The organism is Frigoribacterium sp. MCBA15_019 (assembly GCF_001864945.1).
GTDB lineage: Bacteria > Actinomycetota > Actinomycetes > Actinomycetales > Microbacteriaceae > Frigoribacterium.
The window spans coordinates 205,394-263,064 of the sequence record NZ_MJGS01000017.1 but is presented as its reverse complement, the minus strand read 5'-3'; the positions used below and the strand labels follow the sequence as shown (position 1 = coordinate 263,064).

Sequence of the window (57,671 nt, the reverse complement as noted above, 5' to 3'; positions counted from 1 at the left end):
TCGACGACCTCGTCGTCTACCGCCTCGACGAACACGACTACCTCGTGGTGGCCAACGCGGGAAACCGCGAGGCGGCGTTCGCGGCCCTCGCGACCCGCGCCTCCGGATTCGACGTCACGGTCGACGACGAGAGCGACGACACCGCGCTGATCGCGGTCCAGGGGCCCGAGAGCGAGGGCGTGCTCGACGAACTCGTCACGGCCGACCGCCTCCAGCCCGACGCTCCGCTGTCGACGCTGCGGTACTACCGCGTGCTGCAGGCCACCTTCGACGACGCCCCCGTGCTGATCGCGCGCACCGGGTACACCGGCGAGGACGGCTTCGAGCTCTACGTCGACCCCGAGACCGCCCCGTCGCTGTGGGCCGCGATCGCCGAGGCCGGCGGACCCCGGGGGCTCGTCCCCGCGGGGCTGGCCAGCCGCGACACGCTCCGTCTCGAGGCGGGCATGCCGCTCTACGGCCACGAGCTCGGCCTCGACGTGCGTCCCGACCAGGCAGGGCTCGGTCGGGTCGTCGACACCGCGAAGGACTTCGTCGGGCGCTCCAACGTCGAGCCCGGCGCCGGCGCCCGCGTCCTCGTCGGACTGACGCTCACCGGGCGTCGGGCCGCGCGGGCGGGGTACCCCGTCGTCACGGACGACGGCACCGTCGTCGGCGAGGTCACGAGCGGCGCGCTGTCGCCCACGCTCGGCCACCCGGTGGCCATGGCCTACGTCGACCCCGACGTCGTCGACCGCGGTCCCGCGCTGGCCGTCGACGTCCGCGGCACCGCCGTCGCCGCCACCGTCGTCCCGCTGCCCTTCTACAAGCGCTCCTAGGCACCCCCTCCCTCGAAAGGACCGGCCATGACCGATCTCACCGCACTGAAGTACACCGCCGAGCACGAGTGGCTCCTGATCGACGGCGACACCGCCACCGTGGGCATCACCGACTACGCCGCCGACAAGCTGGGCGACGTCGTCTACGTCGACCTGCCCGCCGAGGGCACCGAGGTCGAGACCGGCACGGTCGTCGGCGAGATCGAGTCGACCAAGTCGGTCGGCGAGCTGTTCGCCCCCGCGCTCGGCACGGTGCTCGAGGCCAACCAGGCCGTCGTCGACAGCCCCGACCTCGTCAACAGCGACCCGTTCGGCGAGGGCTGGCTCATCAAGATCACCCTGTCGTCGACCGACGGCCAGGGCCTGCTCTCGCGCGACGAGTACGTCGCGCTGACCGCCGAATGAGCGCCGAGCAGACGGGCGGCTCCGTCTTCGGCGGCTGGTCCGACCAGGTCGCCACCGGTTTCGTCGACCGCCACGTCGGCACCACGCCGGGCGACCAGGCGACCATGCTCGCCGCCGTGGGGCACGACAGCGTCGAGTCGCTCGTCGCGGCCGCCGTGCCCGACGCGATCCACGCCGCGGCCGTCGAGGGCAGCGTGCTGCCCGAGCCGATCGGCGAAGAAGAGGCGCTCGCCGAGCTGCGGGCCCTCGCGGGGCGCAACCGCGTCTCGCGCAGCCTCCTCGGTCTCGGGTACTACGACACCGTCACCCCGGCCGTCATCCAGCGCAACGTGCTCGAGAACCCCAGCTGGTACACCGCGTACACGCCGTACCAGCCCGAGATCTCGCAAGGTCGACTCGAGGCCCTCATCAACTTCCAGACGATGGTGGCCGAGCTGACCGGGCTCACGACCGCGAACGCGTCGATGCTCGACGAGGGCACGGCCGTCGTCGAGGGCATGTTGCTGGCCCGTCGCGCGTCGAAGGTGAAGACCGACGTCTTCGTCGTCGACAGCGACACCTTCCCGCAGACCAAGGCCCTGCTCGCCGGCCGCGCCGAGGCCGTCGGCATCGAGCTCGTCGAGCTCGACCTCTCGGTGCTCGACCCCGCCGAGCTGCCCGAGTCGTTCGGCGTCTTCGTGCAGTACCCCTCGGCGTCGGGCTCCGTCTGGAGCCCCCGCGCCGTCGTCGAGGCGGCCCACGCCCACGGCGGCCTGGCCGTCGTCGCCGCCGACCTGCTCGCGCTCACGCTGATCGAGGCACCCGGCGAGTTCGGGGCCGACGTCGCCGTCGGCACGAGCCAGCGCTTCGGCGTGCCGATGGGCTTCGGCGGTCCGCACGCGGGCTACATGGCCGTCCGCACCGGGCTCGAGCGTCAGCTGCCCGGTCGCCTGGTGGGGGTCTCGCAGGACGCCGTCGGCCAGCCCGCCTACCGCCTCAGCCTGCAGACCCGCGAGCAGCACATCCGTCGCGAGAAGGCCACGTCGAACATCTGCACCGCTCAGGTGCTGCTCGCGGTCATGGCGTCGATGTACGCGGTGTACCACGGCCCCTGGGGTCTGCGGCACATCGCGACGCGCGTGCACGGCCACGCCTCCGACCTGGCGGCCGCGATCGGGGCGAGCGAGCTCGAGCTCGAGAGCGACTCGTTCTTCGACACCCTCCAGGTCTTCGTCCCGGGCCGGGCGGCCGAGATCGTCGCCGCGGCACACGACCGGGGCTACCTGCTGCACGCCGTCGACGGCGACTGCGTCCGCCTCTCGTTCGACGAGACCACCACCCGTGACGACGTCCGCGTCGTCGCCGAGGTGCTCGGCGTCGACCTGCTCGCCGATGCCGTCCCCTCGGGCCTGCAGGAGGCGCTGCTGCGGACGAGCGACTACCTCACGCACCCGGTCTTCCGCACCCACCGCAGCGAGACCAGCATGATGCGCTACCTCAAGCACCTCGCCGACAAGGACTACGCGCTCGACCGCGGCATGATCCCGCTCGGCAGCTGCACGATGAAGCTCAACGCGGCGACCGAGATGGCCGCGGTCACCTGGCCCGAGTTCGCCGGCGTGCACCCGTTCGCCCCGGCCGACGACGTGGCGGGGTACCTCGACCTCATCGGTCAGCTCGAAGGGTGGCTGGCCGAGGTCACGGGCTACGACACCGTCTCGCTGCAGCCCAACGCCGGCAGCCAGGGCGAGCTGGCCGGTCTGCTCGCGATCCGCGGTTACCACCTGTCGAACGGCGACGTCGAGCGCACGGTCTGCCTGATCCCGCAGAGCGCACACGGCACCAACGCGGCCAGCGCGGTCCTCGCGGGCATGCGCGTCGTCGTGGTCGCCTGCGACGAGGGCGGCAACGTCGACCTGGACGACCTGCGGGCCAAGGTCGAGCAGCACGCGGCCCAGCTCGCGGCGTTGATGATCACCTACCCGTCGACGCACGGTGTGTACGAGCACGACATCGTCGCCCTCACCGACGCCGTGCACGCGGCCGGCGGTCAGGTCTACGTGGACGGGGCGAACCTCAACGCCCTGCTCGGGGTCGCGCGCTTCGGCGACTTCGGCGGCGACGTCTCGCACCTCAACCTGCACAAGACCTTCTGCATCCCGCACGGCGGCGGCGGTCCGGGCGTGGGGCCGGTGGCGGCCAAGGCCCACCTCGCACCCTTCCTGCCCGGCCACCCGATGGCCCAGCAGGCCGACCGACGCACGGGGGCGGCCCTCGCGGCCGACGGCGACCGCCTCGCCCACGCCGGCGTGCCGGTCTCGAGCGCTCCGTACGGGTCCCCGAGCATCCTGCCGATCAGCTGGGCCTACGTGCGCATGATGGGCACCGAGGGCCTCACCCGGGCCACCGGGGCGGCCGTCCTGGCGGCCAACTACGTCGCCGCCCGCCTGCGTGAGCACTTCCCCGTGCTGTACGCGGGCGAGAACGGCCTCGTGGCGCACGAGTGCATCCTCGACCTGCGACCGTTGCGCGACGCGACCGGGGTCACCGTCGACGACGTGGCCAAGCGCCTCATCGACTACGGCTTCCACGCCCCGACCATGTCGTTCCCCGTGGCGGGCACCCTCATGGTCGAGCCGACCGAGAGCGAGGACCTCGCCGAGATCGACCGCTTCGTCGATGCGATGATCGCGATCAAGCGCGAGGCCGACGAGGTGGCCTCCGGTCGGTACACCGCCGAGTCGAGCCCGTTGCGCGGTGCGCCGCACACGGCCGAGTCGGTCGTCGTCGGCGAGTGGACAGCCGAGTACGGGCGCGAAGAGGCCGTGTACCCGGTCCGCTCGCTCGTGCGCGGCAAGTACTGGCCGCCGGTGCGCCGCATCGACCAGGCCTACGGTGACCGCAACCTGTTCTGCAACTGCCCGCCGGCCGAGGCGTTCGCCTAGGCCACCGCCCGCTCCACGGACGGGAAACCGTCACCGCCCGATCCCGTCGGGCGGTGGCGGTTTCCTCTTGGTCCCTCGGACGTCGGCCGCCGAGTGTCGCGGAGGGCGTTCACGTAGCGGCGACCGTCCCGATCGACGCCCGGGGGACAGCTCACGCTGTATGGCCGGCTCGGATCGCTGCGACCCGTGCGTACATCAGACTCGCCCCCCGGACGGGTGTCAAGACCCAGTTCCGGCCGTGACGGTCCGGAGCGCCCGCCCGGGGCGTCAGGAGGGAAGTCCGAAGAGGGTCGGGAAGGTGGTGGCGGCCCAGGGATAGCCCACGAAGACGGCCGCGTCCATCAGGACGTGCGCGACGACGAGCGGCAGCACCCGGCCGAAGCGCACGTACAGCCAGCCGAACGCGACGCCCATGACGACGTTGCCGACGAATGCGCCGAACCCTTGGTAGAGGTGGTAGCTGCCCCGGAGCAGGGCCGCCGTCACGATGATCGGCCACGTCCGCCAGCCGAGGTCGCGGAGGCGCGCGAACAGGTACGCGACGACGATCACCTCCTCGGTCACCCCGGCCCGCAGGGCCGAGAGCAGCAGCACGGGGACGGTCCACCAGTGCTCGCCGAGGTTCGTCGGCACCACCGTGACGGTGAGGTCGAGGGCCTTGCCCACGAGGTAGAGGCCGATGCCGGGGATGCCAATCGCGAGGGCCAGGCCGACGCCACCGAGGGTGTCCCGGCCCGCGCGCGAGAAGTCGACGCCGAGTCGGCCCAGGTGGGGCCGCTCCTCGCGCCACAGCAGGAAGGCCACGAGCAGCACCGGCACGAGGTCGACCGCCACGCCGAGCACCTGGTACGCGAGGTCGAAGAACTCGCGGCTGCTCAGCGGCGAGTTCAGCGTGGCCGTCTGCTGCGAGAGCGCGGTCTGCTGGGTGAGCCGGTTCACGATCGAGAGCACCGAGTACACCGCCGACGCGCCGAGCGAGAGGCCGAGGACGATCGCGATCTCGACCCGGAGGCGCGCGCGCGTCATCGGGGCCGGGTACGGTGCGGGGGCCACGGGCGGCGTCGCGGGGGAGGCGGGGTCGTGGGGGCGGTTCACGGGGTGATCGTACGGGACCGGCGTGAGGGGGCCGACCCGCGGCTCCCGGGGTGGCGGAGAACAATACCTGCCAGGTGGCGGATTTCTCGCAGCCGATTCATGCGAACTTCAGGCCCAACGCGCAACGAACTGCGCGCCGACGCAACGATCCCGCGAGTTGGTTTCCGTCGTGTAACCGTTGTCGTCGGGGTTTGGTGATGCCCGAAGGGGATGCCTAGGCTCACACCATCCAACGCGGCACGGCCCCTGGGCACAGTGCTGCGTCCTTTCCCGCATCAGGAGGAACATTGAAGAAGACGCGCATGGGCCTGTCGGCCGTCGCCGTCGTGGGGACGGCAGCACTCGTCCTCACCGGTTGCGCCAGCGGCAGCGGGGACGACAGCTCGTCGTCCGGTGACGCTTCCGCGATCATCAAGACGAACGGCACCGAGCCCGAGAACCCGCTCGTCCCGTCGAACACCACCGAGACCGGTGGTGGCCGCATCGTCACCTCGATCTTCGCCGGTCTGGTCAGCTACAACGCCGACGGCACCACCAAGAACGAGGTCGCCGAGAGCATCGAGAGCGACGACGCCACCGTGTGGACCGTCACGCTCAAGGACGGCTGGAAGTTCACCGACGGCACCGACGTCACGAGCGAATCGTTCACGAAGGCCTGGAACTGGGCGGCGAGCTTCGACAACGTCGCGAACTCGTCCGGCAGCTCGTTCTTCGAGAACTTCAAGGGCTACAGCGACACCGCGCAGAGCGACCTCGACCTCACCGTCGAGAGCCCGACCGAGTTCACGGTCACGCTCAACACCCCCGAGGCCGACTTCCCCCTGCGCCTCGGCTACTCGGCCTACTCGCCGCTGCCGGAGTCGTTCTACGCCGACCCCGCCGCGTTCGGTGAGAACCCGGTCGGCAACGGCCCTTACATGCTCGACGGTGAGGGCGCCTGGACGCACAACCAGGGCATCAAGCTCAAGACGAACCCCGACTACGACGGCAACCGCAAGCCGAAGAACGGCGGGCTCGACATCAACTTCTACACCTCGCTCGACTCGGCCTACGCCGACGTGCAGGGTGGCAACCTCGACGTGCTCGACCAGATCGGCCCGGCGGCGTTCCAGACGTACCAGAGCGACTTCCCCGACACGAACGTCAACCAGCCCGCCGCGGTGTTCCAGGGCATGACGATCCCGCAGTACCTCGCGCACTTCGGTGACGACGAAGAGGGCAACCTGCGTCGTCAGGCCATCTCGATGTCCATCAACCGCGACGACGTCACGAAGGTCATCTTCCAGGGCACGCGGACGCCGGCCAAGGACTTCACCTCGCCCGTCATCCCCGGTTACACCGACAAGCTCGAGGGCGAGAGCGTCCTCTCGTTCGACGCCGACAAGGCCAAGGACCTCTGGGACCAGGCCGACGCGATCTCGCCCTACGGCGACACCACGTTCACCATCGGCTACAACTCCGACGGTGGACACCAGGAGTGGGTGGACGCGGTCACCGCGAACATCTCGAAGACGCTGGGCATCAAGGCCGAAGGCAAGCCCTACCCGACCTTCGCCGAGTTCCGCACCGACGCCTCGGGTGGCGCCATGACCGGTGCCTTCCGTTCGGGCTGGCAGGCCGACTACCCGTCGCTGTACAACTTCCTGTACCCGACGATGGCCACCGACGGCAGCTCGAACGACGGCAAGTACTCGAACCCCGAGTTCGACTCGCTGCTCGCCGAGGGCAGCGCCGCGAGCGACGTCGACGACGCCAACGCCTCGTACCAGAAGGCGCAGGAGGTCCTGCTCAAGGACCTGCCGATCATCCCGCTGTGGTACGCGAACGTCAACGGCGTCTGGGCCGACACGGTGAGCAACGTCGAGTACGGCTGGGACTCCGTGCCGATCTACGAGAACATCACCAAGTAACCAAGTAGGGTCGTCGCTCACGCGCTCGACCGACGCTCGACGGGGTCCGGGCAGTGTTCGCACTGTCCGGGCCCCTTCGGCGGGCCCACCCACCCCTCCCTTCACACGATTGCGATAACGATGCACGCGCAGACGTCTGAGGAAGCCTGATGCTCTGGTACACCGGACGCCGGCTCCTCCAACTGATCCCCGTCTTCTTCGGGGCGACGTTCCTCATCTACTTCATGGTCTTTGCGCTGCCCGGTGACCCCGTGGCAGCGCTGTTCGGTGACAAGACCCCGTCGCCGGCCGTCATCGAGGCCATCCGCGCCGAGTACAACCTCGACCAGCCGTTCATCGTGCAGTACCTGCTGTACATCGGCGGCCTGTTCACCGGCGACCTCGGCACGACCTTCTCCGGTCGTCCCGTCGTCGACGAGCTGATCCGCGCGTTCCCCATCACCTTCCGACTCGCGATGCTCGCCCTGCTCTTCGAGGCCGTCGCCGGCATCGTCGTCGGTCTGATCGCGGGCCTCCGCAAGGGCAAGCTCTTCGACACGAGCGCCCTCGTCGTCAGCCTGCTGCTCATCTCGGTGCCGACGTTCGTCATCGGCTTCCTGCTGCAGTACGTCTTCGGCATCCAGCTCGGCCTGTTCCGCACGACGGTCAGCTCGCAGGCGCCGTGGGACGAACTCGTGCTGCCGGCCATCGTGCTCGCCTCGGTGTCGTTCGCGTACATCGTCCGGCTGACCCGCGCCTCCGTGTCCGAGAACTCGAGCGCCGACTTCGTGCGCACCGCGTCGGCCAAGGGGCTCACCCGTGGCCGCGTCGTCACCGTGCACATCCTGCGCAACTCGCTCGTCCCCGTGGTCACCTACCTCGGCGTCGACATCGGTTCGCTGATGGTCGGTGCCATCGTGACCGAGGGAATCTTCAACATCCAGGGCGTCGGCGGCACCGTCTACCGGGCGATCACGCTCGGCGAGGGCCCCACCGTCGTCTCGTTCGTCGCCGTGATGGTGATCATCTTCATGATCGCCAACCTCCTCGTCGACCTGCTGTACGCCCTTCTCGACCCGAGGATCCGCTATGCCAAGTAACGACTCGTCGGCGTTGTCCGCCGACCACTTCGTCGCCGATCTCGACGAGACGCCCGTCAAGGCCGTCGACGCGATCGACGAGTCCGAGAAACCCCGCAGCAGCTGGAACGACGCGTGGGACGCCATGAAGCGTCGCCCGACGTTCTGGATCGCGGCGTTCCTCATCGTCGTCGTCATCGTGGTGGCGCTCTTCCCCGGTCTGTTCACGAGCGTCTCGCCGACGGCTGCCGACCTGCCCCGGAGCAACGAGGGCCCGTCGGCCGGCCACCTGCTCGGTTTCACGTTCCAAGGCACCGACGTGTTCGCCCGCATCGTCTGGGGCACCCGTGCGTCGCTCACCGTCGGTCTGATCGCGACGATCATCGTCACGGTGGTCGGCATCGTGATCGGTTCGCTGGCCGGCTTCTACGGTGGATGGCTCGACGCGGTCGTCTCGCGCATCGGCGACATCTTCTTCGCGATCCCCACCGTCCTCGGTGCCATCGTGCTGATGTCGATCCTGCCGACGCGGACGCCCCTCACCGTGGCCCTCGTGCTGTCGGTCTTCGCCTGGCCCCAGATCGCCCGCGTCATGCGCGGTTCGGTTCTCAGTGCCCGGGCCGCCGACTACGTCACGGCCTCGGCCGCGCTCGGGGTGTCCCGCTTCCGCATCCTGGTCCGGCACGTCGTGCCGAACGCCATCACCCCGGTCATCGTCGTGGCGACCGTCTCGCTCGGCACGTTCATCGTGGCCGAGGCGACGCTGTCGTTCCTCGGCATCGGGCTGCCGCCGAGCACCATGTCCTGGGGCAACGACATCAACGCGGCGCGCAACTCGCTCCGTGTCGCGCCGATGCCCCTCTTCTGGCCCGCTGCGGCGCTGTCCGTGACGGTGCTGTCGTTCCTCCTCATGGGCGACGTCGTGCGCGACGCCCTCGACCCGAAGGCGAGGGCACGTCGATGACCGACACCTCCACCCGCCCCGAGACGGCAGGCACCGCTTCGTCGTCGACGCCCCTGCTCGAGATCAAGGGCCTGAAGATCGGCTTCAAGACGCAGGCCGGGTACGTCGACGCCGTGCGCGGGGTCGACCTCACGATCCGTCAGGGCGAGAGTCTCGCGATCGTGGGCGAGTCCGGCTCGGGCAAGTCGACGACTGCCACGTCGATCATCGACCTCCTGCCCGGCACCGGCGAGGTCACGGGCGGCCAGATCCTCTTCGAGGGCAAGGACCTCACGAAGGTCAGCGCAGCCGAGATGCAGGCCATCCGCGGTCGTGACATCGGCTACGTCCCGCAAGACCCCATGTCGAACCTCAACCCCGTGTGGAGCATCGGCTTCCAGGTCGAGGAGGCGATCCGGGCGAACGGTGTCGCGACGGGCAAGACCGCGGTCCGCCAGCGCGCGGTCGACGTCCTGAAAGAGGCCGGACTCAACGACGCGGGCGACCGCCTCAAGCAGTTCCCGCACCAGTTCTCGGGCGGCATGCGTCAGCGTGTGCTGATCGGCATCGGCCTGTCGTCGCGGCCCAAGCTCCTGATCGCCGACGAGCCCACCTCGGCTCTCGACGTCACGGTCCAGCGCCGCATCCTCGACCACCTCGAGACCCTGACCCGCGACTACGGCACCTCGGTGCTCTTCATCACGCACGACCTCGGCCTCGCCGCCGAGCGCGCCGAGAAGCTCGTCGTGATGTACAAGGGTCGCGTCGTCGAGTCGGGACCGTCGAAAGAGATCCTCGCCAACCCGCAGCACCCGTACACGCAGCGGCTGGTCGCGGCCGCGCCGTCGCTCGCCAGCCAGCGCATCCAGTCGAGCATCGCGCCCACGCACTCCCACGGGCTCGAGATCTCCGACGAGGGTGCCGACGATGCCGAGCTCATCGCCCGCGCCCGTCAGCGCGAGGAGGCCGGGAAGAAGGACTCCGAGTACATCTCGGTGACGAACCTGTCGAAGGTCTACAAGATCCGCCAGGGTGGCTTGAAGACGACCGACCTGCGGGCCGTCGACGACGTGTCGTTCTCGATCCCGCGGGGCACGACGATGGCGCTCGTGGGTGAGTCCGGCTCGGGCAAATCGACCGTCGCCAAGCTCGTGCTCCAGCTCGAGTCGATCACCTCGGGCACCGTGTCGGTCGGCGGCCAGAGCGTCGGAGCACTGAAGGGCCGAGACCTCTTCGACTTCCGTCGTCGGGTCCAGCCGGTCTTCCAGGACCCCTACGGTTCGCTCGACCCGATGTACAGCGTGGGCAACACGATCGCCGAGCCGCTCGTCACGCACGGCATCGGCGACCGCTCCAGTCGTCAGGCCCGCGTCCGCGAGTTGCTCGATCAGGTGTCCTTGCCCGCGTCGACGGTCAACCGGTACCCGAACGAGCTCTCCGGTGGTCAGCGTCAGCGCATCGCCGTGGCCCGAGCCCTCGCGCTCAAGCCCGACGTCATCGTCCTCGACGAGGCGGTCTCGGCCCTGGACGTCCTCGTCCAGGGGCAGATCCTCGACCTGTTGACCGACCTGCAGACCGAACTCGGGCTGACCTACCTCTTCATCACGCACGACCTCGCCGTCGTCCGCCTCATCGCGGACAACGTGAGCGTCATGCAGAAGGGTCGCGTCGTCGAGGCGGGCACGACCGACGACATCTTCGCGAACCCGGCCCAGCAGTACACGCGCGAGCTGCTCGAAGCGATCCCCGGCGCGAACTTCGAGTTCGGCCGCTGAGCCGTTCCGCGACCACGAAGGGCCCCGCCGTCCGGCGGGGCCCTTCGCGGTCGCGGATGTCGGTCGGCGTCAGGCGCTGTAGGTGAAGTTCCAGGTCTTGGAGCCCGAGTAGTACGTGCAGGCCGACGTGATGGTGAGTCCGGTCTGGCGGTACGTCTTTGCCCCGGCGTTGCAGGCGTTCAACGACGAGTAACCGGGCGAGGTGCTGGCGACCGCCGCTTGGGCGGCCGCGGGAGCAGCGATGGCGCCGGCGACCAGGCCGACCCCCAACAATACGGATGCGATGCGCTTCTTCATGGTGTCCTCCGTTCGGCGGGCGGTTCGCCCAGAACTCGACGCTCCCACCGGGGCGAAGAGGTGACAAGAGGTCATGTGGGGGACCTGAAGCGTCCCCCTCGCCTCCGGGGAAACCTCGGCGGAGGGGCCTCTTTACCATGTGCCGTAGACTGTCTTCGCCGGGCTCTGACCCGACCACTTCCCCCTCTCTCTTCTCGTAAGGAACACATCCATGGCGACTGCCATCCGCAGCGACCTGCGCAACGTGGCGATCGTGGCCCACGTCGACCACGGCAAGACGACCCTCGTCGACGCCATGCTCAAGCAGACCAACTCCTTCGACGCGCACTTCGACACCGAAGACCGCATGATGGACTCGAACGAGCTCGAGCGCGAAAAGGGCATCACGATCCTCGCGAAGAACACCGCGGTGCTCTACAACGGCGAGCACGCGACCGACGGCCCGATCACCATCAACGTGATCGACACCCCCGGCCACGCCGACTTCGGTGGCGAGGTCGAGCGCGGCCTGTCCATGGTCGACGGCGTCGTGCTGCTCGTCGACGCGTCCGAAGGCCCCCTGCCCCAGACGCGCTTCGTGCTGCGCAAGGCCCTCGCGGCCAAGCTGCCCGTCATCCTGCTGGTCAACAAGACCGACCGCCCCGACGCGCGCATCGACGAGGTCGTCGCCGAGTCGCAGGACCTGCTCCTCGGCCTCGCGAGCGACCTGAGCGAAGAAGTCGACGACCTCGACCTCGACGCCATCCTCAACGTCCCCGTGGTCTACGCCTCGGGCCGCAACGGCGCCGCGTCGACCAACAAGCCCGCCGACGGCTCGCTGCCCGACAACGCCGACCTCGAGCCGCTGTTCGACGCCATCCTCACGCACGTGCCCGCGCCGACCTACGACGACGAGCACCCCCTCCAGGCGCACGTCACCAACCTCGACGCCTCGCCGTTCCTCGGTCGCCTCGCCCTGCTGCGCGTCTTCCACGGCACGCTGAAGAAGGGCCAGACCGTGGCCTGGGTCAAGGCCGACGGTTCGGTCGTCAACGCCCGAATCACCGAGCTGCTGATCACCAAGGCTCTCGACCGCTACCCGGCCGAGAGCGCGGGCCCCGGTGACATCGTCGCCGTCGCCGGCTTCGACACCATCACCATCGGCGAGACGCTGTCCGACCCCGACGACGTGCGCCCGCTGCCGACCATCACGGTCGACGACCCCGCCATCTCGATGACCATCGGCACGAACACCTCGCCGCTCATCGGCAAGGTCAAGGGCCACAAGCTCACCGCCCGCATGGTCAAGGACCGCCTCGACCGCGAGCTGATCGGTAACGTCAGCCTCAAGGTCGTCGACATCGGACGCCCCGACGCGTGGGAGGTCCAGGGTCGTGGCGAGCTCGCCCTGGCCATCCTCGTCGAGCAGATGCGCCGCGAAGGCTTCGAGCTCACCGTCGGCAAGCCCCAGGTCGTCACCCGTCGCGACGAGAACGGCAAGCTCCAGGAGCCCTTCGAGCACATGACGATCGACGTGCCCGACGAGTACCTCGGAGCCATCACGCAGCTGATGGCCGCCCGCAAGGGCCGCATGGAGAACATGGCGAACCACGGCTCGGGCTGGGTGCGCATGGAGTTCATCGTCCCCTCGCGCGGCCTGATCGGCTTCCGCACGCAGTTCCTCACCGACACGCGCGGCACCGGCATCGCCAACGGCATCAGCCACGGCTACGGCCCCTGGGCCGGCGAGATCTCGACCCGCACCAACGGCTCGATCATCGCCGACCGCTCGGGCGTCGTCACGCCCTTTGCGATCATCAACCTGCAAGAGCGCATGTCGTTCTTCGTGCAGCCGACCGAAGAGGTCTACGAGGGCATGGTCGTGGGCGAGAACTCGCGCGCCGACGACATGGACGTCAACATCACCAAAGAGAAGAAGCTGACCAACATGCGTCAGTCGACGGCCGACAACTTCGAGTCGATGACGCCCTCCAAGGTGCTGTCGCTCGAAGAGTCCCTCGAGTTCGCCGGTGACGACGAGTGCGTCGAGGTCACCCCCGACGCCATTCGCATCCGCAAGGTCGAGCTCGACGCGTCGGCCCGCCAACGCAGCACCGCTCGCCTCAAGAAGCAGAACGCGTAAGCACCACCGCACCACAGCACCACCCGCCGAGGAGGCGGTCCGCGTCACCGCGGACCGCCTCCTTCGTGCATGGTCGGCACGTTCTGCGCCCGCCCCCAGCGATCACGGTTAACCTCGCGGTGTGCTGATCCAGAAGACGACCCTCGCCCGCTCCGCCGCCACGCTCGCGCTGGCGGCCGGCCTCGCGTCCGGTCTCACCGCCTGCGGTGAGGGCTCGCCCGTCGACAACATCGTGGGCGGCGCGGTCGACAGCGGCATCGAAGACCTCAAGGGCACCGCGCAGAAGGCCGTCGAGGACGCCGCCGGCGAGGCGCTGAACGGTGCCGGCATCACGACCGACGGCACCCTGCCCGCGAGCTTCCCGGCCGAGGTGCCGCTCGTCCCGGGGACGACCCGTGGTGGGGGAGCAGGCCCCGACGGCACCGGATGGGTCGCCCAGATCACCGTCTCGGGCGCCGACCAGTTCGCCGTCGCCCAGCAGCAGCTCGAGGCCGCCGGCTACACGGCCTCGGGGGTCGACACCGACGCCGAGAGCGGCTTCGGCACCTTCACCGGCGCCGCGTACCGCGTCGTGCTCACCGTCTCGACCGACAGCGAGGGCCAGGCGATCGCCACGTACGTCGTCACGGCCGTCTGACGACCTGCGGTGAGTCCCGCGGCCTCGGCGGGTCCCGAGTCGTCGGGAGCCGCGTCAGCCGAAGAGCGTCTCGCCGACCCAGCCGTCCCGCGACGCCCCCGGCGGCACGGCGTAGATCGCTGACCCGACGTGCTTGACGTACTCGTTCATCCGGTCGTTCCGCGAAAGCGCCTGCTGGATCGGCACGTACTGCCGCCGCGGGTCACGGTTGAACGCGATGAAGAACAGCCCGGCGTTCAGGCGGCCGAGTTCGTCGTTGCCGTCGACGAAGTTGTAGCCCCGACGCAGCAGCGTGGCCCCGTCGTTGTTCTGCGGGTGCGCCAGGGCGACGTGCGAATCGGGGGCGATGGCCGGACCGCCACCGGTCGAGGCGGCGGCGGCGAAGTCGGGTGCCGTGAACTCGGTCCCGCCCGAGAGCGGGGCCCCCTCGCCCTTGTCGCGGCCCACGACCGTCTGCTGCTCGGCCAGAGAGGCGTGGTCCCAGGTCTCGATCGTCATGCGGATCTTCCGCGCGACGAGGTACGAGCCGCCGTCCATCCACCCCGCGCCGTCGGACGCGGTCGCCCAGACGCCGTCGTCCACCGCGTCGACGTCCTCGGCCTTCACGTTGGCCGTGCCGTCCTTGAAGCCGAAGAGGTTGCGGGGCGTCGTCTGGCCGCGGGTCGTCGACGAGGTGCGGCCGAAGCCCAGCTGGGACCACCGCAAGGAGGCGCGGCCGAAGGCGATCCGCGAGAGGTTGCGGATCGCGTGCACCGCGACCTGGGGGTCGTCGCTGCACGCCTGGATGCAGAGGTCGCCGCCGCTCGCGGCCGTCACGAGCTGGTCGCCCGAGAAGTGCGGCAGGTCGACCAGGGCCGGAGGCCGCTTCGACGCGAGTCCGAAGCGGTCGGTGCCGTCGGCGGTGGTGAACAGGGTCGGCCCGAAGCCGATCGTGACCGTGAGTCCGGCGGCGGGCAGACCCGTGGCCTCGCCCGTGTCGTCCGGCGGTGCCAGGAGGCTGCCGCCCGTGGCACCCGTCGGGCTGACGTCGAGGCCTGCCGTGAGTCTCGACGCCGCGTGGCTCCAGTCCTTCAGCAGCTCGACGAGGTCGGCGCGGGAGACGCCGTCCGCGACGTCGAACGAGGCGAAGTGCAGGCGGTCCTGCGCGGCGGTGACGATGCCCGACTGGTGTCGACCGAAGAACGGGTACGACGCCGAGGCGCCGGACGACCCGTCGGCGTGCGCCTGGACGGCTCGGTCGGTGCCGATGCCGACCCCGAGGCCCAGGACGCCGGCTCCGACGCCCGTGCCGACGAGCCCCAGCAGACCGCGGCGCGAGAGGCCGCCTCCGTCCGTCACCGTCAGGCGACCAGTGCCGAGGTCAGCTCGCTGAGCGGCTCGCTGAGCGCGTTGACGGCGTCCGACAGCTTCTTCTTGTCGGCGTCGGTCAGGTCGGTGTACGAGGGGTAGCCCGCGTCGAGGCTGCCGTAGCCCGCGAGCAGCGTCTCGACCTTCGTCAGCTGCGCGTCGATCGAGGTCGCCAGCTCGGGGTCCTTCTGGTCGACGATGTCATGCACTCCGTCGAACGCCACCCGGGCGCCCTCGAGGTTGCCCTGGAAGTCGTAGAGGTCGGTGTGCGACCAGATCTCCTCCTCGCCGGTGATCTTGCCGGTGGCCACCTCGTCCATCAGGCCGACCGCGCCGTTGGCGATCGTGTCGATCCCGACCGTGAAGTCGCTCGCCGTGACCTCGTCGTAGAGGTCCTTCGTGTCGCTCGTCAGCAGGTCGGCGTAGTGCCTGCGTTCGTCGGCCGTCAGGGGGACGTACGCCGCGCCTCCGTCGTCTGCCGCCGAAGGCTGCCAGAGGTCCTTCTCGATGCGGTGCCAGCCGGTCCACTCGGTACCGGGCTCGACGTCGGCCTCACGGAAGTCGATCTTGGGGTCGAGGTCGCCGAAGGACTCGGCCACGGGCTCGATGCGCTCGTAGTGCGCCCGCGCGGAGGGGTAGAGCGAGCGCGCCTTCTCGTCGTCGCCGGCGGTGTACGCGGCGAGGAACTCGTCGGTGGCCGTGACGAGCTGCCCGGTCTGGTCCTTGACGTAGCCGACGTAGGCCGTCGCCGCGGCGTCGATCTGCTGCTTCTCGCTGCCCGTGGCCTCGACGGCCGCGCCCGAGTCGGTCACCGTGAAGGAGGCGCGCACACCTTCTCCGACGAGCCCCGGGACGCAGGCGGTGAAGTAGTCGCCGGCCGGCACCGAGACCGTCATCGAGCCCGTGGTGCCGGGGCCGATGTTCTCCTTCTCGCTGATGATGCGGAGGCCGTCCTCGGCGAGCAGCTCGAACTCGCTGTTGTCGCTGCCGGTGTTCGTCATGGTGAACGTGACGGGGCCGCTCGGTACCGACGTGGTCGAGAGGGAGCACGTGTCGTCGGAGCCGTCGACGGTCACGGCGGTGGCCGCGGAGGAGCCGGCGGGGGAGTTCGCGACGCACCCGGTCAGGGCCAGTGCGAGCGCGGCGACGGCCGAGGCGACGGCGAGGGGGCGGAGGGGGCTGGCGGTCATCGGGACGCTCCTGCGGTGCGGGGGGACGGGGTGGTCGGGGAGGCGGACGTGCCGCGGGTCGTGGACGAGCCGGACGTGCTCGGGGTGCCGGGGCGACGCCGGCGGGTCGCGCGTACGAAGAAGGGGACGACGACGGCGAGGTAGGCGAGCCAGACGACCACCTGCAGCCAGCTCGGCGTCGGCGTGAAGTTGACGAGCCCCTGCAGGAGGGTGCCGTACCAGCTGGTCGGCGGCACGGCCGCGCTCACGTCGAAAGCCAGGGAGGCGCGGCCCGGCAGCACGGACGCCTCCTGCAGGTCGCCCACCCCGTAGGCGAGGACGCCCGCCGCGACGACGACGAGGAAGTAGCCGGTCACCCGGAAGAACCGGGCGACGTCGAGGCGGACCACGCCGCGGTAGATGGCCACCTGGATCGCGACCGCCGTGAGGATGCCGAGCAGCGCGCCCACCAGGGGCGTCGCGCCGCCGCCGGTCGACTGCACCGTGGCCCAGACGAAGAGGGCGGTCTCGATGCCCTCGCGTCCGACCGAGAGGAAGGCCAGGGCGACGATCGCCCCGGCACCGCCGACGAGCGCCCGCTCGAGGCCCGACTCGAGTTCGCCGCGCAGGCCGCGCGCGGTCCGGGCCATCCAGAACACCATCCAGGTGACGAAGCCCACGGCCACGATCGAGAGTCCGCCGCCGATGATCTCCTGGGCCTGGAAGGTGAGTCCGTAGGTGCCGAAGGTCAGCACGGCGCCGAGTCCGAGGGAGAGGACGACCGCGGCGCCGACACCCAGCCAGAGGCGGGGGAGGACGTCGCGCCGGCCGATCTTGACCACGTAGGCGATGAGGATGCCGACCACGAGAGCGGCCTCGAGGCCCTCTCGGAGTCCGATGAGGTAGTTGGCGAGCACGGGACGGCTTTCTCGGAGGGGAGTGGAGCTCGTCGTCGAGCAGGGGCGGGATCGGGCTCACGGTGGGCCACGCCGGGCCGGGCCGGGCCGGAAGGGGACCGAACGGACTGGTATGGTTAGGCTAACCTCACTTAGGGCACCCTGAGCCAGACCGACAGTAGTGCGGGGCGGCATATCCTGTCCAGTGATGAACTCCTCCGCCTCGCCGACGCCCGCGTCGCCCGCGTCGCCCTCGACCGCCGGCGACCCGCGGCTCGAGCGCGTGCTCTTCGTCCACGCCCATCCCGACGACGAGACCATCACCACGGGTGGCACCATCGCCGCCCTGGTCGAGGCCGGTGCCGCCGTCACCGTGGTGACCTGCACCCGAGGTGAACTGGGCGAGGTCATCCCCGACGACCTCGCCGTCCTCCGAGACGACCAGGCCGCCCTTGCCGTCCACCGCGAGGGCGAGATCGCCGCCGCCATGCACGACCTCGGCGTCGACGACCACCGGTTCCTCGGTTCGCCCGGAGCCCGCACGCCCGGCCTCCCCGAACGGGCCTACCGCGACAGCGGCATGGTCTGGCGGTCCGACGGTGTGGCCGGGCCGACGCCCGACCTGCACCCCGCGGCCTTCTGTGCCGCCGAGTTCGGCGAGGTCGTGAGCGACCTGTCGGCCGTCGTGCAGTCCGTGCGCCCGACCGCGATCATCAGCTACGACGAGGACGGCGGCTACCACCACCCCGACCACGTCCGGGCCAACCGGGTCGCCGTGCGCGCCGCGCGCCTCGTCGGCGTGCCGTTCTTCGCGATCGTGGCCGGCGCCGAGTCGGCCGAGGGCGCCGAAGCCGAGGCCCTCGCCACCGACGTCACCGTGCTCACGATGGACGCCCGGCACGTCGCACCCCGCAAGCTTGCGGCGCTGCGCGACCACCGCAGCCAGGTCGAGGTGGTCGACCTCCCGGGCGGCCGAGCCGGCATCCGCTTCCCCCACGGGGCCGTCGAGCCCGTGACGGTCCGCGAGTCGTTCCGCTTCGTGCCCGAGCCGACAGCCGACGGGGGCGCCTCCGAGATGGCGCAGATGACGACGGGCGGCCGCGTCGCCGCGCTCGTGTTGGCGCTCGCCGCCGGGGCCGTGTTCGGCACCATCGGCACCGTGATGCACCAGTCGACGATCACCGTCGCCGGCTCGCCGGTCTGGTCCGGGCTCGTGCTCGCGCTGCTGATGAGCCTCACGCTCCTCGCCGGTCTCCGGTCGGTCTTCGGCTCCAGGGCCATGGCCGGCGCCGCCGCCGTCGGGCTGCTCGGGGCGCTCGTGGTCCTGTGGCAGGCGAGTCCGGGCGGGTCGATCCTCGTGCCCGACAACACGCCCGCCCTGGTCTGGCTCGGCGGGGTGTTCCTGATCTGCCTCGTGGTGCTCGGGTGGCCGCGGTTGCGGGGCCCGGTCGCCGGGGGCGCGACGCCGCCCGGCGGCTCGACCCGTGCCTCCTCGGTCGAGGCACAGCCGGCAGACGATAGGCTGGACGCCCTGCCCGACGCGAAGGGAACCCCCCAGACGTGACGTACGTGATCGCACTTCCCTGTGTCGATGTCAAAGACCGTGCCTGCATCGACGAGTGCCCCGTCGACTGCATCTACGAGGGCGAACGCTCGCTCTACATCCACCCCGACGAATGCGTCGACTGCGGTGCGTGCGAGCCGGTGTGCCCCGTCGAGGCCATCTACTACGAAGACGACCTGCCCGACAAGTGGGCCGAGTACTACAAGGCCAACGTCGAGTTCTTCGACGAGATCGGTTCGCCCGGCGGCGCGGCCAAGGTCGGCGTCATCGCCAAGGACCACCCCGTGATCTCGGCGTTGCCCCCCCAGGGCGCCGGCGCCTAGGTCGGCCTCCGTGGCGCTCGACCTTCCCGAGTTCCCCTGGGACGCCCTGGTGCCGTACGCGGCGACCGCCCGACGTCACCCCGGTGGCATCGTCGACCTCAGCGTCGGCTCGCCCGTCGACCCGACGCCCGACGTCGTCCGCGAGGCCCTGGCCGTCGCGACCGACGCCCACTCGTACCCGCAGGTGGCCGGCACCCCGGCCCTGCGGTCGGCCATCGCCGAGTGGTATGAGCGGCGCCGTGGAGTGACCGGGCTCGGCGACGCGAACGTGCTGCCGACCATCGGCTCGAAAGAACTCATCGCCGGGATGGCCCTCTGGCTCGGGATCGGCCCGGGCGACACGGTGGTCTATCCGACGAACGCCTACCCGACCTACGCGCTCGGTGCCGCGCTCGTCGGTGCGACGGCCCTCGCCTCCGACGACCCGGCCGAGTGGCCCGCGTCGACGAAGCTGGTCTGGTTGAACAGCCCGGGCAACCCCGACGGAGCCGTGCTCGGCGTCGAGGGCCTGCGTGCGGCCGTGGCCCGTGCGCGCGAACTCGGCGCCGTGATCGCCGGCGACGAGTGCTACGCCGAGCTGGGGTGGACGGGTGAATGGGCCGATCGCCCCACGCCCTGCATCCTCGACCCCCGCGTCGTGGGTGACGACCTCCGCGGCGTCGTCTCGGTCTATTCGCTCAGCAAGCAGTCCAACCTCGCCGGGTACCGTGCGGGCTTCGTCGCGGGCTGCGACCACGTCGTCGGTCAGTTGCTCGCCGTGCGCAAACACGCGGGCCTCATGCCGCCGGCCCCCGTGCAGCAGGCGATGGTGGTCGCGTTGGCCGACGAAGCCCACGTGGTCGAGCAGAAGGCACGGTACGCGGCCCGCCGGGCGCGCCTCCTGCCCGCCCTCGAGGCGGCCGGGTTCCGCATCGACCGCAGCGAGGCCGGGCTCTACCTCTGGGCCACGCGAGGCGAGGACGCCTGGGCCACGGTGTCCTGGCTCGCCGAGCGCGGAGTGCTCGTCGCCCCCGGCTCGTTCTACGGGCCGGCCGGCGACCGTCACGTCCGCGTGGCGCTCACGACGACCGACGAGCGCATCGACGCCGCCGTGGGGCGACTCGGCAGCTGACCGCTAGGCTGACCGGGTGACTGACACTGCCAACGACGCCCAGAAGGCCACGCTGCAGTTCCCGGGGGGAACAGCCGAGTTCCCGATCGTCGCGAGCACCGAAGGTGCCTCGTCGATCGACATCTCGACGTTCACCAAGCAGACCGGTTACACGACCCTCGACACGGGGTTCGTGAACACCTCCAACGCCCGAAGCACGATCACCTACATCGACGGTGATCAGGGCATCCTGCGCTACCGGGGCTACCCGATCGAACAAGTCGCCGAGAACTCGACCTACCTCGAGACGGCCTGGCTGCTGATCTACGGCGAACTGCCCACCCCCGACCAGCTCGCCGACTTCGACGCGCGCATCCGGCGGCACACGCTGCTGCACGAAGACCTGCGTCGCTTCTTCGACGCCCTGCCGCACAACGCCCACCCGATGTCGGTGCTGTCGAGCGCGGTCGGCGCCCTGTCGACGTTCTACGAAGACAGCATGAGCGTGCACGACCCCGAGCAGGTCGAGCTGCAGACCGTGCGACTGCTGGCGAAGCTGCCGGTCATCGCGGCTTACGCGCACAAGAAGAGCCTGGGCCAGGCCTTCCTCTACCCCGACAACTCGCTCAGCTTCGTCGACAACTTCCTCAAGCTGAACTTCGGCACGATGGCCGAGCCGTACGAGGTCAACCCGGTTCTCTCGAAGGCGCTCGAGCGTCTGCTCATCCTGCACGAAGACCACGAGCAGAACGCGTCGACGTCGACCGTGCGCCTCGTCGGCTCGACCCAGGCCAACATGTTCTCGTCGATCTCGGCCGGCATCAGCGCGCTCTACGGGCCGCTGCACGGCGGGGCCAACGAGGCCGTCCTCAAGATGCTCGCCGAGATCCGAGACAGCGGCCAGGGCGTCGAGCGTTTCGTCGAGCGGGTCAAGAACAAAGAGGCCGGCGTCAAGCTGATGGGCTTCGGCCACCGCGTCTACAAGAACTACGACCCCCGCGCCAAGCTGGTCAAAGAGAGCGCCACCGAGGTGCTCGAGTCCCTCGGCGTGAAGGACGACCTGCTCGACATCGCGATGGAGCTCGAGGGCATCGCCCTGGCCGACGACTACTTCGTCGAGCGCAAGCTCTACCCGAACGTCGACTTCTACACGGGCGTCATCTACAAGGCGATGGGCTTCCCGCCGCGCATGTTCACCGTGCTCTTCGCGATCGGGCGCCTGCCCGGCTGGATCGCCCACTGGCGCGAGATGAACACCGATCCGACGACCAAGATCGGCCGCCCCCAGCAGTTGTACCTGGGCGCGACCGAGCGCGACTGGCCGCAGCGCTAGTCCGTCGGCATCACGCCACCACGCAAGAAGGTGGGCACGGCGCCAGGTTCAGATCTGGCGTCGTGCCCACCTTCCGGCGTCGAGGCGGCGTGGTAGTGCTGCCCTGTTCGGCTACGCGTGCAGCTGCGAGTTCAGCGTGATGCCGTGGCCCTTGCGGGGGAGCACCTCGACGGCACCGGTGAGCGAGTTGCGGCGGAAGAGCAGCCCGGGCTGGCCCGAGAGCTCGACGGCCTTGACGGTCTGCGGTGAGCCGTCGTGGGTCGGGGTGCCGCCCACGACGACGACCTTGGTGCCGGCCGTCACGTAGAGTCCGGCCTCGACGACGGTGTCGTCGCCGATCGCGATGCCGATGCCGGCGTTGGCGCCGAGCAGGGCGCGGGCACCGATCGTCACGCGCTGGGTGCCGCCGCCCGACAGTGTCCCCATGATCGAGGCACCGCCGCCGATGTCGGACCCGTCACCCACGACGACGCCCTGCGAGATGCGGCCCTCGACCATCGACGACCCGAGGGTGCCCGCGTTGAAGTTCACGAAGCCCTCGTGCATGACCGTGGTGCCCGGGGCCAGGTGCGCACCGAGCCGCACCCGCGAGGCATCGGCGATGCGGACGCGGTCGGGGGAGACGTAGTCGAGCATGCGCGGGAACTTGTCGATGCCGGTCGCGACGATGCCCGCACGCTGCAGCGTCGGACGCAGGCGCGCGAAGTCGTCGGGGTGGACCGGCCCCGCGTTCGTCCACGTGACGATCGGCAGGTGCCCGAAGACGCCGTCGAGGTTGATCGTGTTGGGCTTCACCAGCAGGTGGCTCAGCAGGTGCAGGCGCAGGTACGCGTCGGGGGTGGACGCAGGAGGCGCGCTCAGGTCGATCTCGATCGTCACCGGGACGAGGTCCACCACCCGGCGCTCGTCGGGGCCGGCGGCGTCGGCCAGCTCGGCCGGGACGATCTCGGGGTCGCGGTCGGCCGGCAGGGTGCCGAGCCGGGGGGAGGGGAACCAGGTGTCGAGCGTGGTGCCGTCGTGCGAGACGGTCGCGAGGCCGTACCCGTAGGCGTGGGTCGGGGCGGTGGCGGTGGCGTCGGAAGTCATGGACCCGAGCGTATCGGCAGCCGCCGACCAGCCGGTTCGGAGGCGACCCGTGCCGTCGGCCCGTAAACTCGCCCGCATGGCACCGATCGACCTCTCCGTCTCGCCCGTCGACGTCACGAGGCAGCTCTGCGACATCCGGTCCGAGTCAGGCGACGAACGTCTCGTCGCCGACGAGATCTGGGCCACGCTCGATGGCTGCGACCACCTCGAGTTGTTCCGCGACGGTGACGCGATCGTCGCTCGGACGCAGCTGGGCCGTGACTCGCGGGTCGTGATCGCCGGTCACATCGACACCGTGCCCATCAACGACAACGTGCCCACACGCTACGAGACCGAGGGCGACGTCGAGTACCTGTGGGGCCGGGGGACCGTCGACATGAAGGCCGGCTGCGCCGTGCACCTCCGACTCGCGGTCGAGCTGACCGAACCGAACGTCGACGTGACGTGGGTCTGGTACGACCACGAAGAGGTCTCCGACGCGCTGAACGGCCTGGGCCGCCTCGCGCGCCTCCGGCCCGACCTGCTGGCCGGCGACTTCGCCGTCCTGGGCGAACCGAGCAACAGCGGGGTCGAGGGCGGCTGCAACGGCAACCTGCGCGCCGAGATCCGCACCTTCGGCGCCCGCTCGCACAGTGCTCGGTCGTGGGTGGGCGACAACGCCATCCACAAGGCCGCGCCGATCCTCGACGTGCTGGCGGCCTACGAGGCTCGCGAGGTCGAGGTCGACGGGCTCGTCTACCGCGAGGGCCTCAACGCCGTCGGCATCACGGGCGGCGTGGCCGGCAACGTGATCCCCGACGAGTGCATGGTGCACGTCAACTACCGTTTCGCGCCGAGCCGCAGCGCCGACGAAGCCGTCGCGCACGTGCGCGAGCTCTTCGAGGGCTTCGACGTCACGATCGTCGACCTCGCGCCCGGCGCGCGGCCCGGCCTGAACGCCCCGCTGGCGCAGCAGTTCCTGCGCGCCGTCGGCGGCGAGGCCAAGCCCAAGTACGGATGGACGGACGTCGCGCGCTTCTCCGCCCTGGGCGTGCCCGCAGTCAACTACGGCCCCGGCGACCCGATGCTGGCCCACCACGACGACGAGCGCGTGCCCGTGCAGCAGATCCTCGACAACGAGCGCGGACTGCGGGCGTGGCTGACGGCGTGACCGTCGGCGAGGCGAGCCGCGCCTCCTCGTCCCCGCTCTCGCGTCACGCCCCTCGACGACCGATCTCGCCGTCGAGGCGTCTTCTGCTGCGCTACCGCCTCACGCCGTGGTGGGCCCGGGTGCTCGTGGTGTTCGTGCTGTCGCGCGTGGTCAGCACGATCGCGCTCCTCACCTTCGCCGGTGCCCAGCAGGCCAACGCGTGGACCCTCGCGAGCCCCGACTACGGCAGCTTCGCCACCATCTGGGACGGTCACTGGTACTACATCATCGCCGTGGTGGGGTACCCGAGCGACCTGCCGATCACGGGCGACGGTCACGTGGGCGAGAACGCCTGGGCGTTCATGCCCGCCTACCCGTTCGTCGTCCGTGGGCTGATGACCCTGACGGGTCTGCCCTTCGCGACGCTCGCCGTCGTCGTGTCGGTCGCCTGCGCCGCGGGGACGGCCCTGCTGTTCTACCGCCTCATGCGGCACTCGCTGCCCGAGTCGACCTCGTTGTTCGCGGTCGTCCTGTTCTGCGTGGCGCCCCTGTCGCCGTTGCTGCAGGTGGCCTACGCCGAGTCGATGTTCTTGCTGCTGCTCTGCGCGAGCCTGCTCCTGCTGGTGCGGCGACAGTACCTGGCGATGCTGCCGGTCGTGCTGATCATGTCGTTCACGAGGCCCGGGGCCCTTCCGCTCGCCCTCGCGATCGGACTGCACGGGGTGCTGCGCTGGTGGCGTCGGTACGACGATCCCTTCCCGGTGCGCGAGCGGGTCCGCGTGGTGGCGGTGGCCGCGGCCACGGCCGTGTTCGGCGTCGCGTGGCTGATCGTCGCCGGTGCAGTGACCGGCGTGCCGGGTGCCTACACCGAGACCGAGCTCGCGTGGCGGGCGCCGTACATCGGCTACGGGCCGCTCGTGCCGTTCACCCCCTGGGTCGACGGGGCGAACTGGTGGTTTCCGGGTGGTTCCGGCATCGCCCTGCTCGTCCTGTCCGTGCTCGCCTTCACGGCCCTGATGCTGTCGCCGTGGGCGCGCCGGACGAGCGTCGACCTGAGGCTGTGGGGCGTCGCCTACGCGCTCTACCTGCTGGCCGTGTTCTTCCCGCAGTCCAGTACCTTCCGGCTCCTGATGCCGCTCTTCCCCCTGCTGGGCGTGCTCGCGGTGCCGCGCTCGAAGGTCTACCGCGCGCTGCTCGTCGCCGTGTTCGTGGCGGCCCAGTGGGCATGGCTCTACTACTGCTGGTGGGTGAACGGGTACGACTGGACGCCGCCGTGATCGGTGGTCGAACGGCGTCGTTTAGGTCGGGGGCTCGAAATCACGGATAATGGGACCAGCAACTTGCGAAAGGGGACTATCTGATGGCAGCCATGAAGCCGAGGACCGGCGACGGGCCTATGGAAGCCGTTAAGGAGGGCCGTCTCATCATCGTGCGTGTTCCGCTCGAGGGTGGGGGACGCCTCGTGGTGTCGGTCAACGACGACGAAGCCAAAGAGTTGCACGACGCCCTCGCCGGCGTCGTGAGTGCCTAGTCGGCCACCTCCTTAATAGCCCCGGACGCCCCGCCCGTCGCACAAGCGACGCGCGGGGCGTCCGTGCGTGTGCCCACGGCCTGCTGCCCACGGCCTCTTGCCCGCCGCATGGGCTCGGGCGCGACTCAGGGCGTGGGCGTCTCAGCGCTTGACGAGCGAGAGCAGGCCGTCGCCCGCGGTCGAGAGCGAACTGATCACGGCCGGTGAGGTCGACACCTCGGTCAGCAAGGTGCGGAAGCCCGTGGTCGTGGTGTCGCGGACGGCGGGATTGGCCACCCTGCCGTGCCAGAGCGCGTGCGCGACGAGGACGAGTCCGCCGGGACGGGCGAGTCGCAGGCCGTGCTCGACGTACTCGATGACCGAGCCGGGGTCGGCGTCGACGAAGACGATGTCGTACGAGTTCTCGTTCATGCGAGGCAACACGTCGGCTGCGCGGCCTGCGATCAGGCGGAAGCGGCTGGCCGGGACCCCCGCCTGCAGGTAGGCGTCACGGGCGGCCTGCTGGTGCTCGATCTCGCGGTCGATGGTCGTCAGCACGGCACCGGGGGCGCCCGAGAGCAGCCAGAGTCCGCTCACGCCCAGGCCCGTGCCGACCTCGATGATCGACGAGGCGTTCGAGGCGGCGGCGACGACGGCGAGCTGGGCACCCACCGCCGGCGAGACGGCTTCGACGCCGACCTCGAGCGAATGCTGTCGAGCCTCGGCGATCGCGTCGCTCTCGGTGACGAGTTCTTCCGCGAACTTCCAACTTGACTCTATCTGCGACACACCCACTCCTCGAAAGGCCAACTCTAGGGGGTTCCCCGAGTCGTCACCGGTTAGTCTGCATGCGTGTCCATGTTCGGTCTGACGTTCGACAAGCTGCTCATCATCGGTGTGCTCGCGGTCTTCCTGCTCGGTCCCGAACGGCTGCCCGGTTACGCGTCGAAGCTCGCTCAGCTCGTCCGGACGGTGCGCGACATGGCCAACGGCGCCAAGACCCGCATGCGCGACGAGATGGGCCCCGAGTTCGACGACGTCGAGTGGCAGAAGCTCGACCCACGCCAGTACGACCCGCGGCGCATCATCCGCGACGCGTTGCTCGACGGCACGGACGCCGCTCCCAAGCCCTCGGCGCCGAGCATGGCGACGGCCGGTGCCGCCGCGGCCGTGTCCGCGGGGTTGCCCGGGGGCCGCTCCACCGCTCAGGTCGTGCCCCTCGCGACGGGCGAGGTGCCGCCGTACGACTCCGAGGCGACCTGACGCGCCTGCTGCGCCGCACCTCCTGACCTCGCCCGCCTCGTGGCCCCTCCGGCCTCGTGGACGCGGCACGGCCGCCCCCGGCGACGTGTCAGACGCCGCCGTGCAGCGCCGCCACGCGGGAGGCCTCGGCCCGGAGGGCGTCCACGACCCGTCGCACGGAGGGGCGCTCGGCCCGATCGCGCCGCATCACGGCCGACACCCATCGCACGGCCCGGATGCTCTCGAGGGGGACGAGCACCATGTCGTCACGGGCGTCCTTGGCGGTGAAGCGCGGCAGCACGGCGATGCCGAGGCCGGCCCCGACGAGCGACTCGGTCACCTTGGTGTCGCTGAAGCGCTGGGCGACGCGCACGGGGCTGCCGGTCACCCGCTCGATCTCGCGGTAGACCCACTCGAACGGGAAGTCGTGCGGCACGCCGATCCAGTTCTCGCCCTCGAGGTCGCCGGGCGCGAGCGAGGCGCGACCGGCCAGGCGGTGGTCGGCGGGCAGGGCGATGTCGAGGGGCTCCGTCAGCAGGGGGACGGTGACGAGCCCACGGCCGGGCCAGGGCTTGTCGTCGGACGAGTGCGCGACGACGATGTCGTGGTCGGCGGCCAGCTCGGGGAACTCGCGGATCGACGGGTCGTGGTCGCTGGCGACGACCACCAGGCCCGGGGTCTCGGCCACCGTGCGTAGCAGCCCCGGCAGCAGCATCTGTCCGCCCGTGGGGAAGGTGGCCAACGTGACCTCGCCCTGCGGGGTCGCGATGAAGTCGTCCCAGACCGCCTGGGCGCGTTCGAGGGCCACGGCGACGTCGGTGGCCGTCTGGGCGAGCACGCGCCCGGAGCCGGTGAGCACGATGCCGCGTCCCACCCGCTCGGTCAGTGCGACACCGGCCTCGCGCTCGAGCACCTTGAGCTGCTGCGAGACGGCGCTCGGGGTGCGGTGGGTGGCCCGGGCGACGGCGGCCACGCTGCCTCGTTCGGCGAGTTCGCGGAGCAGTTCGAGGCGCTTGACATCCATGTAGCAAAACTACCCTGTTTCGGTAGAAACGTGAGATTGATCTACCGCTTTTCGAGGCGCATCATTGAGGAGTCCCCGGAGCGCGTCGTAGCGCTCCCGAGCTCCGGTTGACCTGGTCCCGGGCTCGGTGGCGAATCCATCCCACCACGCAGAACCGCGCGTCGAACCGCGCCAGAAAAGAGTCCCCCATGCTCACCGGAATCATCGTCCTCGTCATCGCCGCAGTCGTCGGAATCGCCGGCTCGCTCGTCTCGGTCGCCCGCGACGGCTTCCGCGCCATCCCGACCAAGACCTACAACCGCTGGTCGTAGTCCACTTCGCGGTGGTCGGCGCGTCTCCCTCCTGAGCGTGCCGTCGCCGCGTGTGCCGCCCCCGTGCTGGGGTGCGGCACGAGCACGTCGCCGCCCCCGGGCGAGACGCTGTGACGAAAGGGCACCTCGCCACGCGAGGTGCCCTTTCTGCACGTACCGAGTCCTCGACCCGGGTCAGGTCACGCTGAGTCCGAGCTTTCGGCCGGCCAGCCCCCGGGCCCGCACGGCCAGTCGGCCCGCCAGCTCGTCGATGGCCGCGGCCGCAGGATCGTCGGGAGCGGCGAGCACGACCGGAACACCGTCGTCACCGCCCTGCCGCAGGCCCAGGCTGAGCGGCACGCTGGCCAGCAGTGGCACCTCGGTCTCTTGCCCGGCCGACAGCCGGCGCGCCGTCTCGACGCCTCCACCCGACCCGAAGAGCTCGAGGACGCTGCCGTCGGCCTGGGGCAGACCGGCCATGTTCTCGACCACTCCGAGCAGCCGCTGACCCGTCTGGCGCGCCACGAGCCCGCTGCGCTCGGCGACGTCGGCGGCGGCCGGTTGAGGCGTCGTGACGACCAGCACCTCGGCGTGCGGCAGCAACTGCCCCACCGAGATGGCGACGTCGCCCGTGCCGGGAGGCAGGTCGAGCAGCAGCACGTCGAGGTCGCCGAAGTACACGTCGGTGAGGAACTGCTGGATCGTGCGATGCAGCATCGGCCCCCGCCAGGCGACCGCCGTCGAGGCGTCGTCGACGAACATGCCGATCGAGATGACCTTCACGCCGTGGGCCACGGGCGGCAGGATCATGTCGTCGACGCGGGTGGGCTTCACGGATGCGCCGTCGGGGCCGACGAGGCCGAGCAACCCGGGGATGCTGAAGCCGTAGACGTCGGCGTCGACGATGCCGACCGCCAGGCCGCGGGCCGCGAGGGCGACGGCGAGGTTCGCGGTGACGGTGGACTTGCCCACGCCACCTTTGCCGCTCGTGACGGCGTACACCCGGGTCAGCGTGTCGGGCCCGAACTGCATGCCCCGCGCCGCGCGGCCCGCCCGCAGCTTCTCGGTGAGGGCGTGTCGTTCGTCCTTGGTCATGACGGTCACGTCGACGGTCACACCGGTGACGCCGACCACGGAGGCCGTGGCCTCGCGGACGTCGCGTTCGATCGTGTCGGCGGCGGGACAGCCCACGATCGTGAGCTTCACGGCCACCGTCGCCGCGCCTCCTGCGTCGACGACGACGTCGCCGATCATGTCGAGCTCGGTGACGGGCTTGCGGATCTCGGGGTCGAGCACCCGACCGAGCGCGCGGCGCACGTCGTCCGGTGTCGGCACCGGTGGCCGGGTCGCCGGGGACGCCTCAGCCACGGTGCCCGTCGCGCCGGGTCTCGCGTCGTGACGGGGACGAGGAGGCGCGGGTCGTCTCGACCCCGGAAGCCTCGTCGTCGTCGCGACGGTCGAGCTCGTCGAGCAGCGAGCGCAGCTCGGCCCGGATGAAGTCCTTGCTCGCCATGTCGCGGATCGCGATGCGGAGGGCGACGACCTCGCGGGCCAGGTACTCGGTGTCGGCCAGGTTGCGCTCGGCGCGCTGACGGTCCTGTTCGAACTGCACGCGGTCGCGGTCGTCCTGTCGGTTCTGCGCGAGCAGGATGAGGGGAGCGGCGTAGGAGGCCTGCAGCGACAGGATCAGCGTCAGCGCCGTGAAGCCGATGGCGGCGCTGTCGAACCGGATGTCGACGGGGGCGACCGTGTTGTAGATCATCCAGACGACGCAGAACAGGGTGAGGGCGATCAGGAAGTAGGGCGTGCCCATGCCGCGGGCGATGGACTCGGTGGCCCGGCCGAACCGGTCGCTGCTGACCCGCTTGCGCCCGGGCAGCACTCGAGGGCGCAGGCCCTTCGGGGCGTCGAGGCGGACGTCGTTGCGGTTATCGCGGGCCATCGTCGCTCCTCGTGCTCTGGCCGATCGCGGGGCGACGGGCGCGACCACGCGGTCGGCTCGCGGTCAGGGGTTGGTCGGGGTCTTGACTGCGCCAGTCGTCGGGCAGCACGTGGTCGAGCACGTCGTCGATGGTGACGACGCCGACGAGTCGGTGCGACGAGTCGACGACGGGCACCGAGACGAGGTTGTAGGTCGCCATGACCCGCGTGACCTCGAGGGCCGTCGCGTCGACGCGGACCGGTTCGGTGGTCTGGTCGAGGATGGTGCCCAGGCGCTCGTTCGGCGGGTAGCGGAGCATCCGCTGGAAGTGCACCATGCCGAGGAACCGGCCGGTGGGCGGCTCGTAGGGCGGCAGGACCACGCAGACGGCCGCGCCGAGCGCGGGGGCCAGCTCGTGGCGACGGATGAGGGCGAGGCCCTCGGCGACGGTCGCGTCGGCCGAGACGATGACGGGCTCGGTCGTCATCAGGCCGCCGGCGGTGTCGGAGTCGTAGCTGAGCAGCATGCGCACGTCGTCGGCCTCGTCGGGCTCCATCAACGTGAGGAGCTGCTCGGTGCGCTCGTCGGGCAGCTGGGCGATGAGGTCGGCCGCGTCGTCGGGCTGCATCTGGTCGAGGACGCTGGCCGCGCGGTGGTCGTCGAGGCCCGTGAAGATCTCGACCTGCTCGGCCTCGGGCAGCTCTTCGAGCACGTCGGCGAGGCGGTCGTCGGACAGTTCGCCGGCGACCTCGAGCCGCCGCTCGGCCGTCAGGTCGAGCAGGGTGTTGGCGAGGTCGGCGGGAACGAGGTCGGAGTACGCGGCGATGAGGTGCTCGGCACTCTGCGCCTCGCCCGGCCCGGCCTCTTCGACCACGTCGTCCCAGGCCGCGAACGCCGTGGGCGGTTTGACGAACGGCGACGGCGACGTCTTGGGCTTGCGCAGGAAGAGTTGGCCGACCTCCCAGTCGCCTTCGCTCACCTCGTCGATCGCCACGTCCTCGATGGTGGCGTGGCCGCCGCCGTGGCGGAACGACACCCGACGACCGAGCAGGTCGGCGATGACCCGGGTCTCGCCGCCACGCTGTTCGAAGCGGCGGAGGGTGATGACGCCGTTCGTGATGATCTGGCCCGAGCCGATGCTCGTGACACGGCCGATGCCCACGAAGACCCGGCGCTTGCCGGGGACCTCGACGACGAGCCCCACCACGCGGGGCGCCCCGGTGCGGCGATAGACCACCAGCACGTCGCGCACCTTGCCGACCTTGTCGCCCGCGGGGTCGAAGACGGAGCAACCGGCCAGCCGGGCGACGAAGACTCTGGTTGCACTCACGCGTCCAATTTAGTCGCTCGCACCGTCGTCGCCGACGGGGGCTCGGCAGGGGCACCGTGTTTAATGCAGGGATGACGAACCCGGGCCCCGTGGGGCGACGCCCGCCGATGGTGCCCACCCTGCCGCGGGGCGACGTCCTCGGCACCTACGACACGTATCCCGAGGCCCAGCGCGTGGTCGACCGGTTGTCGCAGGCCGAGTTCCCGATCAAGCGGCTGGCCATCATCGGCAACGACCTCAAGACCGTCGAACGCGTCACCGGTCGACTGAGCTACGGGCGCGCCGCGCTGGCGGGGGCCGTGACCGGTCTCTGGCTCGGGGTCTTCTTCGGGCTCGTCATGCTCGTCTTCGCGACCGAGACGGCGACCGCGGCCACCGTCGGGGCGGCCGCCCTGCTCGGCGCGGGCTTCGGCATGCTCTACGGCATCGTCAGCTTCGCGATCACGCGACGTCGCCGCGACTTCACCTCGACCCACCAGGTGCTCGCGTCGAACTACCAGATCGTGGTCGACCCCGAGGTCTCCGGTCGGGCGCACGAGATCCTCGCCCGTCCCGAGACCCCGCGGCGCTGACGTACCCTGGTGTCGACATGGCACCCCGCGACCCCTCCACGACGGCCACCCGGGCCGAGCGCTTCGCGCGGGGTTGGCTGACCGCCGGCGCCTCGACCCTGGTCGCGGCCTTCTCCCACGTGGCGGGCGGCGGCATGCAACCCGGCGTGCTCGGCGTGGTCCTCGCTCTCGCCGTCGCCGTGCCCGTCTCGATCGCCCTGGCCGGCGTGCACCTCTCGACCGTGCGGCTGGCCGTCGCGGTCGCGCTCAGCCAGGTCGCGTTCCACCTTCTCTTCTCACTCGGCGCCGAGGGTGGCGGCGGAGCCTCCGCCACGGGCGGCCACCACTCGGCGCTCGTCATCTCGACGGCCGCCGACGGGTCGGTGTCCGGTGCGGTCGCGGGTGCCATGGTCATGGGTGGCCCCGCCATGTGGCTGGCCCACGCCCTCGCAGCCGTGATCACGATCGTCGCTCTCCGGCGGGGTGAGGGTGCCGCGTGGGCCCTCGTCCGACTGGCCGTCCGCGGTCTGGCCGTCGCGCGCCTCCTGACGGCCGGGCACCGGCCCGAGGTGCCCGTCGTCCGCCGCCCGCAGACACCGACCGACGTCCGTCCGCGCCCACCCGGGCGGCGACACCTCACGGCCCGGCCCCGCCGCGGTCCGCCCTGCCCTGCCTGACCCTCACGCCGTCGACCTCCGTCGTCGGCGACCCCGTCGTGCGCGCCCCCGCGCCGCCGGGCCCCATCGTCATGCACCGCAGACCGATCGCCCTCGCGATCGAGAGGACCAGCTCCATGAACCGCACCACCGTCCCCGCATCCGTCACGACCCGCCGTCCCCGGTCGTCCGCCGTCGTCATCCGGTCGGCCGCCGCTCTCGGCGCCGCCGCCCTGCTCGCGCTGGCCGCGCCCCTCGCGGCGTCGGCCCACGTCCACGTCGAGCCCGGCCAGGCCGAGGCCGGCTCGTACGAGACGCTGACCTTCAAGGTGCCGAACGAGTCCGCGACCGCCGGCACCGTCGGACTCGTCGTCGACCTGCCCACCGACACCCCGTTCACCTCGGTGTCGTACCAGCCCCTGCCGGGGTGGACCACCGAGGTCACCACCAGCACGTTGCCCGAGCCGGTCGAGCTCGACGGCACGACGATCACCGAGGCGCCGACCCAGGTGACCTGGACGGCCGAAGGTGACACGCAGATCGCCCCGGGTCAGTTCCAGGAGTTCGTCATCTCCGCCGGTGCAGTGCCCGACACCGGGTCGATCGCCCTCCCGGCCCACCAGCGTTACTCGGACGGCACGGTCGTCGACTGGGCCGACGCGACGCCGGCCTCGGGAGAAGAGCCCGAGCACCCCGCACCGACCCTCTACGTCAACGACGCCCCGCCGGCCGACGAGCACGCCGGGCACGAGACGGACGACGACACGACGACCGCGGGTCTCAGCACCTCCGGCGACTCGGCGTCGGGTTCCGGCGACGGAGCGGTCGGACCGCTCGCGATCGGCCTCGGCATCGGCGGACTCGCCCTCGGTGCCCTGGCGCTCGTCGTCTCGGTCGTGGCACTGACTCGTCGGCCCCGGGCGACGGCGTCCGGCGCCTCGACGAGCGGCCGGGTGGACGCGTGACGGCCGCGCGCCTGCGGGCACCGCGCCTCCTCGGCGTTCTCGCGATCGCCGGCCTCGGCGCCGCGACCGGCGTGCTCGCCCTCGTGCCGGTGGGCCCCGCCGCGGCGCACGACTACGTCGTGAGCAGCACGCCCGCCGCCGGCTCGACCGTCGACTCGTCCCCGGCGACCGTGTCGATCACGTTCAACGACGTGATCCTCGACCTCTCGGGAACCGGCAGCTCGAACGTGCTCGAGGTGACCGACGCCGCGGGCCTGCACTACGAGGACGGCTGCTCGACCACCTCGGGGCCGACCCTCGCGACCGGCGTCGCGCTCGGGGCGCCCGGTGCCTACACGATGACCTACCAGGCGGTCTCGGCCGACGGTCACACCGTGTCGGACGCCGTCCCGTTCACCTACGCACCCGCCGCGGGCACCGCCGAGGGGGACGGCTCGCCGACCCGTCCGAGTTGCGGCAGCGCAGGAGGCGCGGGGGGCGGCTCCGACGCCCCCACCGGCGACGAGACCGACGCGGCCTCGCCCTCGGCGTCGACCGAGCCCGAGATGACGACCATGGCGACCCCGGGTGACGACACCGTGGCGACGCCGTCGGCCGCGTCCGAGTCGGGCTCGGTTAACGCCGGTCTCGTCATCGGCATCGCCGTCGCGATCGTCGTGCTGGCCGCCGCCGGTGTGGTCGTGGCGATCGTCACGGGTCGGCGACGGGACGGGACGCCGGCCGAGGCCGAGGTCGACGACCCGGCGGCCCCGGACGGCGACGAGTCGTCCGGCGGCCGGTGACCCTGCCTCGCTGATCGGGGTGCGGACGGACGAAGGGCCCCGGGTGCGATGCACCCGGGGCCCTTCGGCTTCGGACCTCAGTCGCGCGAGATCCACGCCTCGACGTCGGCGACCGTGCGGGGGATGCCGACCGACAGGTTCTCTGCGCCGTCGGCGGTCACGAGGACGTCGTCCTCGATGCGGACGCCGATGCCGCGGAACTCCTGGGGGACGGTGAGGTCGTCGGGCTGGAAGTACAGGCCGGGCTCGATCGTGAACACCATGCCGGGCTCGAGCACGCCGTCGAGGTAGAGGTCGCGGCGGGCGGCGGCGCAGTCGTGCACGTCGATGCCGAGGTGGTGGCTCGTACCGTGCACCATGTAGCGGCGGTGGTACTGGTGGTCGGGCTTCAGCGACTCGTCGGCGGAGACCGGCAGGAAGCCCCATTCGGCCGTGCGCTCGGCGATGACCCTCATGGCCGTCGCGTGGATCTCGCGGAACGCGATGCCCGGGCGCACGATCGCGAACGCCGCGTCGGCCGCCTCGAGCACGGCTTCGTAGACCAGGCGCTGCACGTCGGTGAACCGGCCCGAGACGGGCAGCGTGCGGGTGATGTCGGCCGTGTAGAGGCTGTCGAGCTCGATGCCGGCGTCGATCAGGATGAGGTCGCCGTCGCGCACGACGCCGTCGTTGCGCGTCCAGTGCAGGACGCAGGCGTGGTCGCCCGACGCGGCGATCGTGTCGTAGCCGACCGTGTTGCCGTCGGCGCGGGCGCGACGGTTGAAGGTGCCCTCGACGAGGCGTTCGCCGCGGGGGTGCGCGACGATGTCGTCGAAGTCGGCGATCACGTCGGTGAAGCCCTTGCCCGTCACCGTCACCGCCTGGCGCATCTGGGCGACCTCGTACGCGTCCTTGACGAGCCGCAGTTCGCTCAGGTCACGGGCGAGGTCGGCTGAGGTCGCCCGCCCGGGGGTGCCGTCGTCGTCGGGTGTCACGTCGCCCACCGCCGAGGCGGGGGACTGCTCGGCTGCGGCCTCGACGACGGCGTCGAGACGACGGGTCAGGTCGGGGTCGGCTTCACGGACGACGAGGGTCTCGGCGTCGACCGTGCTGACCACGGCCTCGAAGTCGGCCAGGTCGCGCGCGGCCAGTCCCAGGTCGGCGGCGACCTGCGTCAACGAGGGGCGGGGGCCGATCCAGAACTCACCGATCTCGGGGTTGGCGTAGAACTCGTCCGAGTCGCGGCCGGCGCTCGCGCGCAGGTACAGGGTGGCGTCGTGCCCGTCGGCCGTGGGCTCGAGCACGAGCACCGAACCGGGCACGGTGTCGGAACCCCAACCCGTCAGGTGCGAGAACGCCGAGTGCGCTCGGAAGGGGTAGTCGCAGTCGTTCGAGCGGACCTTGGCGGAGCCGGCCGGGACGACCAGGCGGGTGCCCGGGTGCAGCGCGGACAGTCGCGCGCGGCGGTCGGCGGCGAACGGCGCCTGCTCGCGCGGCTCGGGCAGGACGTCGGGGCGGTCGGCCCACTGCGACGAGATGTAGTCCTTGAACGTGTCCGACCCGGGGGTGGTGGAGCGGTTGGTGGTCGCGCGCGGCGCCTTCTGATCTGCCATGCCCACCATTGTCCCGCCAAACGGGCCGGACGCCCAGTCGGCGGGCTCAGGCCCCCGTGCGACTGAGCTGGGCGACGACCGGACGGTGGTCGCTGCCGGCGTCGTCGAGCTCGGTCACGACCCGGAAGCCGGTCGGCAGCCACTGCTCGGTCGCCATGACGTGGTCGATCGGGGCGCCGAGCAGGGGAGGGACGTCGGTCGGCCAGGTGCCGACCCCGGCGTTGGCGGTGGCCTCGGCCGCGTCGCGGCAGGCGCCGAGGGCCCCACCGTCGGAGCCGAGACCGGCCATGTGGTCGAGCGTGGCGTTGAAGTCGCCCGCCATGATCACGTCACCCGAGCGGCAGACGTCGGCGAGGTAGCCGAGGCCGGCACGCCATTGCCCCATGTGATCGGGCGTCGGCGACACGGGATGGGCGGCGACGATGGTGGGCCCCTCGCCCGACACGGGCGTCGCGACGACCGTCGGGAGCACGGGCGTCGTGCGCGCGTCGGTGGTGCCGTCGTCGCCGATCGCGACCTGGTAGTCGCCGAGCGCGGCGCTGATCAGCAGGGTCGTCGAGCGGCCGCTCGCGCTCTGGTCGTAGGCCACCGTGTGGACCCACATGGGCTTGCCGGCGGCGGCCATGGCCTCGGCGACGGCGACGCCGACCTCCTGTCGGGTCTCGGGGAGGGCGATCACGTCGGCGCCGACCTCGGTCGCGAGGGCGACCACGGCGTCGGCCCCGGTCGCCGCGCCGAGCGTGTTCCACGACAGGACGGTGACGTCGGTGGGCGTCTTCTCGACGAAGTCGGTGCGGCCGAGGCCTCGAGCCGTCACGACGCCGGCCGAGAGGACGCCGAACACGAGCAGCAGCACGGCCGCACTCGCCGTCAACGACCGGATCGGTCGCGCGATCAGGCCGAGCACGAGCAGCAGCACCGTCAGGACGATCGCCACGGCCGCGGCGACGAGGCGGAACGACACCACCTGAGCGACCGGGAAGACGCGCTGCAGCCCGACGGCCTGGGGCCAGAGGGCGGCCACCAGCACGGCGGCGACGGCGAGGACGAAGACGAGGGCGACGAGACGACGGATCATGGCCACTGGAGCCTAGGGGAACCCCCGACCGCAGGTCGGGCGCCGCACGGACGCCTCGGAAGCGCGCCGCCTACGATGGGGGGATGCCCACGCGCCTGGTCGACCTGCACACTCACTCGAGCGTGTCGGACGGCACCGAGGCGCCCGCCGCGTTGATCGCGTCGGCCGTGCGGGCGGGGCTCGACACCGTCGCCCTGACCGACCACGACAGCACCGCCGGGTGGTCCGAGGCCTCGGCCGCCGTCGCCGGGACGGGGCTCACCCTCGTCCCCGGCATGGAGCTCAGCACCCGGCTCGGCTTGAACAGCGTTCACATGCTCGGCTACCTCTTCGACCCCGCGCACCCGGGTCTGGTCGCCGAGACGGCACGCCTCCGCGACAGTCGTCTGCACCGCGCCGAGCGCATCGTCGAACGCATCGCCGCCGACTACGACCTCACCTGGGGCGACGTCCTCGCCCAGGCCAGCTCGGGAGCGACGCTGGGCCGGCCGCACATCGCCGACGCCCTCGTCGCCAAGGGCTACGCACCCGACCGCAGCGCCGCCTTCGCGGGCATCCTGCACTGGCGGTCCGGGTACTACGAACCACACGAGGCACCCAGCCCCCTGATCGGCGTCCGGCTGATCCGCGAGGCCGGGGGAGTCCCCGTCATCGCCCACCCCGCGACCCGGGGGCGCGAGCCCAACGTCTCGAGCGAGGGCTTCGAGGCCCTGGTCGACGCCGGCTTGCTCGGCGTCGAGATCGACCACCGCGAGAACACCACGGCGGGCAAGGCGCGACTGCTCGAGCTCGCCCGGCGGCACGACCTCATCGTGACCGGGTCGAGCGACTACCACGGCGACGGCAAGCCCAACCGGCTGGGCGAGAACACCACGGCTCCCGAGCAACTCGACCGGATCGTCGACGCGGCGACCGGGTGGGTGCCCGTCCGGGGCTGAGTCGACCCGCGCCTCCTCGTCCCGGACGGCGACGGGCCGGACGCACGAGACCCCCTCGCCGCGAACGGTCGAGGGGGCCTCGGTGAGGGTCGAGCGTCAGCCCTGGGGCTGCGACGACGAGTCGCCCGCCGGGCGGCGGCGACGGTTGCGGCTGCGCTTGCGCGGGGCCTCACCCGTGGCCTCGCCGGCCGGAGTCGCCGCGTCGGGTGCCTGGGCGGCACCGCGGCCCGTGGCCGAGGGCTCACCCGAGGTACGGACGGGAGCGTCGCCGCGACCGCGACCACGACCCCTGTCTCGGTCGCCCTGGGGGCCGCCGGTGCGCTCGCGCGTGCCGGCCGAACCCGCCTTGACCGCCGACAGGGAGGTCGCGCGAAGGCGTCCCTTGGTGCCGGCGGGGATGTCGAGGTCGGTGAAGAGGTGCGGGCTCGACGAGTAGGTCTCGACCGGTTCGGGCTGACCCATGTCGAGGGCCCGGTTGATCAGCGCCCACTTGTGCAGGTCGTCCCAGTCGACGAACGTCACGGCGATGCCGGTCTTGCCCGCACGGCCGGTTCGGCCGGCGCGGTGCAGGTACGTGTCGTGGTCGTCGGGCACGGTGTGGTTGATGACGTGCGTGACGTCGTTCACGTCGATGCCGCGGGCCGCGACGTCGGTCGCGATCAGGATGTCCTTCTTGCCCGCCTTGAAGGCGGCCATGGCACGCTCGCGCTGCTCTTGGTTGAGGTCGCCGTGGACGGCGGCCGCGTTGAAGCCACGATCGTTCAGCTCTTCGACGAGCTTGGCGGCCGCGCGCTTGGTGCGCGTGAAGACGACGGTCTTGCCGCGACCCTCGGCCTGGAGGATGCGCGCGATCACCTCGTCCTTGTCGAGCGAGTGGGCGCGGTAGACGACGTGCTTGATGTTCGCCTGCGTGAGGCCCTCGTCGGGGTCGGTCGCGCGGATGTGGATCGGCTTCGACATGAAGCGGCGGGCCAGTGCCACTATGGGGCCGGGCATCGTCGCCGAGAACAACATGGTGTGACGGGTGGCCGGAACCTGCTGGAAGATCTTCTCGATGTCGCTGAGGAAGCCCAGGTCGAGCATCTTGTCGGCCTCGTCGAGCACGACCTCTTGCACCTCTTTGAGGTTCAGGAGGCGCTGGCCGGCCAGGTCGAGGAGGCGCCCGGGGGTGCCCACGACGATCTGCGCGCCGGCCTTGAGCTGTTCGACCTGACCCTCGTAGGCCTTGCCGCCGTAGATGCTGACGATCTTGGTGGCACGGTTCGCGGTGGCGACCTCGAGGTCGTCGGCCACCTGGACGCAGAGTTCGCGGGTGGGGACGACGACGAGCACCTTGACGCCGGGGGCCGGGTCGAGGCCGATGCGCTGGATGATGGGGAGGCCGAAGCCGAAGGTCTTGCCGGTGCCCGTCTTGGCCTGGCCGATGATGTCTTGGCCGGCGAGGGCGAGGGGAATGGTCTGGGTCTGGATGGGGAAAGGTTCGAGGATCCCCTTCGACGCCAGAGCGTCGACCATGTCGGGGTCGATCGCGAGGTCAGTGAATGTCAAAGTGTTGCCCTGTCTCATATAGGGGGATGCGAGGAGTTTAGCCCGTCGCGACGGGCGGCCTCTCGGACCCCGTAAGATGTGGGCGTGGTGTCCTGGCCCGGTCGAGGTGCGAAACGCGGCGTCCCGTCCCTGCAGTGGCCGCGGCCCGCAGCGAAGCCGACCCCCGCGGCGCGGGTCGAGCTCGACCAGTTCACCCCCGACCTGCTGGTCTTCCTCGGGCACGCGGCCTACCTCGAGCTCGCACTCTTCGAGACTCTCGGGCGCTCGTCGGCGTTCGCCCCCGACGTCCGCGCGAAAGAGACCACCGGTCGCATCGCCGAGACGACGTTGGCACGACACCGTGGCCTGGTGGCCGAGATCGAACGGTCAGGCCACGACGCCACCGAGTCGATGGAGCCCCACATCGCCGCGATCGACGAATTCCGGGCCCGGACCGAAGGCACGGACTGGTACGAGGCGATCCTCGCCGACTACGTCGCGGCAGGCCTGCTCAACGACGTGTTCGTCCGGTTGGCGGCCGGGCTGCCCGCCGATCACCACAAGCGCATCGTCGCGGTGCTCAAGGCCCACGACGACGCACCGCTCGTCGTGCGAGAGCTCTCGGCGGCCATCGAGGCCGACTCGCGACTCGCGTCGCGGCTGGCCCTCTGGGGGCGCAGGCTGGTGGGCGACACCCTGCTGGTCGCGCGCGCTGCCGTCTCGGCGTCGCACGTGTCGGCGGACGACGAGCGTCTCGAGCCGGTCTTCACCGAACTCATCGCCGCCCACACCCGCCGCATGGACGCCCTCGGGCTCACCGCCTGAGTCGTTCCCGGGGTCGGCTTCGGGCAGACCCGTCGTCGCGGGTTCGCCGGTCGACCTCTCACCGGAGGCGGCCGACCGGAGGCGCGGTGTCAGGAAGCGGAGCGCACCAGGCGGGCGAAGTGCTCACTGTCGCGTGCCCGACGACGGACGGCCGCGACGCGGCAGACCACGAAGGCGACGACGGCCGGGAGGACGAGCCCCACGACCCAGATCCAGCCGCCGTCCGCGGGCCACCCCGCCCAGGTGAGGGCCTCCCACACGATCGCCGCCACGACGGCGCCGGAGGCCGGCGCGAGCAGGACGCCGCGGGTGTCGGCGTCGGGCAGCGCGTAATGGAGGACGAACCCGAGGATGGCGCCGCCCAGGACGACGAAGAGGAGTTCCACGGCTAGCTGACGAACCCGACCTTGCGGCTCTCTTCGCTGCCGACCTCGACGTAGGCGAGCGACGCGGTGGGGACCAGGTAGGTCTTGCCCTTGGAGTCGGCGAGGGTGACGTACGACTTGCCGCCGTCGAGCGCGTCGCCGACGACCTTCTCGACCTCGTCGGCGGTCTGCGCCGTCTCGAAGCTGATCTCACGGGGGCTGTTGGTGATGCCGATGCGAATGTCCACGTGGTCACGATAACCGACCTCGCCGCCCCGGCTCTGCACGTTCACTGTCGGCGCACAGGCGGTTGCGCCTCGGGCCGTCGCCCGCCCACCGGACCGACCTCGATGTCGGTCCGAGCCGGTAGCGTCGGGACATGGCCTCGACCGTCTCCTCGCCCCTCCCGGGCCCGACGCGAGCCGTGGTGCCGACGGCTCTCGACGACTCACAGCGAGCCGTGCTCGACCTCCCCGACGGGCGGTCGGCGGCCGTCCTGGGTGCCCCGGGCTCGGGCAAGACCTGCACGCTCGTCGAGTTCGTGGTGGACCGGGTCGAGGTGCGTGCGTGGGGCCCGGCGGCCGTCATGGCGCTCGCGCCGACGCGGTCGACGGCCACGACGCTGCGCGACGTGATCGCGTCGAGGCTCACCGTCCCCACCCCGGGGCCCCTGGCCCGCACCGTCTCGTCGCTCGCGTTCGACGTGGTCGGCCACGCGGCGCGACTCGTCGGCCTCCCCGCACCGACCCTGCTGACCGGCGGCGATCAGGACAGCATCGTCCGTGCCCTGCTCGAAGGGCACGAGCTCGACGGCACGGGGCCGTCCTGGCCCGACGGGCTCGGCCCGACCGTGCGTCGGCTCCGCGGGTTCCGGACGGAGCTGCGCGAGGTCCTCATGCGGTCGACCGAGCACCGCATCGGGTCCGAGGGGCTCCGGCGTGCCGCCGAACGGGCCGACCGGCCCGAATGGGCGGCGGTGGCCGACTTCCGCGACGAGTACCTGGGCGTGCTCGACGCGGCCCGGGGGCGGCACCTCGACTCGGCCGACCTCGTCGACTACGCCGTCGCCGCCCTCGACCGCGGCGAGACCTCCCCGGCCGTCGACGGGCTGCGAGTCGTCCTCGTCGACGACGCGCAAGAAGCGACCGAGTCGACCGTGGCGCTGCTGCGCGCCCTGACCCGGCGGGGCGTCGCCGTGGTCGCGTTCGGCGACCCCGACCTGTCGACCAGCGCGTTCCGGGGTGGCACGCCCGACGTGCTAGGCCGGCTCGGCCCCCGGCTCGGCCTGTCCGACGTCGAGACGCTCTACCTCTCGACGGCCCACCGCCACCAGCCGCCGCTACGGGACCTCGTTCAGCGCGTCACCTCCCGGATCGGGACGGCCGGCGCCGGCCGCCAGCACGCCGCGGTGGCCGCGTCGGTGGCCGAGCCCTCCGAGCCCTCCGAGGTCGCCGACGGGGCCGACTCCACGGTGCCCCCGATCGTCACCGTCCGGGCCGACAGTCCGACCCACGAAGTGGCGTCGGTGGCCCGACTCCTGCGCGAGCACCACCTGGTCCGTGGGGTGCCCTGGTCGCGCATGATGGTCGTCGTCCGCAGCGGCGGGCAGGTGGCCGGCGTCGCGCGGGGGCTGCAGCTCGCCGAGGTGCCGACCCGCACCTCCGTCGCCGGACGCGCCGTGCGCGACGAGCACGCAGCACGTCACCTGTTGCTCGCCGCGTCCGTGGCCGTCGGGCGCGACGAGCTCACCGTCGAGCTCGCGACCGAGTTGCTGCTGGGGCCTCTCGCCGGCTTCGACCCGCTCTCGCTGCGACGCCTGAGGCTCGCCCTGCGCGCCGACGAGCTCGGGGCGGGCGGCGTCCGCTCGGCCGACGACCTGCTCGTGGAGGCCCTCGAGGGGGCTGGTCGGTTCGTCACGATCGACTCGAGGTTCGCCGCCCGTGCCGGGCGTTTCTCGTCCAGCCTCGACGCGGCCCGTCGTGCCGCCGCGACCGGTGCGAGCATCGAAGAAGTGCTCTGGGGTCTGTGGGAGCGCAGCGGACTCGCGGCCGAATGGTCGGCGCAGAGCGACGGTCGCGGCATCGTCGCCGCCGAGGCCGACCGTCACCTCGACGGCGTCGTCGCGCTGTTCACGGCCGCCAAGCGCTTCGTCGAACGCACCCCCGAGGCGCCGGCCGGGGCCTTCCTCGACTCGTTGCTCGGGGCCGAGGTGCCCGAAGACACGCTCTCGCCACAGGCGACGGCCGAGACGGTGCTGGTCTGTTCGCCGTCGAACGCCGTCGGAGTCGAGGTCGACGTGGTCGTCGCCGCGCGGCTGCAGGACGGTGTGTGGCCGAACCTGCGCATCCGCGGCGGGCTGCTCGCGCCCGACGAACTCGTCGCCCTGGCCGAGCGCGGGCTGCTCCGCGGCGGCCCGTCCGACGACCGTGACGACGAGCCGGCCGCTGCCTCCGACGCCCGGGCCGCGGTGCTGTCCGACGAGTTGCGCATGTTCGCCCTCACGGTGTCACGCGCCACCCGACAGGTCGTGCTCTCCTGCACCTCGAACGACGACGAGGGCCCCTCGCCGTTCTTCCGGCTGCTGCCCGATGGCTGCCCGGAAGCCCCCGCCGGGCACCCCCTGTCGCTGCGAGGGCTCGTGGGGCACCTCCGACACGTGCTCGTCTCGTCGCCTCACGGCCCCCGGGCCGACGACGCGGTCGAGGCGTTGGCACGACTCGCCCACGAGGGCGTGGCCGGGGCGTCGCCGGACGACTGGTACGGGCTGCTCGAGCCGACCACCGTCGAGCCGCTCATCGACCTCGACGCCCCCGAGGCCCACGTGCCCGTGTCGCCGTCGCAACTCGGGTCGTTCGAAGAATGCCCCCTGCACTGGTTCGTCGACCGGTTCGGCGGCTCCCCTCCCAACGCGGCGATGGGTCTCGGCACGGTGCTGCACGACGTCATGGAGCACGCCGAGGGCACGGACGTCGACTCGCTCTGGAGGGCCGTCGAGGGACGCTGGCCCGAGCTCGAGTTCGAGTCGGCCTGGATCGCCGAGTCCGAGAAACGCCGCGCGCGCGACATGACCGAGAGCCTCTCCTCCTACCTGCGGGACTTCGAGGCGTCGGGTGGCAGCCTGCTCGGAGCCGAGTCGACGTTCACCCTCGACATCGGGCCGGCTCGTCTGCGCGGGTCGATCGACCGGGTCGAGCGCACCCGCGAGGGCGCCGCCGTCATCGTCGACCTCAAGACGGGGCGGTCGGCCCCGACGTCGCCCCAGGCCGTGGCCGAGCACCCCCAGCTGGGCAGCTACCAGGTCGCCCTCGCCGACGGCGCGGTCGAGGCCGTGCCCGAGGGCACACCCCCGGGCGGGGCGAAGCTCGTCATCGTGTCGTCAGGCGTCCGGGGCAAGCTCTACCGAGAGCCGGCCCAGGGGGCGTTCGACGACGACCGACTCGCGGCCTTCCGGGCCCGGGTCGTCGCCGCGGCCCAGCACATGGCGGGACGGGTGTTCGTCGCCCGCCTCGACGACCACTGCGAGGGCCGCCACGGTGGATCGTGCCGCATCCACGTGGTGGGCGAGGTGAGCGGCTCGTGACGGGCGTGGGCCGGGCCGCCGACGCGGCCGGCGCCGCGCGTGCGGGTGACGGGAGCGGCGTCGGCGACACGACCCGTGCCTCCTCGTCCCTGCTCGGAGCGGCCGAGATCGCCGAGGCGCTCGGGCTGCCCACCCCGACCGCCGAGCAGCAGGCCGTCATCGAGGCACCACTCGAGCCCGCCCTCGTGGTGGCGGGCGCCGGCAGCGGCAAGACCGAGACCATGGCCAACCGCGTGGTGTGGCTGCTCGCCAACCGTCTCGTCGGCGTCTCGCAGGTGCTCGGTCTGACCTTCACCCGCAAGGCCGCCGGTGAACTCGGTGAGCGCATCGAGCGGCGCATCGCGCAGCTCGCCGCCGTCGGACTGCTCGGCGACGAGGTCGATCCGTTCGACGTGCCCACCGTCTCGACCTACAACGCGTTCGCCAACGCGATCTTCCGTGACAACGCGCTGCGGGTGGGGCGCGAGAGCGAGTCGCAGGTGCTCGGCGACGCGTCGGCCTGGCAGCTGGCGCGCTCACTCGTCGTGGGAAGCCACGACGAGCGCCTCGCCGGGCTCGGCCGCAGCGTCGACGGCATCACCGAGGCCGTCCTCCGCCTGAGCCACGCCCTCAGCGAGAACGTCACCGGGCCCGAGCCCGTGGCGCGCCTGGCCGACCGGTTCCTCGACCTCGCGAGTCTGCCGTCGACCAAGGGCAGCGCCTATAAGTCGGTGGTCGACGCCGTCGGCGCGGTGTCGGCCCTCCCGCCGCTGCTCGACCTCGCCGCGGCCTTCGCCGACGAGAAGGCTCGTCGCGGCCTCGTCGAGTACTCCGACCAGGTGGCCCTGGCCCTCGAGGTCTGCGACACGGCGCCGAGCGTCGTGGCCGAGCTGCGCGACCGCTACCGCGTCGTGCTCCTCGACGAATACCAGGACACCAGCGTCGTGCAGACCACCTTGCTGTCCCGCCTCTTCGAGGGCACCGGGGTCATGGCGGTCGGCGACCCCCACCAGTCCATTTACGGGTTCCGGGGGGCCAGCGCCGCGAACCTCGGACGGTTCCCTGTCGACTTCGGGGCCCGGCCCGACGCCGTGTTCAGCCTCTCGACGAGCTGGCGCAACGCGTCGCGCGTGCTCGACGCCGCCAACACCGTCGTGGCCGAGCTGGCACGGTCCGCCGGTGCGGTCGTCGGCGAGCTGCACCCCCGGCCGGGTGCTCCCGAGGGTCGTGTCGAACTGCTCTTCGACCAGACGCTGCCGGGGGAGGCCGACCAGGTCGCGGCGTGGCTGCAGCGAGAGTTGGCCGTCCCCACCATGGTCGACGGCGAGCCCGCCCGCCGGACGGCGGCGTTGCTCTTCCGGTCGAAGAAGACCATGCCCGTCTTCGTCGAGGCGCTGGCCGCGCGTGGGGTGCAGTACCACGTGCTCGGCGTCGGCGGCCTCCTGCAACGCCCCGAGGTCGTCGACCTCGTGTCCTGCCTCCGGGTGCTGCACGACCCGTCGGCCGGTTCCGAGGCGATCCGTCTGATGGCCGGGGCCCGATGGCGGATCGGCGTGCGAGACATCGCGCGGTTGCGCGACGTCGCCTCGTGGCTCTTCTCGCACGACCACGCCCAGCAGCGCCTCGACGACGACGTCGCCGCCGGGTTCCGGGCGTCGGTCGCCGCCGGCGAGCACGGGTCCATCGTCGACGCCCTGGACTTCGTGGCCACGGCACCCGTGACCCATCGTCAGCTCGCCGAGTTCAGCGACGAGGGACTCGTGCGCCTGAGGCGGTTGGGCTCCCACCTCGCGTTCCTCCGGGGCCGCACCGGGCTCGACCTCGTCGACCTCGTCACGCTGGTCGAGCACGAGATGCTGCTCGACGTCGAGGTGGCGGCGGCCACCGGGGCGCCCTCGGGCGGTGCCTGGTTGCAGGCCTTCGAAGACGAACTGGCCGGGTACGTCGCGACCGACGAGAACGCCGGGCTCGGGGGCTTCTTGTCGTGGCTGTCGGCAGCCGAGCGTCGTGACGACATGGGGCCGCGGTCCGAGCAGGCCGAGCGGGGTACCGTCCAATTGCTGACCATCCACGGGTCCAAGGGGCTCGAGTGGGACGTCGTGGCGGTGCCCCGGCTGGTCGAGGGCGAGTTGCCCGGCACGTCCCGCGAGGGTGTGGGGTGGCTCGGTTTCGGCGAACTGCCGTACGAGTTCCGCGGCGACGCGGCCGAGCTGCCCGTGCTCGGCTGGCGGGGCGCCGCCGACCAGAAAGAGTTCGACCAGTCGCTGAAGGCGTTCAAGGACGAGCTCGTCGTCCGGCACCAGGCCGAGGAGCGGCGGCTGGCCTACGTCGCGCTCACCCGTGCCCGTGACGCCCTGCTCGTGAGCGGTTCCTTCTGGACGAGCGCCGTGCGCCCTCGTCCGGCGAGCCGGTTCGTCGTCGAGCTGGCCGAGAGAGGACTCGTGCCGACCGGCGACCTGCCCGAGCGACCCGACGACGACGAGAACCCCCTGGCCGCCGCATCCCGCGAGCTCAGCTGGCCGCTCGACCCTTTGGGCCAGCGCCGCGCGGTCGTCGAGGACGCCGCGGCACGGGTCGCCGCGGCCGTGGACCGGCGCTCACGAGACGAGCCCGCCGACACGGAGCGGTCACGGCCGCTGTCGAGATGGTCGTCCGACATCGACCTGCTGCTGCTCGAGCGTGACGCCGCGCGAGCGGGCGCCGGGGCGGTTCCCCTGCCACAGCGCATCCCCGCCTCACGGTTCAAGGACTACGTCGACGACCCGGCCGCGGTCGCCGCCGCTCTCCGTCGTCCCCTGCCCGAACGGCCCTATCGAGCCACCCGCCTCGGCACGCTGTTCCACGAGTGGGTGGAAGAGCGCTTCCGGCCGACGGGCCGTGCCGAGACCCTGGACGCCTGGGGAGACGAGAGCGATCTCGACGACGAGCGGGTCGGCTCACCCGGGTCCGGGCCGGTCGACCCGGACGACGCGAGGAGGTTCGAGCAACTGGTCACGACCTTCGAGCGCTCGGCCTGGGCATCCCTCGAGCCGACCGACGTCGAGCTCGAGATCCACCTCCCCCTCGGCAGCCGCACCGTCATCTGCAAGATCGACGCCGTGTTCGAACGCGACGGCCGGTTCGAGGTCGTCGACTGGAAGACGGGCAAGGCGCCCACCGACGACGCCGATCTCGAGCTCAAGCAGCTCCAACTGGCGCTCTACCGCGAGGCCTACGCCCAGTTCACGGGCATCCCGGCCGACAAGATCGACGCGGTCTTCTACTTCGTGGCCGACGACGTGGTGCTGCGGCCCCGGCACGTGGCCGACCGCGGTGAACTCGTCGAGCTCTGGCAGCGGGTCGAGGCGTCGTCTCAGACGTGACGGCGCTCGGTCGCCTCGAGCAGGTCCTCGACGCCGTCGACGTCGAGGGCGGCGGTCGAGCCCGAGCCGATGCCGGCCCGTCGATCACCGGGCAGCGAGTCGACGAGCTTCGTCATCATCTCGACGGCGTCGTCCACGACCGACGTGTTCTTGGTGCCGGTGCCGTGCAGCAGCCACTTCGCCAGGTCGAGTTCGCGATACAGGGTCGCCCGGTGCCGCAGCTGGTGGTCGCTCGTGCCTCGGGCGGTGTTGTAGGCGTCGAACGCCGCGTCGACCGCTGTCGGGCTCGGGGCGCCGAGCAGCCAGGCCAGGTCGCGGGCGGGGTCGCCGACCTGCAGGTCGTGCCAGCCGAGCACACCGCTGACGGTGTCGCCGAGGACGAGCACCGAACCGGCGTCGAGGGAGCCGTTGACCACCGTCGGCTGGAACTGCCAGAGCACCGAGTCCTGGATGGCGGCCTCCCAGCGCTCGAGCAGCGCCGCGGGCAGCAGGCGCGTCGAGGCCGCGCGATCGACCAGCGCCGCCGAGGACCGCATGGCCTCGAACGGGGTGTGACTGGTCAGGCCGGCGTCGGTCACGAAGCTCGTCGGCAGCGAGTGGATCGCCGCCACGGCACGGCCCAGCGCCGTGGGCAGGTCGCTGGTCGCGGTCAGTCGCGAGATCGACAGGTGCTCGCCGGGGACGACGTCGTAGACGATGCCGCGCGTGCGACCGATCGGTGCCTGGCCGCGGTAGGCGGGTACGTCGAAGGAGAGCCGCCCGCGGACGCCGGCGCTCAGGGCGCGCAAGGCGACGAGGTCGGCCGACTGCTCGGCCTCGGCCCGTTGCGACCGGGGGACACGGACGATGCAGTGCTCTCCGGCGCGGCCGTCGACGAGTGCCGAGTCGAAGTCGCCACCCGTCTCGCTGCCGTGGCGTGACGCGCGCGTGACGTCCAGGTCCGCGACGGCGGCCGTGGCCAGCGCGGCTAGAGTGAGATGAGATCTGGCCATGCCCTCAGGGTAGGCCGCCGCACGCGATGCCCTGCCGTGCGCCACGCTGTCAACTCGCGATGATTGGTCGTCCGATGTCCTCGCCGCTCACGTCCCGGCTCCCGTTGTCCCGCCACCAGGTCGACCGTGACTACCTCACCCGCGAGCGCGCCGGGGTCGTCGACGAACTGCTCGCCTCGGCGGGCACCCGTGTGCTGCCGGTCTGGCGGGGACGCACCCTCATGGCGTCGGCGGATTCCCTGGCCCTCCTGCCGGCCTCGTCGGTCCCGCCGGCCGACGACTACGTCTACCTCGGCGTCTCGAAAGACCCTTCGGCCGCCGAACCCGTGGGCACGCCCGTCCTGGCGGCACTCCTCGACGACGAGCGCGCCAAGTCCATGGCGGCCGACGACTCGGCCTGGGGCAGTCCGCGAGTGTCGGGCACGGCGTTGAGCGCGCGCGACGCCGGCCTGGCCGTCGAGGCCGTCGCCGTGGCGAACTGGCACGACTCCCACCGGTTCTCGCCGCGGACCGGTCGGCGACTGGTCACCGACAAGGCGGGCTGGGTGCGTCGAGACCCGGACGACGGCCACGAGATCTTCCCCCGGACCGACCCCGCGATCATCGTCGGCGTGACCGATGCCGACGACCGCCTCCTGCTCGGTTCGAACGCCCTGTGGGAGCAGAACCGTTACTCGTTGCTGGCGGGTTTCGTCGAGCCCGGCGAATCGCTCGAGCACGCCGTGCAGCGCGAGATCTTCGAGGAGTCCGGCATCAACGTCGTGTCGCCCCGCTACCTGGGTTCACAGCCCTGGCCGTTCCCGGCGAGCCTCATGCTCGGTTTCCGGGCCGAGGTCGACACCGACGATCCTGGCACGCTCACCCCCGACGGCGCCGAGATCCTCGACCTGCGCTGGTTCAGCCGTGACGAACTCGTCGCGGGCCTCGGTGAGATCGTCCTTCCCGGGCGCACGTCCATCGCCCGCGCGATCATCGAGGACTGGTTCGGCGGCGAGATCGACCAGTGACCGAGGCCGCCGACCTGATCGCGGGGCTCGACGAGCAGCAGCGCCGGGCGGCGTCGAAGTTGCTCGGTCCCGTGTGCCTGCTCGCGGGTGCCGGGACGGGCAAGACCCGCGCCATCACCCACCGCATCGCGTACGGGGTCGCGACGGGTGTCTACGCGCCCAACCGCGTCATGGCGCTCACCTTCACCTCACGTGCGGCCGCCGAACTGCGTGGTCGGTTGCGTCACCTGGGTGCCGGGGGAGTCTCGGCGCGCACCTTCCACGCCTCGGCCCTGTCCCAGCTGTCCTATTTCTGGCCGCAGACGATGGGCGGTCAGATGCCGCGCCTCCTCGACAGCAAGGCCAAGGCACTCGCCCACGCCGCCGAGTCGTTGCGTCTCAAGATCGACACGGCGGCCTTGCGGGATCTCGCGGCCGAGATCGAGTGGCGGAAGGTCTCGCGGCTCACCCTCGAGGACTACGCGAAGGCCCTGCCGGGCAGGTCGCTGCCGCCGTCGATCAGCATCGAGAAGGCCGTCGACCTGCACCGGGCCTACGAGGCCGTCAAGGACGAACGGCGCCAGCTCGACTTCGAGGACGTCCTGCTCGCGACGGTCGGCATGCTCGAGCTCGAGCCGCGCGTGGCCCAGCAGGTGCACGAGCAGTACCGCTTCTTCGTCGTGGACGAGTACCAGGACGTCTCGCCCCTCCAACAAGACCTGCTCGACCTCTGGCTCGGCGGTCGGAACGACCTCTGCGTCGTCGGCGACGCCAGCCAGACCATCTACTCGTTCGCGGGCGCGTCGTCGGACTACCTGCTCGGGTTCGGCGCGCGATACGACGACGCCACGGTCGTCCGTCTCGAGCAGAACTACCGTTCGTCGCGGCAGATCGTCGACACGGCCAACCAGCTCATGCGGGGTCGGCCGGGGGCGTTGCACCTCCACCCGGCAGTCGAGACGACGGGTCCCGTGCCGCCCGTGACCGAGTACGCCAGCGATTCGGCCGAGGCCCGGGGAATCGCCGAGACGATCGCCGACGAGATCCGCTCGGGCGTCGCCCCGGAAGAGATCGCCGTGCTGTACCGGGTCAACGTCCAAGCCGCGGCGATCGAGCGCGCGCTCGCCGATGTCGGCGTGTCGACCCGCATCCACGGTGCGACGCGGTTCTTCGAGCTCCGCGAGGTGAAAGAGGCCCTGATGATGATGAAGGGCGCGGCGGTCAGCATCGTGGGCGAGCCGCTCTTCAAGACCGTCAGTGACGTCCTGCGGTCGCTCGGCTGGACGCAGGACGCTCCTGACCAGAGAGGCGCGATCCGCGACCGCTGGGAGTCCTTGAACACGATCATGGGCCTGGCCGAGGCGTCGGCGCCCGGGACGACACTCCGCCAGTTCGTCGACGAACTCTTCGCCCGCCAGGCCGGGCAACACGAGCCGACGATGGCCGCGGTCACCCTGGCGACGTTGCACTCGGCGAAGGGGCTCGAATGGCGCAGCGTGTACCTGGTCGGTCTCAGCGAGGGTCTCGTCCCGATCAGCTATGCGAAGGACGACGCGGCGATCGACGAGGAACGCCGCCTCTTGTACGTCGGCGTCACGAGGGCGCGTGAGCGGCTGCGGCTGTCGTGGAGCCGGTCGGGGCAAGGGCGCGGCGGCGAACGGCGCGTGAGCCGGTTCGTGGAAGAGCTGCGCACCCGCACTCCGGGTGGGGCGGCACGTTCGCGCGAGTGACGAGACCCTCGGCGATCGAGATCGACTCGACCTCGGAGTCCTCCGGTGTGCCGGCCGCGCCGCTCAGACGCGACCACAGACGGCGGGCGGCTCTCGTGGCGACCTCGTGGACGGACAGCAGCGGAGGCGCGGTGAGGGGTCGAGCGCTCAGCTGACCGGCGATCGCGGGCCAGGCGCGGTCGGCCTCACCGGCGTGGAGGTCGAGACACCGGGCGCAGGCCGTCGTGCCGGGCACCGTCACGGGGCCGATCCGGGCGTGACGATCGCCCAGTCGCACCACGAGGTGCGTGAGGTCGGACCTCACCCACTCTCGGACCACCCCGGGGTCGACGACGTGCCCGCCGACCAGGACGCCCGTGGCGTTCCTCGGTGGAGGCAGATCGGCGTGGGCCCGGCGGACGTCGGCCCCGCAGGACCCCAGGAGGCGCGCGACGGCATCGGCCACCGGGCCCGGCCCGCCGACGACGACGGTCGGCGGGACGATCGGCTCGGTGTCGCCGCCCAGCGCGGGTCGCAAGCGCTCGACGGAGGCCTCGACCGCGGCTCGGTCGACGCCGAGGTGGGCGACGAGGGTGGGCAGGCCGCCTGCTCCGTGGCCCGCGGCGACGGCGGCGACCACCCGCTCGTCGAGCCTGCTGACCGGACTCAGGACGAGCGTCGGACGGTCGACGCCGACCTGGAGGGTCGACGGGTCACGCCAGACGACGGGGGTACGGGGATCGAGGACGAGGGGCATCGTCCGATCATGTCGTGGAGGCGGGGTGGATCAAGGGTTGTCCACAGGTGACCGCAGGTCGAGGTGACCCGGGGTGTCAGGACCGGGGTGCGTCCGGGTCGGGCCCCGACCCGTCGGGCTCGATCGCCGACCCGTCGTCGCCTTCGCGGGGACGGTCGTCGGTCGTGTCGTCGAGCAGGTCCTGGATCGCCTGGTCCACGTCGTCGAAGGCGGGTTCGTTCGACGTCAGTCGAGCCACGAGGGCCTGAGGGTCGTCGACGTCGGCACTGGTGGGCACGATGTCCGGGTGTGACCAGAGGTCGTCGCGACGTTCGGCCCCGACGGCGTCGGACACGGTCTGCCACAGGACGGCCGCCTCGCGGAGGCGTCGCGGTCGCAGTTCGAGGCCGACCAGGGTGGAGAAGGCCGACTCGGCCGGCCCGCCGGCAGCGCGCCGCCGGCGCACCGTCTCGGCGATCGCCGCGGACTTCGGGAGGCGCGCCGTGGCCTGGGCGGTCACCACGTCGACCCAGCCTTCGATCAGGGCCAGGGTCGTCTCGAGGCGGGCGAGTGCGGCGAGTTGCTCGTCGGTCTTCGGGGGGATGAGGGCACCGCTCTTCATGGCCTCTTGCAGTTCGCCGGGGTTCGAGGGATCGAAGTCGACCGCGAGCTCTTCGAGCCGGGACGTGTCGATGCGGATGCCCTGGGCGAACTCGCGGATGGACGAGATGAGGTGCAGCCGCAGCCATCGTGCGTGGCGAAAGAGGCGGGCGTGGGCGAGCTCGCGGACCGCGAGGTAGAGCTGCACCTGGTCGGCCTCGATGTCGAGGCCCTCGCCGAAGGCGGCGACGTTCTGAGGAAGCAGTGCGGCCTGCTGCTCGTCGAGCAGGGGGATGCCGACGTCGCCGCCGGACACGACCTCGGTCGAGAGCTGGCCGACGACCTGACCGAGCTGCATGGCGAAGAGCGTGCCTCCGACGCTGCGCATGACCTGGCTGGCCCCGGCGAGCATCGAGCGCATCTCTTCGGGAGCCTGCTCGCTGAGCACACCGGTGAGGGAGTCGGCGATCGACGTGGCCACGGGCTCGGCGAGCTGGCTCCACACGGGCATGGTCAGGCGGGCCCACTCGGCCCGGGTCACCAGACGGGGCGTGGCGGTGAGCTCGGCCACGAACGTGACGTCGTCGAGCCACAGCGCGGCGACGTGGAAGGCCTGCTCGAGGGCGGCGGTCTCGGCCGCGGTCGGCGCGACGGGGGTCTGGGCGCCCACGGCGGTCGCCTGCTCGGTGGCGATCGACCAGTCGATGCCGTCACCGCTGCTGTTGACGGCGTTCTGCAGCTGGCTCATGAGTCGTGCCACGAAGGCCGGGTCGTCGGGCAGCCCCGCGGCCCCGGCGAGCTGTGACGGATCGATGTCGGAACCGCCGGACAGGAACTGACGCAGCATGTCACGGAACTCGTCCTCAGGCCCGCGCGGCGAATCATCGGTCATGCTGACTACGCTAGCTGCTGGCCGCACGAAGATCCTGGGATTCGGCCACCGCCCCGGGGCCGGCGCTCCGCTCGTGGCGAACGCGACCCGCGCCTCCCCGGCCGATCCCGAAAGGACCCTCCGTGGCCTTCTTCACGCCCCCGCGCACCTCCCCGTCGACGGCTCGCCGTGCGAGCCGGATCGGCTGGCCCCTCCTGGGTGTCGCCGTCGTGTCGGCGGTCGTCCTGAGCCTGCTGCCGGGGCCGTACCTGATCGAACAGCCCGGCCCGGTGTTCGACACCCTGGGCAGCGCCGAGTACGAGGGCTCGTCCCAGCCGCTCATCACCGTGTCGGGCCACGAGACCTACCCCACCTCGGGCACGCTCGACCTCCTGACCGTCAGCGTCCAGGGCAACCAGGACGTCCGGCCGGGGTGGGTCGACGTCGTCCGTGCCTGGGCGGATCGCAGCCGTTCGGTCATCCCGGTCGAGGCCGTGTACCCGTCGGGGGTGTCGAACGACCAGGTCGACGAGCAGAACGCCGTGGACATGCAGAACTCGCAGAAGTCCGCGATCGCCGCGGCGCTGATCCACGAGGGGTACGCCATCCCCAGCGCCGTGACCGTCAGCCAGGTCTCCCAGGGCAGCCCGGCCGAGGGCGTCCTGCGCGAGGGCGACGTCCTGGTCAGCGTCAACGGCACGAGTCTCGCCACCGACGCGGACGTGGACGTCCTCCGCGGCCTCGTCGCGGCGAACGGTGCGTCGACGCCGGCCGAGGTCGTCGTCGACCGGGCGGGGACGAGCGTCACCGAGCAGGTCACCCCGCAAGAGGTTGACGGCACGCCGCTGCTCGGGGTCGGGGTCAGCGTGGACTACACGTATCCCTTCGACGTGACGCTGAAGCTCGACCAGGTCGGCGGACCGAGCGCCGGCATGATGTTCGCGCTCGGGATCATCGACAAGACGACTCCGGGCGAGCTCACCGGCGGCGAGAAGGTCGCGGGCACGGGCACCATAACGGCGTCGGGCGAGGTGGGCGCCATCGGGGGCATCCGGCAAAAGCTCTACGGTGCTCGCGACGCCGGGGCGGCCGTCTTCCTCGCGCCGTCCACGAACTGCTCCGAGGTCGTCGGGAACGTGCCCTCCGGGTTGGACGTCTACTCCGTCGCCACGTTGGACGACGCGGTCACGGCCCTCGAGACGGTCGCGGGCGGCGGCGACACGTCGTCGCTGCCCACCTGCACGGCCGGTCGATAGCGTTCGTGCAGCCCGCGCAAAGCTGAGAAGGGGACGCTGGGACGGCCAGGCTCGACACGTAGGATGGCGGTCCACGTCCCCGTCAGCCAGGAGCACACCCTTGACGTCACCCGCATCGTCGCGAACCGCACGACGCTCGCCCCGATTGCCCGTCCTGGTCACGGTGGCCGTCCTCGCCGCCCTGGTCATCGCCTTCTTCATCTTCTCGTCGCTGCTGACCGACTACCTCTGGTACCAGCAGCTCGGGTTCACGGGGGTGCTGACGACGCAGTGGATCTCGCGCCTCGTGATGTTCGCGGTGGGCTTCGTGGCGATGGCGGTGCCGGTCTACATCAGCATCGAGGTGGCCTTCCGGTTCCGCCCCGTGTACGCCAAGTTGAACTCGCAACTCGATCGTTACCAACAGGTCATCGAGCCCCTGCGTCGTGCCGTCGTCGTCGGTGTCCCCGCCGTGCTCGGCCTCTTCGCCGGCATCGCCACGTCGACGCAGTGGCAGACCGTCCTCGAGTGGATCAACCGCACCCCCTTCGGCCAGACCGACGCGCAGTTCGGGCTCGACATCGGGTTCTACGTTTTCGAGTTGCCGCTGTACCAGGCAGCGGTCGGCTTCGCCTCGGCCGTCGTCCTCATCGCCGGCATCGCCGCCGTCGCGACCAGCTACCTCTACGGCGCTCTGCGCTTCACCGGCCGCGAGGTGCGCATCTCGAAGGTCGCGCGCATCCAGCTGGCCGTCACCGCCGCCGTGTACCTCCTGCTGCAGGGCGTCAGCCTCTGGCTCGACCAGTACGCGACCCTGTCCGACGGCACCAACAAGCTGCTCACGGGTGCCACGTACACCGACGTCAACGCGGGCATCCCCGGCAAGCAGATCCTCGCCGGGATCGCCGTCGTCGTCGCGATCCTCTTCATCGTGACCGCGATCGTCGGCCGCTGGCGCCTGCCGGTCATCGGCACGGCCGCGCTCATCATCATCAGCATCATCGTCGGTGGCATCTATCCCTGGATCGTCCAGCGGTTCACGGTCGAGCCCAGCGAGCGGACCGTCGAGTCGCCGTACATCGAGCGCAACATCCAGGCGACGCGTGAGGCGTACGGCGTGGCCGACGTCGAGGAGCAGACCTACGATGCGAAGTCCGACGCCGAGGCCGGGGCCCTGGCCGGCGACGCCGTCACGACAGCCAACATCCGCATCATCGACCCCGCGCTCGTGACCGACGCCTTCGCCCAGTTGCAGCAGTACCGCCAGTACTACAGCTTCCCCGAGCAGCTCGCGGTCGACCGGTACACGATCGACGGCAACGTGCAAGACACGGTCATCGCCGTGCGCGAGCTGAACACCTCGCAGCTCGGCAACTCGGCCACCCCCTACAACACGACCTTCGTCTACACCCACGGCTACGGCGTGGTGGCGGCGTACGGCAACCAGCGGTCGGCGGACGGCCAGCCCGTCTTCCTCGAGTCCGGCATCCCCGTGACAGGCGCTCTCGGCGACGCCGGCGACTACGAGCCGCGGATCTACTTCGGCCAGGAGTCGCCCACCTACTCGATCGTGGGTGGCGACGGCGGCAACGACATCGAGCTCGACTACCCGTCGGGCAGCAACGACAACGGCACGAACGAGACGACGACCTTCGAGGGCGATGGTGGGCCCAAGCTCGACAACGTCTTCAAGAAGCTCATCTACGCCATCAAGTTCCAGTCCGAGCAGATCTTCCTGTCCGACGCGGTGAACGACCAGTCGCAGATCCTCTACGACCGCGACCCCACCGAGCGCGTGCAGAAGGTGGCTCCCTACCTGACCATCGACAGTGCGCCCTACCCCTCCGTCGTCGACGGCAAGGTCGTCTGGATCGTCGACGGGTACACGACCACGAACGAGTACCCGTACTCGAAGCCGCAGGCCTTGTCCGACGCGATCGCCGACACGTACAACGACCGCCCGGTGTACGCGTCGAACAACATCAACTACATCCGCAACTCGGTGAAGGCCACGGTCGACGCCTACGACGGCTCGGTCAAGCTCTACGCGTGGGACACCAGCGACCCGATCCTGCAGACGTACGACAAGATCTTCCCGTCCACGCTGTCACCCCTGAGTGACATGTCCGCCGAGTTGCTCCAGCACGTGCGCTACCCGCAGGACATGTTCAAGGTGCAGCGGGCGATCCTCGGCACGTACCACGTGACGGACGCCGACTCGTTCTACTCGAGCGACGACGCCTGGGTCACACCGAACGAGCCGACGAGTAACGCACAGAACCCGCCGTTGCAGCCTCCGTACTACCTGACGCTGCAGCTGCCCGACCAAGACCCTGCGTTCTCGATCTATTCGACGTACATCCCGCAGCAGTCGGGTGAGAACGCCCGGAACGTCCTGACGGGCTACCTCGCGGCGAACGCCGATGCGGGGTCGACGCCGGGTGAGATCTCATCGGACTACGGCAAGCTCACGTTGCTGGCCCTGCCCCGCACCGACACGTTGCCCGGCCCCGGACAGGTGCAGAACAACTTCAACACCGACACCGCGGTGGCGAACCAACTCGCACTCCTCACTCGGGGCGACACGAGCGTCGTCCGAGGCAACCTGCTGACCCTGCCGGTCGGTGGCGGTCTGCTCTACGTGCAGCCGATCTACGTGAAGTCGAACTCCGAGACGTCGTACCCGGTCCTGCAGCGCATCCTGGTCTCCTTCGGCGACAAGATCGCCTTCGAGGACACCCTCGACGGCGCCCTCGACTCGCTGTTCGGCGGCAACTCGGGTGCGACGGCCGGAGACAACGGCGTACCGACCACGGGTGACGGCACCGACGGCACCGGCACCGGCACGGATGCCGGCGACGGCGCGACCGACGGGGGCACGGCGACGCCCGACACCGGTGACACGGGGGCGGGTACCGACAACGCCGCGCTCGACCAGGCCCTGGCCGACGCCCAGCAGGCCCTGACCGATCGTGCCGCGGCCTACGCCGAGAACGACCTGGTGGCGGCAGCGGAAGCCGACACGCGCCTCCAGACGGCCCTCGAGGACGCGGTCGCAGCCAGCGGTCAGTAGTCACGCGACAGCCGTCACGACGAACCCCCTC

At 71.1% G+C, this 57,671-nt stretch carries 48 protein-coding genes (1 of these 48 cut by a window edge); 30 read left to right on the top strand and 18 right to left on the bottom strand.

The features are described from left to right. From gcvT to gcvP, 3 genes are all read left to right on the top strand, one after another. Positions 1–818, top strand: the 3' portion of a protein-coding gene (gcvT, locus tag BIV04_RS13375) for a glycine cleavage system aminomethyltransferase GcvT (protein ID WP_071256892.1). Its footprint begins 313 nt before the window's first position; only the last 818 of its 1,131 coding nucleotides appear in the window; its start codon lies off the left edge, out of view; the stop codon is at positions 816–818. 27 nt (positions 819–845) lie between these two features. Beyond that, positions 846–1,223 (top strand): glycine cleavage system protein GcvH, encoded by a 378-nt coding sequence (gene gcvH / locus BIV04_RS13370; protein ID WP_043595477.1) that lies wholly within the window; start codon positions 846–848, stop codon positions 1,221–1,223. Positions 1,224–1,327: 104 nt separating this feature from the next. Then, complete coding sequence (gene gcvP, locus BIV04_RS13365) at positions 1,328–4,147, top strand: aminomethyl-transferring glycine dehydrogenase (RefSeq protein ID WP_071256891.1); 2,820 nt, start codon at positions 1,328–1,330, stop codon at positions 4,145–4,147. Positions 4,148–4,414: 267 nt separating this feature from the next. Here the strand turns inward: gcvP and BIV04_RS13360 are convergent, their stop codons facing one another. Next, entirely contained in the window at positions 4,415–5,173 is a 759-nt protein-coding gene (locus BIV04_RS13360; protein ID WP_055974064.1) for a CPBP family intramembrane glutamic endopeptidase, read from the bottom strand. A gap of 356 nt (positions 5,174–5,529) precedes the next feature. Between BIV04_RS13360 and BIV04_RS13355 the strand changes: the two genes are divergently transcribed. The 4 genes from BIV04_RS13355 to BIV04_RS13340 all read left to right on the top strand — a co-directional run bounded on the left by BIV04_RS13355 (position 5,530) and on the right by BIV04_RS13340 (position 10,928). After that, positions 5,530–7,152, top strand: a complete 1,623-nt coding sequence (locus BIV04_RS13355) for an ABC transporter substrate-binding protein (RefSeq protein WP_071256781.1) — start codon at positions 5,530–5,532, stop codon at positions 7,150–7,152. Positions 7,153–7,301: 149 nt separating this feature from the next. Continuing rightward, entirely contained in the window at positions 7,302–8,231 is a 930-nt protein-coding gene (locus tag BIV04_RS13350; protein WP_043595472.1) for an ABC transporter permease, read from the top strand. Next, entirely contained in the window at positions 8,221–9,174 is a 954-nt protein-coding gene (locus tag BIV04_RS13345) for an ABC transporter permease (protein ID WP_043595470.1), read from the top strand. Before BIV04_RS13350 ends, BIV04_RS13345 begins: the two co-directional genes overlap by 11 nt. Continuing rightward, positions 9,171–10,928 carry an ABC transporter ATP-binding protein gene (locus BIV04_RS13340; protein WP_071256780.1) on the top strand — a complete coding sequence of 586 codons (1,758 nt, stop codon included), beginning with the start codon at positions 9,171–9,173 and terminating at the stop codon, positions 10,926–10,928. The genes BIV04_RS13345 and BIV04_RS13340 overlap by 4 nt, the downstream gene beginning before the upstream one ends. A 69-nt stretch (positions 10,929–10,997) precedes the next feature. Here the strand turns inward: BIV04_RS13340 and BIV04_RS13335 are convergent, their stop codons facing one another. Then, positions 10,998–11,225 (bottom strand): hypothetical protein, encoded by a 228-nt coding sequence (locus tag BIV04_RS13335; RefSeq protein WP_143048703.1) that lies wholly within the window; start codon positions 11,223–11,225, stop codon positions 10,998–11,000. 211 nt (positions 11,226–11,436) lie between these two features. On the opposite strand from BIV04_RS13335, the gene typA reads away from it, so the two are divergent. Further along, positions 11,437–13,347 carry a translational GTPase TypA gene (gene typA, locus BIV04_RS13330; RefSeq protein ID WP_055974054.1) on the top strand — a complete coding sequence of 637 codons (1,911 nt, stop codon included), beginning with the start codon at positions 11,437–11,439 and terminating at the stop codon, positions 13,345–13,347. Between the two features lie 121 nt (positions 13,348–13,468). Continuing rightward, positions 13,469–13,984: a hypothetical protein gene (locus BIV04_RS13325; protein ID WP_143048702.1), complete on the top strand. Its 516-nt coding sequence runs from the start codon at positions 13,469–13,471 to the stop codon at positions 13,982–13,984. A 54-nt stretch (positions 13,985–14,038) separates the two neighbouring features. Here BIV04_RS13325 and efeB read toward each other — a convergent pair whose 3' ends face one another. From efeB to efeU, 3 genes are read right to left on the bottom strand one after another with little or no spacing between them, the layout of a single operon-like run. Next, positions 14,039–15,328 carry an iron uptake transporter deferrochelatase/peroxidase subunit gene (gene efeB / locus BIV04_RS13320; protein WP_071256776.1) on the bottom strand — a complete coding sequence of 430 codons (1,290 nt, stop codon included), beginning with the start codon at positions 15,326–15,328 and terminating at the stop codon, positions 14,039–14,041. Further along, complete coding sequence (efeO, locus tag BIV04_RS13315; RefSeq protein WP_071256775.1) at positions 15,325–16,521, bottom strand: iron uptake system protein EfeO; 1,197 nt, start codon at positions 16,519–16,521, stop codon at positions 15,325–15,327. The genes efeB and efeO overlap by 4 nt, the downstream gene beginning before the upstream one ends. After that, entirely contained in the window at positions 16,518–17,417 is a 900-nt protein-coding gene (gene efeU / locus BIV04_RS13310) for an iron uptake transporter permease EfeU (RefSeq protein WP_071256773.1), read from the bottom strand. The genes efeO and efeU overlap by 4 nt, the downstream gene beginning before the upstream one ends. Positions 17,418–17,604: 187 nt before the next feature. Between efeU and BIV04_RS13305 the strand changes: the two genes are divergently transcribed. The 4 genes from BIV04_RS13305 to BIV04_RS13290 are packed head-to-tail and all read left to right on the top strand — an operon-like array spanning position 17,605 to position 21,706. Beyond that, entirely contained in the window at positions 17,605–18,960 is a 1,356-nt protein-coding gene (locus tag BIV04_RS13305; protein WP_071256772.1) for a PIG-L family deacetylase, read from the top strand. Next, positions 18,957–19,283: a ferredoxin gene (gene fdxA / locus BIV04_RS13300; protein WP_043595461.1), complete on the top strand. Its 327-nt coding sequence runs from the start codon at positions 18,957–18,959 to the stop codon at positions 19,281–19,283. The genes BIV04_RS13305 and fdxA overlap by 4 nt, the downstream gene beginning before the upstream one ends. A 10-nt stretch (positions 19,284–19,293) precedes the next feature. Next, positions 19,294–20,394: a succinyldiaminopimelate transaminase gene (dapC, locus tag BIV04_RS13295; RefSeq protein ID WP_071256771.1), complete on the top strand. Its 1,101-nt coding sequence runs from the start codon at positions 19,294–19,296 to the stop codon at positions 20,392–20,394. A 16-nt stretch (positions 20,395–20,410) separates the two neighbouring features. Further along, positions 20,411–21,706, top strand: a complete 1,296-nt coding sequence (locus BIV04_RS13290; RefSeq protein ID WP_082060022.1) for a citrate synthase — start codon at positions 20,411–20,413, stop codon at positions 21,704–21,706. Positions 21,707–21,817: 111 nt separating this feature from the next. Here BIV04_RS13290 and dapD read toward each other — a convergent pair whose 3' ends face one another. Next, entirely contained in the window at positions 21,818–22,792 is a 975-nt protein-coding gene (dapD, locus tag BIV04_RS13285; protein WP_071256887.1) for a 2,3,4,5-tetrahydropyridine-2,6-dicarboxylate N-succinyltransferase, read from the bottom strand. A gap of 76 nt (positions 22,793–22,868) precedes the next feature. On the opposite strand from dapD, the gene dapE reads away from it, so the two are divergent. The 3 genes from dapE (at position 22,869) to BIV04_RS13270 (ending at position 25,452) form a co-directional block, all read left to right on the top strand. Continuing rightward, positions 22,869–23,942: a succinyl-diaminopimelate desuccinylase gene (dapE, locus tag BIV04_RS13280; RefSeq protein WP_071256770.1), complete on the top strand. Its 1,074-nt coding sequence runs from the start codon at positions 22,869–22,871 to the stop codon at positions 23,940–23,942. Further along, the gene (locus BIV04_RS13275) at positions 23,927–25,198 is read left to right on the top strand and encodes a hypothetical protein (protein WP_255364291.1); all 1,272 of its coding nucleotides are present in this window, start codon (positions 23,927–23,929) and stop codon (positions 25,196–25,198) included. Before dapE ends, BIV04_RS13275 begins: the two co-directional genes overlap by 16 nt. Positions 25,199–25,281: 83 nt before the next feature. After that, a complete protein-coding gene (locus BIV04_RS13270) occupies positions 25,282–25,452 on the top strand; it encodes a DUF3117 domain-containing protein (protein ID WP_071256769.1) in 171 nt (56 codons plus the stop codon). Between the two features lie 141 nt (positions 25,453–25,593). Here the strand turns inward: BIV04_RS13270 and BIV04_RS13265 are convergent, their stop codons facing one another. Beyond that, the gene (locus tag BIV04_RS13265; protein WP_054145342.1) at positions 25,594–26,220 is read right to left on the bottom strand and encodes an O-methyltransferase; all 627 of its coding nucleotides are present in this window, start codon (positions 26,218–26,220) and stop codon (positions 25,594–25,596) included. A gap of 69 nt (positions 26,221–26,289) precedes the next feature. Here BIV04_RS13265 and BIV04_RS13260 point away from each other — a divergent pair, with 69 nt between their 5' ends. Next, a complete protein-coding gene (locus BIV04_RS13260) occupies positions 26,290–26,694 on the top strand; it encodes a hypothetical protein (RefSeq protein ID WP_055974037.1) in 405 nt (134 codons plus the stop codon). An 88-nt stretch (positions 26,695–26,782) separates the two neighbouring features. Here the strand turns inward: BIV04_RS13260 and BIV04_RS13255 are convergent, their stop codons facing one another. After that, positions 26,783–27,697, bottom strand: a complete 915-nt coding sequence (locus BIV04_RS13255) for a LysR family transcriptional regulator (protein ID WP_071256768.1) — start codon at positions 27,695–27,697, stop codon at positions 26,783–26,785. 188 nt (positions 27,698–27,885) lie between these two features. On the opposite strand from BIV04_RS13255, the gene BIV04_RS17460 reads away from it, so the two are divergent. Next, positions 27,886–28,008: a hypothetical protein gene (locus BIV04_RS17460; protein ID WP_255349746.1), complete on the top strand. Its 123-nt coding sequence runs from the start codon at positions 27,886–27,888 to the stop codon at positions 28,006–28,008. A 174-nt stretch (positions 28,009–28,182) separates the two neighbouring features. Here the strand turns inward: BIV04_RS17460 and BIV04_RS13250 are convergent, their stop codons facing one another. The 3 genes from BIV04_RS13250 to BIV04_RS13240 are packed head-to-tail and all read right to left on the bottom strand — an operon-like array spanning position 28,183 to position 31,238. Beyond that, a complete protein-coding gene (locus BIV04_RS13250; RefSeq protein WP_177174822.1) occupies positions 28,183–29,304 on the bottom strand; it encodes an Mrp/NBP35 family ATP-binding protein in 1,122 nt (373 codons plus the stop codon). A 43-nt stretch (positions 29,305–29,347) separates the two neighbouring features. Continuing rightward, positions 29,348–29,929 carry a DUF1003 domain-containing protein gene (locus tag BIV04_RS13245; protein WP_055974027.1) on the bottom strand — a complete coding sequence of 194 codons (582 nt, stop codon included), beginning with the start codon at positions 29,927–29,929 and terminating at the stop codon, positions 29,348–29,350. Continuing rightward, complete coding sequence (locus BIV04_RS13240) at positions 29,916–31,238, bottom strand: magnesium transporter MgtE N-terminal domain-containing protein (RefSeq protein ID WP_071256765.1); 1,323 nt, start codon at positions 31,236–31,238, stop codon at positions 29,916–29,918. Before BIV04_RS13240 ends, BIV04_RS13245 begins: the two co-directional genes overlap by 14 nt. Before the next feature lie 71 nt (positions 31,239–31,309). On the opposite strand from BIV04_RS13240, the gene BIV04_RS13235 reads away from it, so the two are divergent. The 4 genes from BIV04_RS13235 (at position 31,310) to BIV04_RS13220 (ending at position 34,192) form a co-directional block, all read left to right on the top strand. After that, positions 31,310–31,810, top strand: coding sequence for a general stress protein (locus tag BIV04_RS13235; RefSeq protein ID WP_056048662.1), 501 nt, complete (start codon positions 31,310–31,312; stop codon positions 31,808–31,810). A gap of 17 nt (positions 31,811–31,827) precedes the next feature. Next, positions 31,828–32,466, top strand: a complete 639-nt coding sequence (locus BIV04_RS13230) for a hypothetical protein (RefSeq protein ID WP_071256763.1) — start codon at positions 31,828–31,830, stop codon at positions 32,464–32,466. Positions 32,467–32,582: 116 nt separating this feature from the next. Continuing rightward, positions 32,583–33,410: a YcnI family protein gene (locus tag BIV04_RS13225; protein ID WP_083396451.1), complete on the top strand. Its 828-nt coding sequence runs from the start codon at positions 32,583–32,585 to the stop codon at positions 33,408–33,410. Beyond that, the gene (locus BIV04_RS13220) at positions 33,407–34,192 is read left to right on the top strand and encodes a copper resistance CopC family protein (protein ID WP_255364290.1); all 786 of its coding nucleotides are present in this window, start codon (positions 33,407–33,409) and stop codon (positions 34,190–34,192) included. Before BIV04_RS13225 ends, BIV04_RS13220 begins: the two co-directional genes overlap by 4 nt. Positions 34,193–34,269: 77 nt before the next feature. On the opposite strand, the gene BIV04_RS13215 is transcribed toward BIV04_RS13220, so the two are convergent. Then, positions 34,270–35,784: an aminopeptidase P family protein gene (locus BIV04_RS13215; protein ID WP_071256761.1), complete on the bottom strand. Its 1,515-nt coding sequence runs from the start codon at positions 35,782–35,784 to the stop codon at positions 34,270–34,272. A 46-nt stretch (positions 35,785–35,830) separates the two neighbouring features. Beyond that, positions 35,831–36,862: an endonuclease/exonuclease/phosphatase family protein gene (locus BIV04_RS13210; RefSeq protein WP_071256759.1), complete on the bottom strand. Its 1,032-nt coding sequence runs from the start codon at positions 36,860–36,862 to the stop codon at positions 35,831–35,833. Positions 36,863–36,945: 83 nt separating this feature from the next. Between BIV04_RS13210 and BIV04_RS13205 the strand changes: the two genes are divergently transcribed. After that, positions 36,946–37,800: a PHP domain-containing protein gene (locus BIV04_RS13205; protein WP_071256758.1), complete on the top strand. Its 855-nt coding sequence runs from the start codon at positions 36,946–36,948 to the stop codon at positions 37,798–37,800. A gap of 96 nt (positions 37,801–37,896) precedes the next feature. Here the strand turns inward: BIV04_RS13205 and BIV04_RS13200 are convergent, their stop codons facing one another. After that, the gene (locus BIV04_RS13200; protein WP_071256756.1) at positions 37,897–39,348 is read right to left on the bottom strand and encodes a DEAD/DEAH box helicase; all 1,452 of its coding nucleotides are present in this window, start codon (positions 39,346–39,348) and stop codon (positions 37,897–37,899) included. A gap of 84 nt (positions 39,349–39,432) precedes the next feature. Between BIV04_RS13200 and BIV04_RS13195 the strand changes: the two genes are divergently transcribed. Next, positions 39,433–40,152, top strand: a complete 720-nt coding sequence (locus tag BIV04_RS13195) for a ferritin-like fold-containing protein (protein ID WP_071256878.1) — start codon at positions 39,433–39,435, stop codon at positions 40,150–40,152. Between the two features lie 89 nt (positions 40,153–40,241). Here BIV04_RS13195 and BIV04_RS13190 read toward each other — a convergent pair whose 3' ends face one another. Further along, positions 40,242–40,538 carry a hypothetical protein gene (locus BIV04_RS13190; RefSeq protein ID WP_071256754.1) on the bottom strand — a complete coding sequence of 99 codons (297 nt, stop codon included), beginning with the start codon at positions 40,536–40,538 and terminating at the stop codon, positions 40,242–40,244. A gap of 2 nt (positions 40,539–40,540) precedes the next feature. After that, positions 40,541–40,765 carry a DUF3107 domain-containing protein gene (locus BIV04_RS13185; RefSeq protein ID WP_043595511.1) on the bottom strand — a complete coding sequence of 75 codons (225 nt, stop codon included), beginning with the start codon at positions 40,763–40,765 and terminating at the stop codon, positions 40,541–40,543. A gap of 131 nt (positions 40,766–40,896) precedes the next feature. Here BIV04_RS13185 and BIV04_RS13180 point away from each other — a divergent pair, with 131 nt between their 5' ends. Beyond that, positions 40,897–44,097 carry a UrvD/REP family ATP-dependent DNA helicase gene (locus BIV04_RS13180; protein WP_083396450.1) on the top strand — a complete coding sequence of 1,067 codons (3,201 nt, stop codon included), beginning with the start codon at positions 40,897–40,899 and terminating at the stop codon, positions 44,095–44,097. Then, the gene (locus BIV04_RS13175; RefSeq protein WP_255364289.1) at positions 44,094–47,438 is read left to right on the top strand and encodes an ATP-dependent DNA helicase; all 3,345 of its coding nucleotides are present in this window, start codon (positions 44,094–44,096) and stop codon (positions 47,436–47,438) included. The genes BIV04_RS13180 and BIV04_RS13175 overlap by 4 nt, the downstream gene beginning before the upstream one ends. Here BIV04_RS13175 and BIV04_RS13170 read toward each other — a convergent pair. After that, entirely contained in the window at positions 47,429–48,430 is a 1,002-nt protein-coding gene (locus BIV04_RS13170; RefSeq protein ID WP_071256752.1) for a phosphotransferase, read from the bottom strand. The two genes, BIV04_RS13175 and BIV04_RS13170, sit on opposite strands and share 10 nt — an antisense overlap. Before the next feature lie 74 nt (positions 48,431–48,504). On the opposite strand from BIV04_RS13170, the gene nudC reads away from it, so the two are divergent. Together nudC and BIV04_RS13160 are read left to right on the top strand one after the other, a co-directional pair. Then, positions 48,505–49,437, top strand: a complete 933-nt coding sequence (nudC, locus tag BIV04_RS13165) for an NAD(+) diphosphatase (RefSeq protein ID WP_143048701.1) — start codon at positions 48,505–48,507, stop codon at positions 49,435–49,437. Continuing rightward, on the top strand, positions 49,434–51,146 hold the full coding sequence (locus tag BIV04_RS13160) for an ATP-dependent helicase (protein ID WP_071256748.1): 1,713 nt from the start codon (positions 49,434–49,436) through the stop codon (positions 51,144–51,146). The genes nudC and BIV04_RS13160 overlap by 4 nt, the downstream gene beginning before the upstream one ends. Before the next feature lie 812 nt (positions 51,147–51,958). Here the strand turns inward: BIV04_RS13160 and BIV04_RS13155 are convergent. Continuing rightward, a complete protein-coding gene (locus tag BIV04_RS13155) occupies positions 51,959–53,353 on the bottom strand; it encodes a zinc-dependent metalloprotease (RefSeq protein ID WP_071256746.1) in 1,395 nt (464 codons plus the stop codon). A gap of 122 nt (positions 53,354–53,475) precedes the next feature. Here BIV04_RS13155 and BIV04_RS13150 point away from each other — a divergent pair, with 122 nt between their 5' ends. Then, positions 53,476–54,588: a PDZ domain-containing protein gene (locus BIV04_RS13150; RefSeq protein WP_071256744.1), complete on the top strand. Its 1,113-nt coding sequence runs from the start codon at positions 53,476–53,478 to the stop codon at positions 54,586–54,588. 154 nt (positions 54,589–54,742) lie between these two features. Further along, the gene (locus BIV04_RS13145; RefSeq protein ID WP_071256874.1) at positions 54,743–57,640 is read left to right on the top strand and encodes a UPF0182 family protein; all 2,898 of its coding nucleotides are present in this window, start codon (positions 54,743–54,745) and stop codon (positions 57,638–57,640) included. The last annotated feature ends 31 nt before the right edge of the window (positions 57,641–57,671 follow it).

What these genes read in the sequence shown, in the direction of transcription:
- BIV04_RS13230 (WP_071256763.1), top strand. Translation starts at nt 31,828, where the DNA reads ATGGCACCCCGCGACCCCTCCACGACGGCCACCCGGGCCGAGCGCTTC.
- BIV04_RS13205 (WP_071256758.1), top strand. Translation starts at nt 36,946, where the DNA reads ATGCCCACGCGCCTGGTCGACCTGCACACTCACTCGAGCGTGTCGGAC.
- dapE (WP_071256770.1), top strand. Translation starts at nt 22,869, where the DNA reads ATGGCACCGATCGACCTCTCCGTCTCGCCCGTCGACGTCACGAGGCAG.
- BIV04_RS13155 (WP_071256746.1), bottom strand. Translation starts at nt 53,353, where the DNA reads ATGACCGATGATTCGCCGCGCGGGCCTGAGGACGAGTTCCGTGACATG.
- BIV04_RS13210 (WP_071256759.1), bottom strand. Translation starts at nt 36,862, where the DNA reads ATGATCCGTCGTCTCGTCGCCCTCGTCTTCGTCCTCGCCGTCGCCGCC.
- BIV04_RS13350 (WP_043595472.1), top strand. Translation starts at nt 7,302, where the DNA reads ATGCTCTGGTACACCGGACGCCGGCTCCTCCAACTGATCCCCGTCTTC.
- typA (WP_055974054.1), top strand. Translation starts at nt 11,437, where the DNA reads ATGGCGACTGCCATCCGCAGCGACCTGCGCAACGTGGCGATCGTGGCC.
- efeO (WP_071256775.1), bottom strand. Translation starts at nt 16,521, where the DNA reads ATGACCGCCAGCCCCCTCCGCCCCCTCGCCGTCGCCTCGGCCGTCGCC.
- BIV04_RS13235 (WP_056048662.1), top strand. Translation starts at nt 31,310, where the DNA reads ATGACGAACCCGGGCCCCGTGGGGCGACGCCCGCCGATGGTGCCCACC.
- BIV04_RS13255 (WP_071256768.1), bottom strand. Translation starts at nt 27,697, where the DNA reads ATGGATGTCAAGCGCCTCGAACTGCTCCGCGAACTCGCCGAACGAGGC.
- BIV04_RS13245 (WP_055974027.1), bottom strand. Translation starts at nt 29,929, where the DNA reads ATGGCCCGCGATAACCGCAACGACGTCCGCCTCGACGCCCCGAAGGGC.
- BIV04_RS13345 (WP_043595470.1), top strand. Translation starts at nt 8,221, where the DNA reads ATGCCAAGTAACGACTCGTCGGCGTTGTCCGCCGACCACTTCGTCGCC.
- BIV04_RS13360 (WP_055974064.1), bottom strand. Translation starts at nt 5,173, where the DNA reads ATGACGCGCGCGCGCCTCCGGGTCGAGATCGCGATCGTCCTCGGCCTC.
- gcvH (WP_043595477.1), top strand. Translation starts at nt 846, where the DNA reads ATGACCGATCTCACCGCACTGAAGTACACCGCCGAGCACGAGTGGCTC.
- BIV04_RS13270 (WP_071256769.1), top strand. Translation starts at nt 25,282, where the DNA reads ATGGCAGCCATGAAGCCGAGGACCGGCGACGGGCCTATGGAAGCCGTT.
- BIV04_RS13340 (WP_071256780.1), top strand. Translation starts at nt 9,171, where the DNA reads ATGACCGACACCTCCACCCGCCCCGAGACGGCAGGCACCGCTTCGTCG.
- gcvP (WP_071256891.1), top strand. Translation starts at nt 1,328, where the DNA reads ATGCTCGCCGCCGTGGGGCACGACAGCGTCGAGTCGCTCGTCGCGGCC.
- nudC (WP_143048701.1), top strand. Translation starts at nt 48,505, where the DNA reads ATGTCCTCGCCGCTCACGTCCCGGCTCCCGTTGTCCCGCCACCAGGTC.
- BIV04_RS17460 (WP_255349746.1), top strand. Translation starts at nt 27,886, where the DNA reads ATGCTCACCGGAATCATCGTCCTCGTCATCGCCGCAGTCGTCGGAATC.
- BIV04_RS13305 (WP_071256772.1), top strand. Translation starts at nt 17,605, where the DNA reads ATGAACTCCTCCGCCTCGCCGACGCCCGCGTCGCCCGCGTCGCCCTCG.
- BIV04_RS13260 (WP_055974037.1), top strand. Translation starts at nt 26,290, where the DNA reads ATGTTCGGTCTGACGTTCGACAAGCTGCTCATCATCGGTGTGCTCGCG.
- BIV04_RS13180 (WP_083396450.1), top strand. Translation starts at nt 40,897, where the DNA reads ATGGCCTCGACCGTCTCCTCGCCCCTCCCGGGCCCGACGCGAGCCGTG.
- BIV04_RS13225 (WP_083396451.1), top strand. Translation starts at nt 32,583, where the DNA reads ATGAACCGCACCACCGTCCCCGCATCCGTCACGACCCGCCGTCCCCGG.
- BIV04_RS13335 (WP_143048703.1), bottom strand. Translation starts at nt 11,225, where the DNA reads ATGAAGAAGCGCATCGCATCCGTATTGTTGGGGGTCGGCCTGGTCGCC.
- BIV04_RS13170 (WP_071256752.1), bottom strand. Translation starts at nt 48,430, where the DNA reads ATGGCCAGATCTCATCTCACTCTAGCCGCGCTGGCCACGGCCGCCGTC.
- dapD (WP_071256887.1), bottom strand. Translation starts at nt 22,792, where the DNA reads ATGACTTCCGACGCCACCGCCACCGCCCCGACCCACGCCTACGGGTAC.
- BIV04_RS13215 (WP_071256761.1), bottom strand. Translation starts at nt 35,784, where the DNA reads ATGGCAGATCAGAAGGCGCCGCGCGCGACCACCAACCGCTCCACCACC.